This is a genomic window from Hyunsoonleella aestuarii (assembly GCF_006148925.1).
In the GTDB taxonomy this organism is placed as follows: domain Bacteria; phylum Bacteroidota; class Bacteroidia; order Flavobacteriales; family Flavobacteriaceae; genus Algibacter_D; species Algibacter_D aestuarii.
Genome location: NZ_VAWB01000001.1, coordinates 1,092,056 through 1,149,726, shown reverse-complemented (window position 1 = coordinate 1,149,726; position 57,671 = coordinate 1,092,056). Strand labels below are relative to the sequence as shown.

The window sequence follows — 57,671 nt, the reverse complement described above, 5'->3', positions numbered from 1 at the left end:
TCCCATAATGTCAAAAACTCTTATTGACTTAATATTGGTGTTTTGCGTTTTAACTCTCCAAATGTCTTTGGTTGGGTTAGGAAAGACCTTAAAAGAAGGTTCTTTAAAATCGTTTATTCCTAAAGTGGCGACTTGCTGGACATCATCAAAATAAAAGGTAGATGTATTTGATCCATTTCCAACTTCGCCAATATCAAACATAAAAACGAGTCTATCATAAGGACTAACCCCTTGAGCTGAAAAGTCCCAACTTAGTGTTTCCCATCCCCCCGTAACAGTAGTAGGAACTGCCAATTCTGCAGAACCTCCACCAGACTCTCGTTCCAGTTTAATTTGCATTGAAGTTCCTAAAGGGGCATCTGTCCAAACTTTAAGGGTTATATATTTTTTTGTAGTAAAATTTAAAGGTTCGTTTAGAACCAGATAAGCCCCAGACCAAGAAGCTCCTCCATCTCTAATTATTTTAGCTAAATTAGTACTTGTATTACCTGAACTTTGTGGCGCTAAAACGGACTCCACAGTAGCGGTACCTCCATCGAAATTAACAAAGTCGGCTGTTACAGGCGTTGTTTCAAAATCGAATGGTAAGCCTGTATTTTCACCTGGAGGCAAACATACGTCGTCATTGTATGTAAATGTCATTTTGCCAAGGTTAATTTCACCATTCGTTGCTACCAATCTTAACACATGGATGCCTGCAGTTAAATCTAAATTAGCAGCTTTAGTACTCCAATTATTCCAATCTCCAGTATCAAAAAAAGTAATGTCGTTGCTTACTTTAGTCCCATCAACCTCAAAATATATAGGACCTCCGCCACTATCGTTCCCAGAAGTATAGCGTAAACTCACATCATAACATCCTGTGGTTTGAACATCAACGGTGTACTCTAGCCACTCACCGCCTGAAATCCAGCCAACAGTGTTTCCTTCTCCCGCGACTGTAATGGCATCAACATATTCATTCGGTCTAAAACTACCCTGGTTATCAATTGATGCGTCATAATAGGCTATATTCTGACCATTTCCACCTTCAAAAACATCATAGTGTGCTGCATCAATAGTTCCCGGTATAGTTGTTGGAGTTCCAGAATATGGAACTTGATTACCAACTTGAATTCTAATAATGTTAGTCACATTAAAACTCGTGCCTGCATATACTTTTGCATATATGTTATAAATCCCAAATGGCAAGGCACCAGTATTCATTTCAAATGGGGCTACTAAATCCTCTCCCAAAAGCGTATTGCCATTATAAAATTCTACTTTAGTAATACCGCTACCCACCGTAGTAACTGTGAGATTAGCGCTATCGTTTTCATTTGCTTCATATGTATCCGAAACAATTGTTCCAGAAACGTCCGCGTCTCTATTAGTGGCCATAGAATTCGCAGGAACATCTAGCATAAATCCATCTGAGAAGGTCACCGTTATTGGTACATCTGAATAGTTGTGGGCAACATAGGTTTTGTCTGCACCATCATTAAATACTGCGGCAATAGGGTGGTTGGCTGTAATGCTGGCATCCAATGCACCCATGGCATTCATAGCGTGTAACCAATGATAGGTTTGTGCATCTGAGACTCCAAACTTTAATACTCTATCTGGGTCGGCATCATAAAGTGCTATAGCTTCAGCAGGATCAATAAATGACAAGTATTTCCATATAGTGTCGTGCCATAAGTTAGGGTTCGTATCATTAGGGTTCAAAATACCCGTATTGGCTTTTAATTCATTCCAAATTGTTTGAACATAAGTTGTATTTTGTCCTAAATAAAGCGAGCCTCCGTGCATTGGGTACAACTCTATACCATATGAGGCGGTAATATCGTTTGTCCAAAATGTACCATTATCATAGGAATTTCCCCAAACTCGTGACACCAGACTGTATTGTTGAGTAGGTTGAAAATTACGTTCATACATATCGAACCAATATTCTTCTACAGCTGTTTGCTCTGTAGTATATAGATAAATGCCTAAATCTCTTATGGCATCATTACCTGTAATAACTCCCCAATGTATTAAGGAAGAATTAAACTGCATACTCTCTGAAGTTGACTCCTGATCATTGCCTTGTGGAAAGGAAGCTGTACCATTTGCCCAACAGTGTCCCGCATAAGGACTAAAATTCCTTAAAAAAGGAAACTGTGTGTCATTTCTATCGGAAGAAGCTGCGTCTTTAACTAACAAATTAACCATATCACCCCATTGATCTGCCCACCCAGGCTCAAATTGTTCCATAAAGGCTGCAGCATGTATAAAATAACCCCAATGGAAGTGGTGGTCATTAATATTTGTGTCTTGTCCGTGTCCCGCAGGATAGCCTAGCATTGCAGACCAATCATTATTATAATAAAACAGAAAAGCAACTTCCCCAGATTCATAAGTTAACCAATCCTCTAGACGTTGTTTAATCGTTGCTATCATTTTATCACGTGCTTCGATATTGCCCATTTGATCTGCGATTCTAGCAGTTTGAATCAATCTATTCATAACCTGCCCTTCGTTATAGGAATCAGTCCATGTTGCTAATGCATCATTTTCAATTAATGCTATTTTAGTTTGTAAATCTGCTGGACTAAAACTAGGACTATAATTCGCCAAATAAGGCATGGTAGGCAAAATCCCTTTAAATATATTTTCTGTTGTAAATGTATTACCGTCCAGTGTTTTTATTTCTCCTCGTACGTTATTATAACTGTAAGCGTTTGGAGTAGGCGAGTCTGATGATAAATTACTCCATTGATGCGGTAATAATCCTAACAGTATATTTGTATTTATAGCAGAGCCATCTTTAACATCCACAGATGTTGTGAAGGTTGTGGTAACTGCCGAAGTCCCCTCATTAAAATCCCAAGAGACTTCCGTATTAGTCGGAAATACATAGGCATACTTTTTATATTCGTTTGCGACGGTAGTGACATTAGATGCAGTAAGAGGTATCATAGCCATAGACCAATAATTATTCCCATTAAGGGTAGAGGTGTAGGTATTACCATTTTGAACCCAAGCACTGCCTGCCGGTGCATAAATTGCAAAATCGGCTCCATTTCTTGCATCAGTAACCGTAATTATTTCGCCCGAAACGTTAACGGTCCCTAAGTTTATGGTAATAGAGGCGGTTTCTAAGTTTCCTTTTTCAAAATAAATAAATGGCATTCCTATACCTGATGTGGCATTAAATCTATTTCCCCAGTTCATGGTAACAGTCCAGTCGGAATAATCAGATACTGAAGTCTGCCCTTCATTTAATCCTTGAACACCAACAACTATAGGCTCTTGATCATCAATAACACCCCATGGAATGTAAGATACAACCAACCCACTATTTACCGTCTTCATGGTCATTGGGTAATTAAACAGGTTATCGGCATGATTATTTTTAACCAAATTAGACCACCAGTCGTTAGTGGGAACAGGTTTTCCAGCTGCTATTCCAGATAGTTGTGGTGTTCCAGACGGAAACCCATTTCTTCCAGCAGTATCTGTTCCTGGAAATGTGTTAGTGTAACTGCCACTACCTACACTTGTAATTTGAGCAGAAAGATTAGCAGAAACACAAACTACTATAATTAGTTTGAGTATTTTTTTTGAGTATAAGTCCATGGCAATATTGCAGTAATTTTATTCTTCTCAAATTTCGCGTTTTATCACGTAATATTGAAGCCTTTAACCAATACAAAGCCTGTACAAAAAGCCTCTGACCATATGTATACAGTGCTTTTAACCTATACATTTACTCACAACTTAAAAACAATACCTACAGTTTATTGCAAAAAAAACGCACCCTATTGGGTGCGTTCTACAAACAACTAAACTAAACAGTTTTACTGCTTAATAAGTTTTAAACTACTTATACCAGATGCTGTTTCAATCTGAGCAAAATATAAACCTTTATTTAAACTTGTTCCATCAATGGTTGCTTCGTTTCTGTTTGGTGATAATGAAAGGACATTTTTACCCAATACATCGAAAACTCTAATTGAAGATATGCTAGCGCTTTGTGTTTTAACCGTCCAACTATCTTGGGTTGGGTTGGGAAAAACTTTAAAGGTGTTCTTTCCAAAATCATCAACACCAGCTGTTGGGTCGTCATAAAAATATATATTATCAATATAGACTGGACTAAAAACTGGACCAGCCCCAACAATTTGAATCTGCTTTATGGCATTTCTTGATAAAGCTCCACCTGATGAAAAATCTCCAAACGACACATCCATCTCGTGCCATGTGTCAGTAGCTAAACTGTTTACATCAAAGGCTTGAATTATATTGTGCTCAAATGCTCCACCGACACCTCCAAAATTTTGCAGAATAACTTGAAATTCCGAACCAACAGAAGGCGTGCCCGAAACGTAAAAATCAATATGCATAAGCGTATAGTTAGTTAAGTCTAAAGCTGGGTTGCTAAAATATTGATACTGAAAACCTCCACCTGGGTTTGGAAAAACCAATTCTATTGTAGAATTTGATGAAATTGAAATTTCTGATGACGTAGCGCCTCCAAAAAGTGGAACTCCATCAGTGGGAGCTGCCGTATAGGCACCACTATAAATTGATAAGACATCTCCAGAATCTCTTGTAGGTGTGGTTGCTGGAGCAGCCGGTGGACTAGCACATGGATCACAACTACCTCCACAGTCAATACCCTCTTCGGATCCATTCTGTAATCCATCTGAACAGGATGGTGCAAGAAAAGATGCTCCAGTTGTAATGTCGTCGACATAATAAATACTTTGAATTCCATTGCAAGCGCCGTCAACAAGCTGCATATCAATGAAGAACAGCATTGTTGTCTTTTGGCCTCCTGGAGGCATAATTACATCAACATCTTCCCAAACCCCATTATTGCCGGGAATTGTAAATCGTTGTTCTGAATTACCCCCTGCTCCTCCAAAAAATTGAACACCCATGTTTCTGGTTACTCCATCTGCTCCAGAAACAGACTTAATCCGAAAACTAACAGTTCTCTCGGCATCTGAAACGCCAGATAGGTCAATCACTTGACTAAACTGAAATTGTGCATTATCCCAACACGAAGCTCCTGAGGGAGTTGTTGTTCCATCCAATAACAAAACGCCGTTACCAGCATCATCTACTATACCTGATGTTGCTCCATCGAATCCAGTAAAGGCTTGGTTTGGATTTTCAAAATCAAACGGTAAAATTTGTGAAAACCCAAGTGAAACAGTCAAGAGGGCAAATAAAAAAGTAATTTTTTTCATCATAAAATTGTTTTAATTAATAATTTTTGTCTTAATTTTTTAGTAGTTTCTCAAAGATAACTTACATACATTAATAAATTGTTATTTCGTACCACTACAACAGGTATACAAAAAGGAAAAAAATCAAGGATAAACCATTCCATTGAAAGAGTGAGTGTTTTCAACGTGTTTCAACACATTAGAGTTTAAAGATGAGTCTATGGTTATGGTTAAAAACAGATTATGTTGTGGTAATGTTGTGGTGATTTAAAATCGAAAAACCGTAAAACCATTTTCTTGAGAGAGAATGAGTTAAAATAAAATTAGCTTAAAAAGCTTAATTCATGGCTTAATAGTTAATTCAACCCAAATGCAGAAATCGATTCATTATTATTAGCAACAAGAATTATGTTCTTGTTTCCTGAACTTAAAAACTTAATATCTCTACTATCGAAAGGAAGATAAAATCCGCTTTGTAAAGCATCTAAATATTTAAAATTATTATTGCCGTCTCCTAATAAGACAGATCCAATACCAGCATCATAACGTGTGGTTTCAACCTCGACACCAAAATGATTTCCTACGGTAATGATATCCTTATCGCCATCGCCATTAACATCCAAAACTAAGGTAGACTTTATTGGAGAAATCTGTAATTCGTTGGGTAATGCTTGCTTTTTTAAACTACCATTATCGTTAATCAATAAAATACTTTCAAAACTTTTTATTTCACGTACAACAGCATCCTGAACTTTGTCTTCTGGCAGAATCTCCACCAATTTAGAAGATGCAAATGTGTGGTAGTCTTTAAATTTTTCAGCAACATAAGGCATTTGTTGACTTGTGCATTCCCGACCTCTTACTGGCACATAATCGTCCTTATAAAACTTCGCTAAAACGACATCATTTGTACCATTTTCATCAAAATCGTTGACATATAATTTAAAAGGATGTTCTTCTGAAGCTTTAAATTTATTATTTAAACCTAAGTTACCTATAATGTAATCGTCGTCCCCATCATTATCTAAATCGTTGGCGGTAATAGTCCACCAGATGCCTGTCGAATCTTGAAGTCCAAATTTTTCCGTATTGTTTTTAAAAATCCCATCTTCATTGATTAAGACTTCAATACTCATCCATTCGCCGACTATCATAAGATCTTCATCTTCATCATTATCAATATCTGTAAAAACGGCATCTGTTACCATCCCTATATTTTCTAGACTTGGAGCAATGTTAGAGGGCGCTTTGGTAAACCTACCTGCGTTATTAATAAGTAAATAACTGGTAGGAGGGAAGCCATACTTTTCAGATATTAAACGTGTGCCAACAAAGACATCTAAATCGCCATCCTTATCAATATCAGCTGTCTTGACGCATTGAGAGCTTTCAAAAATATTTGGCAAGGCATTGGCGCTTTTTGTAAATGATCCCCTGCCATCGTTGAGATAGAGGCGGTCTTTTAACAACACGTTTCCTCTTTTATATTCGCTTCCTCCACTAGCCACATATAGGTCTAAATCGCTATCGCTATCTGCATCAAAAAATAATGCTTGTAAATCTTCTGAATCTTTATCTGATTGCCATGGTTGCGATTTTGCTTTAACAAAATTACCGTCCTGGTTTTGTAGATATAAAATTCCACTTTGCCCAACGGCTCCGCCTACGAACATGTCTTGCAAACCATCATTATTAACATCTTCAACAGCCATAAATGGCCCGTTTTGAGATATGTTATGTGGTAACAGTATTTCATCTTGATATTCATCAAAAGGATTTTCTTTGTGTGTAAAATTTATACCTAAATCTTCTGGTTTTGCATGCGATAGGAGCGTAGTAGGAGTAATTTCATTTTTCTTAGCCTGAACCGCCTTGGAGTGCTTTGCTTCTAACTCAATATTAGCACTCACATTTTCAAAAATATTTGATTTGCCATCAGGCCAAATGACTTCAACTTTATCAACTGTTGTTTCCTTGCCCAACCCAAAAAACAACCCTGGTTCTACAGAAGATAAATAGCCTCGGCTAACGGTATGGTTTGCAATTTGTTTCTTTCCGTTATAATGAATTACAGCCTTTGCCCCGTATCCAAACCTATTATTTTGGGATCCTTTTAAATCAATTTTCAAAAAGTTTCCAGTGGCATTATTTTCATAAACAAAAGCAGCAGACTCCATGTTGTTTATTACAATATCTAAATCACCATCATTATCTAAATCGCCATAGGCCATTCCACTTGAAAAACTAGGCATATCGAAACCCCAATCTTTTGTTACTTTCTCAAATTTTAAATCACCGGTGTTCTTAAAGGCATAATTTGCAAGTGGTACAGAAGGTGCTTTTTTAGCCATGGTAAAAAAGTCTTGAGAGCCCTCTGCAAGCTTTGCGTTTACCCCTGTTAAAAAATCATTATTCCTAACATCCTTCTTAACACCATTTGAAATTATAATATCTCTATTTTCATCATTATTCAAATCTACCAGAAGCCCTGCCCAACTCCAATCTGTCTTTGCGATACCAGCAATATTAGAAATGTCTGAAAAGCTTTCTCCACCTCTATTAATTTGTAAAGTATTAGTCATGTATTGGTGGTGACCTCCCGAGGAAACGATTTGATTAAACTTTTCTGAGCTCATAGAACCCATATTAGTTTTAGATCTGTAATGGTCTGCAGCAGCCATATCTAAAGTAATGAAGTCTGTAAAACCATCATTATTAATGTCTCCGGTATCTGTTCCCATACTAAACTGCGAAATGTGTTTTACCTTTTCATGAATCACATTTCTAAATGTTCCGTCCCCATTATTGTAATATAAGAAATCTGGACCATCATAATCGTTTGCTATGTATAGGTCTTCCCACCCATCATTATTAAAATCGTCTGCACTAACACTTAATCCATAAGACAACTCTCGTGAAATGCCTGAGACCTCTGAAACATCAATATACCTGCCATTTTCATTTTTGTATAGCTTATCGGAATAATACTTTTCGCGCTCTTTAGGAATGTTAATATAACGACTAAAGAGTCTGGCATCTGGTAGCTGATTTACCTGGTACATGTCTAAATCGCCGTCATTATCCATATCGAAAAATACAGCCTGAGAAGAGAAACCCGCATCGGCTAATCCGTATGCCATGGCAGATTCTGTAAAGGTAAGATCTTGATTATTGATGTATAATTGATTTTTTCGCTCCTCGGGCACCATAGACTCACCGTTTCTTGAAACATATATATCTAAATAACCATCTGAATTTACGTCTGCCATAGTAACGCCCCAAGACCACCCTGAGTTTCTTGCTGCTCTTGACTTTTTTGTGATGTCCTCAAACTGAAAATTTCCTTTATTTAGATATAATCTGTCTGACACCTGATTTCCGCAGAAGAAAATATCTGATAGCCCATCATTATTGATGTCGCCAATGGCTACACCCGCGCCACTATATATTTGATTATAATAGATATGATTTACTTTTTCAGATTCCACAATGGCATTATTGAAGTCGATTCCAGTATACTTCGAATCATGTAAAGTGAATCCTTCAACAAGAGTTTCTGGGTATAAATCGCGTATTGGTCCTTCACAAGACGTTAAAACAAGAACTAATATTAAACTTATTTTGTATTGAATGCTATTCATCTTCATTTTTAAGGTTTAAATAAAAGCCAGGGAGTTTATAATAATAAAAATATCAAAAAAATCCGAAATAAAACCACAAAAGGTTTTGAGGTAGAAGTTCTCTTAAAGAAATAATTTGCTACCTTTTAATTTAAGTCGATTGGTATAAAACTTTGGATTCTCATCCTTGTCCCAAAGTCCCCAATATGCTCCTACATCGCCTTCTGATCCCACTTTCCAGGATTCATCAAAAGATGAAAAGTAAAAAACGTCTACATTTTCTTCCTGCGACCACAACTGCGTATTGATAAAATATTTCATGGCGTTTTCTTTTGAAGGAAATGCGCCATTTAATCCTTCGCCCTCACTAGGCCATCCTGTTTCTGAAATAATAACCTTTTTACCTTTTCCAGCTTTAACAGCTTGGTGGTACATATCCTTCATGTAGATAAGGGAATATTCAATGCTACAGCCTTCCCAATACGGATAGCAGTTTGCTAAAATAACATCACACGCTTCAGTGATTTTAGGTCTATGCGCAAACTCATAGTACGCGTCTACATAGCCCACTGGCACGTTGGTAATGTCTTTTTTAACATCGTATATGAAATCTAACAACTCATCTTCGGTTAAATCCCCTCTGTACATAACTTCATTTCCAACAGCAGCAACATCTACCAGGCCTTCGTTTGCTAATCTCTTTAATCCTTCTATTTCCTTTGCATTAATCTTCGCATTATCTCCTAACCATGCGCCCACCATGGTTTTCATACCCATTTCCTTGGCGATTTTGGGTATTAGTTCGTTACCATCTGTACATGAAAAGGAGCGCACCCATTCCGTATATGGTTTAATGAGCTTCAAGCGTCTTTTTATCTGTTTTTCGGTAAGCTGGTCACCTGGTTCTTGACCTTCTTCATAAGGACTAAAACCAATTCCATGCATGCCTTTTTTTAAAACTCTTTTAAAAACATTTTGTAACCCTTTTGGCGTCTTATTGTCTAAATCATACCCTGACAAAGACAATATTTTATGTGACCTATAAGACGACATCTTCTCTAACTCTTAAAATTTTATAATTCACTTTTTCTTTTATCTAATGCGGCTCTTATTTCGTTAGCTCGTTCTTCAGTAACATCATAATCCCACATAATATACATGGCAATTAGCGTTCCTACCATTGGGAAGAAACAGAAGAAAGCATGTAACCCATCCACTGCCGATTGCTGATCTGTAGTGGCCAGTTCAGGATTAAATCCTACAAAAGCAATAATAACTCCGCTTAATCCTCCAGCAATTGCAAATCCAACCTTAACCATCCACCAATAAATGGCTCCAAATATACCTTCTCTTCGTAAACCTGTATTGAGTTCATCAATATCAATAACATCTGCAGTCATGGACATCATAATGGTGAATAAGCTCCCTATTCCAAATGAAAAAAATGGTAATGCAATAATATACATCCACGGTTTACCTGGAATAAATAAAAACCAAAGCATTATATACCCAATAACCGATATCGCTTGGGACAATAAAAATGCCTTTTTCTTACCCATTATCCGTGACATCCATGTTACCGTAGGTATTACTATAAATGTAGTACCCAACGCACCCAAACAGCCAAATAGCGACACCCAAATACCACTAGCTGCAGCATCTCCATTAAACAGTTTATATACAATAACAAAAAAAGTTAACGCAGCAACGGTGTTGAATGCATTAAAGATTAAAAATGTTGCTGCACATAATTTTCTGAATTCTTTAATTTTTAAGGCCTCAGCAAAACTGTCAACAAAAATCTTTTTTAAACTACTCCCAATGTTTGTCAATTTTAAAGGTTGGTAGTCTTCATTTAAAGTGGATTTACTCTTTATAAATATGGCCGGAACTATGGCACATATAGCGCAAGGTATAGCCACCCATACTGCTAACTGCCTCGCAGCTACCTCCGCTGACGGAAACCAATCTGGATCATACATAATAATCCAGAACAAAGGAGCAATAACCCATGCCCATTGGCCTATCCATTGAGCCACAGCCATAATGCTCGTACGCTCATGAAAATCGTCACTCATCTCATAACCCATGGCTACATAAGGCACACTAAAAATGGTAAGCCCTAAATAAAAGATTATTGACCACAAAAAGAAATACCAGAAATTAAACTGTAAGGTATTCTCCTTAAAAAGTTGCCACATGAATATGTAGGCAATTCCCATGATAATTCCACCAATGAAAACATATTGTTTCCTACGCCCCCATTTCGACTTGGTATTATCTGAAATATAACCCATTATTGGGTCTGTTATGGCATCAAATATTCTAGGGAAAAAATAAATAAGGGACCACATCCATCCTGGAAAACCCAAATCCTGAACCAATACAACCATAAATATACCAAGAATTGCAGGAAACGATTGGTTAGCAAGCATACCAATACCAAAAGCCACTTTTTGACCTAATGCTACCTTCGCTCTTGATTCTACTTTGGTTATAGCCATAATTTATCCCTCCTAATAATAAAACTTGTCTTTAAAATTTTAAATTTTCATGCTTATCCCAAAGCCCCCAATATGCACCAACATCACCTTCGTCACCTGTTTTCCAAGATTCATCAAACGATGAAAAGTAAAAAATTGGTATTTTGTTCTCGTTCGTCCATCTAATGGTGTCTATAAAATACTTCATCGCAGCTTCATCGCTTGCAATAGCACCATCTAAACCTCCTCCTTGACTTGGCCATCCTGTTTCGGTAATGATTATTGGCTTTCCTTGAGCCGCATCAACCACAGAGCCATACATAGCTTGCATGTGCCCTAAAGCATATTCGATAGGGCAGCCTTCCCAATAGGGGTATAGGTTTGCTAATACGACATCCGTACTTTCAACCAAAATAGGATGTCTCGAAAACTCATAATAGGCATCTACGTAGCCAACAGGAATGTCTAATCCTACTAAGGCTTCTTTAACACGGTTAATATATCCAACTAACTCTTCTAGTGTTAAATCGTTTCGATATAACACTTCGTTACCAACGGCAGCAACATCCACGTTACCAGCTTTTGCAAGCTCAATCAGTCCTTGAATTTCTCTTTCATTATCTTCCTTGTCATTACTAAGCCATGCTCCAACTAAAGTTTTAAGCCCATGTTTTTTAGCTGCTATTGGTACATATTCATTCCCCTCGATACAAGAAAACGATCTAATGGCGCCAGCATATGGTTTTAATATTTTTACACGCTCCTCCACTTGTTCCATGCTTATATTGTCACCTGGTGATTGACCATCTTTATACATACTAAAACAAATACCATGAAAGCCATCGTTAATGGTTTTGCGCCATAAAGCCTTTAATTCTTCAATTGAATAGTCGGAAAGGTTTATCCCTTTAGTTGCTATTTGACTATAATTAGACTTGTAATATGATTCTTCTCTGTAAGACATTTTATTTTAATTTATTTACTTAATACTTTATTAATTATTGAAGTAGCGGAAATCTAAGATTACTAAAATACTCCTCTACAGTTTTTTCTTGTATATACTTTAATTCTATCTACTTCCTTTGCTCCCAGGGGTAATTCCTCTAATTCCAGCCCAGGATAGCTATCGGCCTGTTTCCATTGTTCAATGGTTCCACTAAAGAAATTTGAAGCTGATGCATCAGCTTCATATACGATTAAATCGTAAGCTTCTCCTAAGTCACCACCAAAACGCGTTACAACCTGCCATTCTCCGTCTCTTTTGTAGGAGGTATTTGTATGGTCAGATTGTGGGTAATACTTGTCGTCTGTAGGGCGAATTAATACCCATATATCATTTTCATTTGACTCTGGATATACCCCCATGGTTAAAATTCTGCAATCTACGGAATCCTTATCTATAGGCGAAATAACCTTAGTGATATTCACCGGGCCTTCAACTTTTAGTTTATTTCCTATTGAAATTTGTTCAATTTGTCTGTTGTATTTAACAAGATCTGATGAATAACTCGTATAAATCAACATTAAAACACCTAGAATTCCTGCAGGAATTCCAAATTTGGTGCTAATAATACTTCTCTTTAAACCGCTTAAGATTGCAATTAATATTAATACAACCCCTATTATGATTATGATTTTTGTTGACATCTTATTGTGTTTTTAATTCTATGTTCGACTTAACAATTCAAGATTGTTATAACACGCCTCGTCTTTCTTCTAATTGTGCTTTAATATCTTTAGCTCTTTCTTCAGAAAGGCTATACTTCCACATAATCCAAATTGCTAAACCTGCAGTAACTACAGGTATAACGATATCTGCTATTCTTAATTTTGTTAACGTATCAACCGTTTGGGTAGCAGCGTTACCGTCAAATCCTATTAGTTTTAATACTAGGCCACCTAAAACTAGTGCTAGTCCTTGACCAAGTTTTACAACCCACCAATATAAAGCTCCAAAAGTACCCTCTTTTCGCGGCATGCCGTTTACAAGTTCATCCAAATCACAAACGTCGGCAGTCATACTCATCATTAAAGTAAATAAACTCCCTAAACCAAAAGACATTAAAGGTATAGGAATAAATGAAAACCAAATATTTTCTGGTGTAAAAGCCCACCATTTCATAGCATATCCAACTATTGAAAGTGCTGTTGAAATAAGAAAAGCATTCTTTTTTCCCCATTTTGTAGCCATTTTTGATACAATAGGAATTACTAAAAATGCCGAAACTAAAGCCCCAATAGAACTAAACCATGCTGGCCATGTTGATGTAGCCTCGTAACTTCCATTAAAAATATAAAAAACGAATATAAAAAAGCTAAATGATGCCACAATCTGATACCCGTTAAACACCAAGAAAGTTGCGCCACACAACTTCATAAATGGTTTGTTCCTTACAGCCTCTTTTATGCTTATAAATAAGTCCTTTAAATTACTAAATATTGAAGTAAAAGTTAGTTTTTTCCTGTTGCCCATATTAGCCGAATCCATACCTCGGCAAAAAATTGCAGGCAAAAGCCCTAGAAGAAAACAAGCTATTCCCACATAAATTGCCATGGTCCTAACACCTTCTGCTTGATTACTAAAAAAATCTGGATCGGCAATAATTACCCAAAACCAAGGTACAATTACCCAGGCTAAAAGACCAACCGTTTGTGAAAATGCCATTAAACGCGTTCGTTCGTTATAGTCTGAAGTCATTTCGTAACCCAAACCTACTAAAGGTGTGGCAAACATAGTATTCCCAATAAGAAATACCATAGACATGATTAGAAAGTACCAAAAATTGTAATCTGAAGAATTATTCTCATCGAGTTGCCAGAGCAAAACAAATGTTATTGCACTCAATATGCCTCCCACGAAAATATAAGGTCTTCGTCTTCCCCATTTTGAACTTGTATTATCTGAGACAAAACCCATAATTGGATCTGTTACCGCGTCGAAAAACCGTGGTAACCCTCCTAAAAGTCCTGCTAGAAAAGGATCCATTCCAAAAGCTGTTAACAAAAAGAACATAAAGAACCCTAAGGCTCCAGGATATAAGTTCAAGACCAAATGCCCCGCTCCAAATGCGGCTTTTTGCCCCAAGGGCACTCTATCTGATCCAGCTGTTTTTACATTTGCCATATTTTCTTAGTTTAGTTAGTTAATAAATTATTTGGTAGGAATTACAATAGTTTGAATTGCTTGCGCATCTATTGCAAAATCTACATGTTTATCCTTTAATAATAGGCTAATATGTTTTGGGGTATTATGTTCATTAAAAAGCACTATTGCTATTGACCCGTCGGGGTTTATAGCGGCTGTTGCCATTAATTTTTTATCTGAGTTCTCAAGACCAATAACCTCAGCTTCAGGTCTAATATACTTGCTAAAATGCGCCATAGTATAATATAGTGGTGTGAAGTAAACTTCATCAGTAACTGGATTAACAATTACGGGTGCAATACACCAGTTTTTAAACCAATTTGGCCCTCCTTTGGTGTCCAAAACCATATTCCAATCTACCCATCCATCAACCCAATTGTTCAAGCATCCAATGATATCTCTGGCATAACGATTTACAGGTGCATACTTAGGATGCATGTGCCTGTCCTTTTCTGGAGCCCATTCAAAACCCCAATCTGTAGCTTCTTTTTTCCAATACCACGCATCATCCTGCCAAACAGGAATTTCAGCATCCACACAGGCTTCAGATTGAATTAAAAGTTTTTCTGGCGCCTTGTTGTGAGCATATTGTAACTCTTCTGGAAATACCTCAAAAGTGCTGGCATACCAATGAATGGCCGTGCCATCAAAATATTTAGATGTTTCTTCATTTTTAAATTGAGAATCTACCCACTCTTTTAAGTGTTCTCTATTTTGATCGTATCCTAAAATTTTTAAATCGCCCTTCCCATCTGCCTCTAGTTTGGGACCCAAATGATTCATTACAAAATTGGTCATTTCATCCGGAGAATAGTGCATACTCTCCCAGTTGTTACCATTGCCTAATGGTTCATTTTCAACTGTAAAACCCCAAATATCAATACCTTCGGCTTTGTAGGCATCTACATATTTTGAGAAAAATAGCGCCCAGGTGTCATAATATTCAGGCAGCAACTTACCGCCAACCCAATTATTATTATCCTTCATCCAGGGTGCTGCAGTCCATGGCGAGCCAAAAATTTTAAAGCCGTCTGTCGATGCTGCCATAGCTTCTTTAATAAAAGGAATTAAATCGTCTTTATCTTCTTCAATGGTAAAATGTTCTAAATCTTTATCACCTTCAATAGGTGTGTAAGAGTAATTACTTACTGAAAAGTCGCAAGAATTCATATGTGTTCTTGTTAAAGAGTAGTGCGCTCCATCTTTACTGAAATAAGCGTCAATTATCTTTTTACGGTTCTCTTTGCTTAGTTTGTTTAACAAATACGCTGAGGATTCAGTAAAGGCCCCTCCAAACCCAGTAATGGTTTGAAGTTTTTCGTCAGGGTTTAACTTTAAAACTACTTTTTCTTCAGCATTTTGAAACTCTGTTATTTTAGATAATTTATTACCAGCCTCAGAAGTTTCAAAAACCTCGATGGCAAGTGTCTTATCTTCTGTATTACAACTTATCATAAGTATTGCTACTGTAAAAACTATTATGGATCTTAAACCTTTCATTATAATAATGCTTTTTAGTGTTGATTTGCTCGCCATTCATCTTCTGTTGGAGGCACTTCAACATCTTTCATCATAGCTTCTTTGTCTCCATTATAAGTTTTGGTAATCGGGTTGCCATTTCGAGTTAATCCTTCAAATGTACCTTTATCTACTTCTTCCCAAAGTGCATATTTTGCTTTACCATCTACTTTTAATAACCCAAAATGCTTTTCTGAATTTCCAGAATTCTCTCCGCCTTTCCATGGTTCGTCAAAGCCTTCAAAATAGAAACACGACATGTCGGCTCCATTGGTCCAATCTCTCATGTACTGGTAATATAGGGCTTCTTTATACTCGTCACACGCTTTAGATCCTTTTGTTCCATAATGACCAGAAGAAAAACTCGCCCACCCTGTTTCTCCAATGTGAATGGGTTTGTTAATTCCAAGGCTTTCCATATATTTCTTTACATTTTCATACTGATTAATAGCATAGTTTTTGGCTATTAACATTGAAGCATCTATCTTTTCTATATCTGTCTTTCCTTCAAAACCCTCTTGTTCTAACCAAAATTCCGGCTGATAGTGTGTATCGTGCATAGGGTAGGTATGCACCGAAAGAAAATCAACTGCGTTAATAAGTTTATTTAAATCTTCGACATGGTATTCTTCACCTCCGCCTCCCCAAGAGGCAAAATTGTCGGAACTTGTTATCCATAAATCTTTAGGCAATTTTGCTTCTTTCTTTAAGTCTTGAAGATGATTGACCCATTTTAAAATAATCCAAGGTTCAACATAATAAGATGCTGCCCATTTAACCATAGCTTCATTTCCAACCGCAATAACTTTTACAATATCTGGATATTTATTTGCTAACGCCACAGCACGTCCTATTTCGGCAGGATTTTCCTCATTCTCTATGTTATGATCTGGTTCTCCATCACCTGAATTAAATGAATTTTTACAATCTACCCATGCCCCTAACATAACGTACATTTCAAAACTTGGATCTTCTTTTTTCATGTCGCTAATTACTTTTACCAAATTAGCAGCTTGAGGTTTTAGAAGTTTATAAGTACGTATTAACTTTATGCCCATAGCCGACAAAATTTTCATGTCTTCCTTAAGCTCATCTAACGTGGGTTCAATACTATGATCGGCATACCTATAACCTCCATAGGACATTGCCAAATATTCTGGGTTTCCTAAAATATCTTTTGCAGTTAGCTGTTTCGTTTCTTCAACTCCTTTCACTTCATTCTTTTTAGAATTATTGCAAGACCATATAAAACACAACAAACAAATTATTATGTATTTTTTCATAATTAGTAATTTAATATTCTTTCTTTTTGTGGTGGCACATGAACCCCATCAATTAAGTCTTCCTCATCACCTTTATACGTTTTGGTAATAGGGTATCCGTCTCTAGTCAGGCCCTTAAAAACTCCATTTTCCACTAAATCCCAAATGGCATATTTTGCCTCTCCTTTAAGGTTTATTAGTCCAAAATGGTTTTCGGACCCTAATGGATTAGCTTCATCTTTCCATTGCTCGTCAAATGCTTCAAAATAGAAACAAGAAATATGTTCCTTATTTGTCCATTCGCGCATTAACTGAAAATATCGTCCCGATTTATATTCGTCTGCTGCCTTCGAGCCATCTGCTCCATAATGTTCATTAGATAATGTTGCCCATCCAGTTTCTCCAATATGCACTGGCTTATTAATGCCTAAACTTCTCATATAATTGGCCACACCGTCGAATTGTTCTTGTGAAAAAACTAAAGCGCGCTGCATCGCAGATTCAATCTTCTCAAGATCTGATAATTGATATTCGGCCTCAGGAACCTGCCAAAACGCAGGATTGTAGTGAGAATTATGCATTGGGTATGTATGCATAGAGATATAATCAACTGCTCTTATTAGTTCATTTAAATCTTCTGTATGATAACTTGGATCGCCACCTCCCCAAGAAGAAAAATCGTCTGAGCTTGTAATCCACAAATCTTGCGGTAGTTCACCATGTTTCTTTAAATCTTGTAAATATTTTACCCATTTTAGAATAACATTAGGACGCACAAAATAACTAGTTGCCCAAGTAACCATGGCTTCATTTCCAACAGCAATAATCTTCACAATATCAGGATATTGCTTGGCGAGGGCTACGGCTCGATCTATTTCTTCTGCATTTTGCTCACTTTCAACCTCATGGTTTGGGACTAAATCCGTCCATGCATTTTTACAATCAATCCATGCGCCTAACATAACGTACATTTCGAAATCAGAAGATTCTGATTTCAATTCAGAAATGGCCTTTAAAAGGTTAGAAGCTTGTTTTAATTGTACATTATAGGTTCTTAGAATTTTAACACCCATGGCTGCTAAAATTTTCATATCCTCTTTAAGCTGTGGAATTGTAGGCTGAACATCTCTGGTCTTTGCCCTGTAACCTCCATAAGAAATTGCTAAATAATCTGGATTACCTAAAATATCGGCTGCTGTCATTTAATCTACTTGTTTACTGAAACAATAATTTGATTTACTTCTCCTTTTCTTTCAAAGATTGAACTAGATGTTTCTATATCTAGACTCAAACTATCAATGTGCATCTTGTTTCCATTATTAGAAATAATTTCTACACTGGTTTCTGAAGCTTTTTTATAAATAATAGGTACTTGACAATAAGTGAATCCTAACTTGCCTGCTTCTAAATGAATTTCTTGAGCTTTACCCTCAACGTTTGTTAATTTAAAAGTTGATGCTTCATTTAAAAACTCTTTAGACTGCAATAAACCAGGCTTAAACACAAGCTTTCCATATTCTACAAAAATGCCCAATTCACCAAATCGACTCAAAATATCTTCCTTAACCTGACCGGTCATTCCTGGTTGTTGAGCTCCTTTAGTTGCTGGTGTATGTGAATACGGGTCTGTAGGGAACGCCCCATAAAGTTCTGGTGATTTGTGTACGCCAATACCCGCATTTATTTCGTAATAATGCTCTAACAACTTACCTATGGTTACATCGTTTTCTCCAGTATTGATTGCTAACAAGCAGTTTTCCTGAACAGCAAGTAGTAATTTTGAAACCATATGCCAGTAAATAGACCCTAGACCTTCATAACCGAAAAATGTTCCTGAACGGCCAGTAAATGATTTATGGTCGAAAATATCTTCAAATATTTGAAGTACTAATTTTTCTTCTGAAGCAATTAGGTTGTCGTAATTAGAATCTAAATTATCTAAAGCCTCTTTTAAGCTGTTCGCATTGTTAAAATTACCATTAAAATGGTAATCTCCTTTAATGTCTTGTTCTACAACATGTCGGTTACCATCTGCTACAAGTTGTTTAAGAAGTTTAGAGTTTTCTACCTTTTCTTTTGGAATGTTATTCTTTTTTGTGAAAGTTGGCAGATCCTTGTCTGGATACAAAATATAACTATACTGATCATCTCTAAAGAGGGCGCTGTTTTTAAGCCCGTCTAGCAAACTTAAAGCCTGAGTAGGAGAGAGGTAGCCCGCACTTAATGCAGCTACTTGCCCTTCCAACATTTCACTTAAGTAGGAAATGGATACTTCTGTATCACTTTCAACAGTCATTAAGTTATAGGCATGATACATATTATCATCACGCTTATTTGCATCAATACTTTGCTCTAAATACGCCTTCGTTACCTCAATAAACTGAGCAACATCCTTAAGAGCTATTGAGGATTTATTATTTTTAAATCCTTCATTATAAATAGTGGTTCGATAATCGCTGCCCGCCTTACCTAAACCATCTAATACTGTTTTTCGATCTTTATCTGAAATAGCTCCAGACAATATATGCGCATTATTATTCAACGTATTTACGATGCTATCAAAAAATGTCTTTAGTTCTTCTGAAATCTCTACATTATCAAGATTAGACTTCGCAACTACTTTCTCAAAGAAATCTAAGAATCTATATAAATAGTAAAGCGTTACCATAGACACCCCATTACCTACAAGGGCGTTATTAGCGTCGTTCCATTCTGGACGTTGCGTGTTTAACCAAATGCCTCCTTCTGGAATAAAGTTAGATACTTTAGAAAGCACCGTAGCCAAAAGCTTTTCCACAAGATTAACGCGAATAATAGCATTGTCTTTATCCATTAATAAGGCCCCATCTACACCAATCTCCGCTCTTCTTGAATTTATTTTATGATCTAATTCATGATCGAAATCAATGGTGTCCTTTGGGTTCTTTAAAGTATCTTCATAACTTTTTATTACATAAGGTACATTGGCGTAAACAAAAAGGTCTTCATTAAATCGTTTTTCTAAAGCACCAGGATAATGGTCCTCAATAAATTCTAAGAACTTTAACAAATATATAATCTGATGATCTCCCCAATACCCGATGTAAGACCATGGGTCGTTTTCTTCAATAACTTCCCAATCGAAACCGCCTTTAGTTACACGATATGGATTGTAGCCTTCAAAAGTAGTGGCGTTTAAAAATTTATGAATCATTCCTTCGATAAACTCAGGGTAGGAGTGTGCTAAAGCTTCCCAGTTTTGGAAAATATCGCGCCAGTTTCCTTCATAATCTAAAATTTTTGACCCATCTACTTCACTTCTAGTATTAATGGAAAACTTATTCCACGGACGACTTGGGTCACCATGTCTCCTGCTAAACTTTAAAGGCAAATACTCTAAACATAAACGTTTAAAATCATTATTATCATCATTTTGCGCAAGCTCCTGGATATCTTCAAGGGTTAACGTATCTGGGAGCCCATTTAAAATATTGGTTTTTTCACCGAAAACATTTTTGTTAGCTTGTTGTATATATTTAACAAAATCGCCTTTCTCAATAGTATAAGCATCATCAAAAATACCGCCTCTCATTATATTGAAAAGTGTGTTTGAAAAATGACGCATGTTAATTAAAGGGTCGTCTGTTAATTGTAAACCGTCTGAAGCCGCAACTAATTCTACAAGGGTTTTTGTGCCTAACTCAATATTCTCTTCTATTAATTGTTGAATGTTATTTTCAGATTTTATAAGTTCAGAGATTTCAACCACATCTGAAATGGATTGATTTACATTCATTATGAACATCCAGTCTTCTTTTGAACCAGCAGAAATTTCTATATTGGTTGAAACAAAGTATGCCCCTTTTTCCGCTTTAACATCAACTTCTTGCATTACGGTTTCACCTCTTCTAAAGTTATCCAACTGCAATGAAGACAATAAATAAGTTGCATTGGCAATGCCTGTAGACCAAACGATATTAGCCTTTAAAGATTCACTTGGCTCCGCTTTATCAACAATAACGGCGCTTAACGCATAAATTCCCAAACCAACCTCTTCTTTTAGTTCGCTTCGCTTATACGCGTCAACTAAATTGCTTCTACCATTCTGTAAATCAGAAGTAACATTACTAGGAAGTATGTTTTGAACACCGTCCACAACCCGAACCTTAACCACATCATCCGATTCGTTAATTAAAGTAGACTTCTTAACAAACCCAAATTTATCGCTAGAATTCCATTCGTAACGATATATTAGATCTAGGTCTAAATTCTTTTCTTCAAAAACGATTTTGTTTCCATAGATATTTTTATAAAGATTTGATTCCGTTTTATAGATGCCCATTTGGCGCATAGAAAACGGCTCCCAAAGCTTAGTATTTCCATCTTTTATAACTTGAAAAATGGCTTTACACCCGGTAGTTTCGGCCATTTCGTTAATCTTATCGTCCGTGTAATATGGAAATAATGACGATTCTGCATTTATTCTTCCTGCGGTTAAACCGCCATTACTTGATATAAACATCCAGTGATTAGAATCGCTAACAATGCTCATAAAAAATGGACGCATTTTATCGCTATTCGAAATCTTATAGAATAGTTCTCCATTAAGATTTACTAATTCTCCTTTTACCTCTTTCATCTGGTTAGAAACTTTTGGTTTGTCTAGAAAAACTGTGTTGAGAATTTTAAATTCTTACAGTTATGATTCTTGTTATATAAAAAAGGCTAGCTAGTAAAATTTAGCTAGCCTCTATTTGGTTTTATAATTTATTTTGCAACTACAGAAACGTTATCAATATTTATAGTTCCTCCACAAGTTGCTGCTCCTCCGCAAACTAACTCGAATAATAGAGAAACGCCTCCGTCTACATTACCAGCAGTCGTAAACTCATATGTTCGAGTCGCCCAACCTGCCGTAACACTTGCGTCTCCAGCTATTAATACGTGCTGAACTGCAGGGATATTAGATCCATCAGCTGGTTCTGAAAACGTATATGCTTGGAAAACCGCGCCATCTATTAATGCCGAACTTGCTTGAATATCAAAAGTTACTACATAAGTGGTATTTGGTTGTATTGTGCCTATTCCAAATCTTTCCTGTTTTAACCCTGGGTTTGCACCTTGAGCTGTAGTTATTTGACCGGAATTAGTACCTCCTCCGTTGCTTAGGCTAGTAGAAATGGTTGTGGTTCCACCGTTGTCAAAAAGACCCCAACAATCAGCATTAGCTTCAAAATCTCCATCTGATATAAAATCTCCAGATGGTGGTGCTGGGCAAGTGCCGCCACCGCCGCCACCGCCGCCGCCGCCGCCGCCGCCGCCGGAACCACGGTTAAGCGTCAAGTCGTCGAAGTAATATGTGTTTGTACTTGCCGTGGATAAATCGAAGAATATCACCAGTCTATCATAAATACCGCTATCTGCTGCTCCAAATGGAATGGTTAACTCTTCCCATTCATTTGTTTTGGTTGTGCTTGCTGTAGACTCCCTATCTCCAGAATTAATATCCATATCCGTTTTATCCTCCAGTTTCAGGGTAACTTTGTAACCTGATACTGGCGAGAACACCTTTATGGTAAAGTTATCACCATCGGCAAATGTGAACTTTTCGTCGAAATCGATTTGTAAATTATCCCAAGGCTGTACGTTAGATTTTGTTACTTTTCCAACCTTACAAGAGGTGTTTACCGCCCCACTAAAATCTGGATTATCAACATACTCATATGTCACGTTATCCTGGAAGAATTTATTTGATTCAGCCCCTTGAGTGGCAGTAGTGCCTGGATCAGTCATAAACGTTAAATTAAAATCTGACGGACTAATTGACTGCATGGTTTCAGCAGAGCAGCCACCTCCGCCGCCACCTCCGCCACCGCCGAGGTTCAATTTAATATCATCTATGTAATATTCATTGGTATTTGCTACGCCTTGTAAATCGAAGAATATTACCATCTTATCATATAAGCCACTAGCCCCAGCACCGAAGGGAATTGTTAACTCTTCCCACTCGTTAGTTTTTGTGGTTTGAGTTGTAGATAATACATCACCAGAATTAATATCCATATCTGTTTTATCTTCTAGTTTCAAGGTAACGTTATAGCCAGCAACCGGCGAGTATACTTTCATTGTAATACTTGAGCCGTCTGTAAACGTAAATTTATCAGCGAAATTTATTTGTAGGTTATCCCATGGTTGCACTCCAGATTTAGTAACTTTACCCACTTTACATGATTTATTTACATCATTGTCAATATCTGGGTTGTTTACATATTCGTAGGTTACATTGTCCTCGAATATACTAACGCCACCACCAGCAACTTCAGGGTCTGTTAAAAATGTAATATTTAGGTCTGCTGTATCATAAGATTCTGCGGTTTCTGCCTCGCATGAAACAGCCGTAACAATAACAGTCCTTTGCACTTCGTCTGCTGCATTACCTTGAGAATCGGAAACATTATATGTTATTACATAAGTACCCTCTGTACTAGTGTCTACCGTATCGCCTCCAACAACTATATTTGCCGTTAAATCGCCATCAACCCCATCAAGAGCCGTTGCACCCGGGTCTGTAAACGTATCACCTAGTGTTACATTTATTGTTGAGTCTCCTAATAAAGCAATTAGCGGCGCATCTTTGTCTAAGATCATGATTGTTGACTCAAACGTGTCTGAAGCTCCAGCAACATTAATTGCAGTTAATTTTACCGTATAAGACCCAATATCATAGGCAAATACAGGATCAATTAAACTTGAAGTTGTATTGTTTTGATCACCAAAACTCCAAGTGTATTTATTAGCATTCTCTGATGTGTTAATAAATGTTGCCACGCCTGCATCACTTAGCGTATAAGTAAAGCCCGCAGTAACTGTTGGTAAAACCGCATCATCGTCTTCGCAACCTATAAAAGCTATCGCTAAAATTAGTATTGAAATTTGTTTAAATTTTCTAAATAATTGTTTCATTGTTCTTTTTTTTAGTTGTTACTGTTTGTATACTCGTACGTAATCTACAAGCATGGTTTGTGGAAAAACGGTTTCTTCGTTAGGACTTCCTGGAAGCGCCCCTCCAACCGCTACATTTAAAATTATATAAAAAGGCCCTCTATTAAACACCCATTCTCCTGGGACGTCTTCTGGGGTAAGTTGGTTATATAATACATCGTCAACATACCAATTGATATAATCTGGCCCCCATTCTACTCCAAAAATGTGAAAACCGTTATCAAAACGATCATTGTCTAATTTGTATGATTTACTTATAGATTCACCCCCAGAGTATCCAGGGCCATGCACGGTGCCAAAAACAGTACTAGGCTCATCTCCAACATACTCCATAATGTCTATCTCACCAATTTGCGGCCAAATCTCAGTGCCATTGGAATCATCGCCTAAAAGCCAAAAAGCTGGCCATAAACCTTTACCGTTCGGTAATCTAATTCGTGCTTCAAAACGACCATAAGTTTGTTCGAACTTACCTTTGGTTAGGAGTCTTGCTGACGTATAGTTAGAATTTCCAAAAGATTCTTGTTTAGCCGTTATAATTAACAAGCCATTTTGCACCGTTACATTGTCTGAACGGTCTGTATAGTATTGCAATTCGCCGTTTCCCCAGCCAGCTGGTAAACCATTTGCTGTGCCATCTCCAATATCGTAATTCCAAATTGCAGAGTTAGGTGCGCCATCTGTATCAAACTCGTCTGCCATTACAAGTTCTTTAAAAGTAGCCACTGTTTGTGTTTCTTCTGTGTCACAACTAGAGATAACTAAAACCGCTATCAATAGAAAAGACATGAACAGTAAGGTTTTTGTGTTTCTTGTATGTTTCATTGTTTTATTCATATTTTGAATTTTAATTATCTAACTTATTCTTTATAGAAGTAAATATTATCTAAAATAAAATCTGGTCCTCCAGCTAAAATAATAGCTCCCAAATTGTTCTTTTGAGACGCGAGGTCTCCATCTAAAGGAATATCTACAGATGTCCAAGCTCCAACCGTTAAACCGGCAGCGGTAAATCTTTTATCCTTATCATCTCCATCTGGGAAACCAGTGAAGATATTAGTTTCTATTTCGCCATTCGCTCCAATATCTCTAATTTGTATATTAACATTGGTTCCTGGTTCATTAGTATAAAGATCTAAATGTAAGTGCGTTAAAGTTGACGCATCCACGGTATTATCAAAAATAATTCCTGTGAAATTATTATTGGTATAAATTCGAACCAACTCTCCTGGAGCACCAACCTCTGTGGTTTCTGTTGTTGAACCACCAAACCCTGGATTGAAGTTACTTCCAGTATCTGCTGTGTAGGCATCACTAAAGATAGATTTAACATCGGTGGCAGGTCTCATTGGCACAGGGGCAAGTGGTAATGTGCCGCTAGAACTTACAGCTAAAGAACCTAATGCCTGAACGCCTGCTAACTCAGCTGTTATTTCAGTGGTTCCTTCTCCAATAACACTAGCAATACCAAATTGATTTACAATAGCAACATCGGTGTTTGAAGAAACAAAATTGAAATAAGCAGGAGCCCCAATAACTTCTAAGTTTTCACCATCAACATCGTATTTTATTGCTAAACCTTGGGCCACAATATTTATTTCGCTTCCTGTGAATGTTTGTATGGCTATATCCTGACCATTGAAAGCAATTGGTCTTGGTTGAGAAACAGTGCCTAGTTTTTCAAATTTTAACTCATCGATCCAGAATGTCCATGCGATTTCATTTCCATTCGGGCCATCTGCAAGAGGGTCGAAACCACCGGCAGCAAATAAGAACATTCCTGTTTCTTGAATTAACTTTGAAGGATCTGGTATTGGAATTATATACTTCTTCCATCCAGATGTCATTTGAACAGAGGTTATGACATCGTAAGAGGGCTCGCCTTCCAGCGTGTCAAAATCGGTTCCAAATCCAACTGTTATGGTTCCAGATGTAGTTCCTTGTGCCCAAAATGTCAGTGCATCGTATCCTGTAAGGTTTCTTCCTGCTCCACGATCTTCAAAAACGCCTCCTATAAAGTTCCCTTCCGGATCATTAGAGGCGGGTACATCAATTCTTATAGCCGAAGTTCCTTTGTAGACTGTGTTATTATCCACGCCAAAACCGCTAGTGTTCGCTCCCGCTGCGGGATCAAAAGATCTAAAAAATTGATCGGTAAGTCCAACAGGAGCATCAATAAAGATTTCTGCTGTTGTTGGAAATGTCGCAAAGGATGTTTCATCTGAAAGCTCTCTTTCACAACTAAGAACAAGAGCCATTGTACACACTAAAATGAATGTGTACTTAAAATATGTGAATTTTATATTTTTCATTTTCATCTTATTTACCAATGTTAATATGTATATATGTTCTAATCTCCCATTCATTTCCATCGTCGAACCCAACAGGACTTAACACTGGAACTGCTGGAACCGTATTTGGCGGAACTGCCGTTGGCGCATATCTTGGTGAGTTCTCATTCAAAGAACGCCATATACCTCTAAGACCAATCTTAGTACTAGGCAGAATAAACCAATCTGGTTTCCCGATTGAGGTCGAAATGTCAATCATGTTTTGAACTGGGAACGTTAAGTTAAAATCGCGGTGATAATCAAAAGGTCCCCAATCGTTAATCTTAACTTGGTATTCTATTTTCCATTTTTTATAAATCATTTTAATGTCACCACCAAAACGCTCTATGGTTCTATCGCTATCACCATTAGCCTGTGCATTACCTCCATAAAAGTTTCCAATAATACCTATATCTGGACTAACTTTGGAAACAACACGAGAACTTATTTCCCATAAATCTTGTGCTGGTGCTGCTTGTGGGAATGCGAAAAACTGTCGATTGGCTAAAAATCCAATATGTGCGTCTTGTGCTGTTGGATGGTGCCTATATACGAAACCTAAATTAAAGGCTATTTTTGCATCCTCTGCACGGTCATTATCCCACTCGTAAAACCATGAGCCAGGTGTTGGGTCAAAAGTTAAAAGTAATTCTCCTGCCGTTGTTTCTCTATTACCTCGAACTGCAAAAGGATCATCAATAAAGTTTCGTAATCTTCCTGGAGCTGTAACATCATTTGGTATGGCGTCAACCAAAGGTTTTTGCCATAAAAAGTTTGGTGCAATTTGCCAGTCGCCTACTGAAAAAGTAAAACCTGAAAGGATGTTGGTTTGATTACCGCTTCCAGAATCTTTTAGCTTCCAGCCCGTAAATGTTCTAGTCGCATCTGGTCCTCCATTAGCAACTAAGCCCATATAAGCTGCTTGTGCATACCAATTAAACTTACCGCCTTGGTATGTTATTTTTGCTTTTCCACCCCAATTATCATCAGAATTAATTTTGTCTTGATAAACCGTGTAATTTCCAGGTTCTCCTCTCACATCTTGAAATGTACTTCCGTTTAATGGTCTTCCTCCCCAGATACCTCCTAAAGAAATACCTAGTTTTCCAAATTCTTTCTCTAAAGCCAAAGTAGCCCTTTCCATTGGCCACCCCGGAATTATACCACTGGCAACCTGATTTTGGTTTAAGACACGCTGACCATTTTCATCAAACCTCAGTTCTGTTATAAAGTCTCTGTGATATATACCTGTAATGTCCCAATGCTTTAATTTTGTTCTATATTTTAAAAGTGCTGTTGGGTTAGCTCCCCACCATAACTGTGGGCCAAAGGCGGCTTTTAGACCTTTTAAAGAACCCTTTCCATCTACTTCCATTCCTAGGATTTCACCGTTGTAAATGTCTAAATTTGGGCCATAATTTGCTTCCGGATATAACCCAAAGAAATCACCCTCATACCCCCAGTGGTAATGACCTGTTCTATAAAAACCTCTAATATCGGCCACTTTGGTATTCCATTCATATTCTGCATTATAAACACGTAGTCTATTGTTGTCTGTTATAACAACCTCTTCTCCATTAGAGTTCATAACTGTAACAGGACGTCCTACATTTTCATAAAAAATCTCATTTATTGGGTTTTGAGCAACATTGCCAATAATATTGAAATTTACTTCTGCCTTCATTCCTGGCGATGGGCTTCCAGCTACACCAACGTAATATGATTGCATGTGGTCAAACCCTAATTGATTTGGGAATGTTTCTTCGTCTGGATTTGCTGTTTCTGGTGTAGTAATTAAAGAACCTCCGGTATTAAAGGTTGTAAACTCTGCTCTTAAATTACTTATCCTAATTTTTCCGCCTGATTGTGCGTCTAATGCTGCTTTGTCGCCTCGCGCTTTCAACATGGCTTCTGTTATGTTGATATTATTAAAATAATTATCAAGGAATTCAGGGGTCATGCCTTCATCGTACGGATTGAGCGCATGTGCGTCCTTAAGTGTATAATATGAGGCACGAGGATATAAGTCGTATAGGCCTCTTTCGCTTGTTGGCCCTTTAGCACAAATACCAAACCACTCTTCGTTCATATTATTTGAACCGTTTTTTGTGTCGTGATAATAACCTCCATTGCTCCATGAAGCTCCTGTCTCATGTGTGTCAGCATCTTTACGTTTATCAAAACCTAATTTCCACCAACCATCACTAAATTGAAATGTAAAACCTCCAATAGAATTTCCTGCCTTGCCTAAACCTGCAGCGTTTTCATATATTTCTTTCCAGTTTGATAAATTATAGTGTGCTTGCCAGTATTGATCTTCCTTATTTTCAAGAGCATTATAAGCATCTGCACCAAATTCTGTGAACATGAGTGGTATGCCAAGCTTGTCTTTAACCACTTGAAAGAAGTCACCAAATGATTCTCCTCTATAAGTATTAGCTCCATATATGTCAATATCTTTACATTCTTCTGCTATGATATCAATGAACAAAACATCTCCGTTACAAATTGCAACCGGGTGATTTGGATCCATTGCTTTCATTTTGAGAGCAACCTCGTTCATGAGCTTGTACATAGGGCGCCCACGAAGTTCTCCAACCGCATTAATTTTTTCTTCACCATCAGGAAAATCTTCTGTTTCTGCTCCTTGCCAAAATAGTCCGTAGTTATTTTCATTACCCATCATGTACATCAAAATCCCAGGAACATCTTTGTATTCTTCAACCAAATTAATCATATCAGACACAAGTTGTTCTTGTGTTTTTTCATCTGAGTAAATTGTAACTGGAGTCCAAACGCCTTCTAATGTTAGCCCATATCTACCAAATGAATGATTTAACAAAGTGTAAATCCCATATTTTTCATAAATATAGGTTACCCATTTCGCTGGCACGCCTACATATTGTCTTATTACATTAACATTCATGTTCTTTAAAAGACCCATTTCAGTATCCAATCCAGCCTTTATGATGTCGTCTGGTTGCTCATAAAAATTGGCATTGGTAACATCGGTACCTATGGGAACATAATCCCAATTCACACCATTAAGCATAAAGTCTTTGCCGTCGACCACCAGTTTCTGGCCTTCTTCACTACTGACGATCTCTACTTTATTTGCCTGAGCAAAAATTGAGACTGTAAATAAGAATAGCAATAATCTTAGAAGATTGTTTTTCATAGTTATAGTTATTTTAAGTTGTTCATTAACGAGTAATTCTCTTAACACCATATCGAGCATAGCATTTGTGAATTGTATAGTTTGATAAATTTATCTGAAAAGACTGCTAATTCCTTAAAAAAGACCTCAACAAAAAACATACATCATAATATTTAAGCCTAAAATTTGCCAAAGCCTTAACATTCATAGGCTTTTAGAGTGATTTTGCTAAAATGAGATAAACCATACAGAATTCTTAAAAAAGCCTTATGTTGTGGTAATGTATAGGTGTATTTCGGGAATGTTGTATGTTTTATAAAAACCCAAAACTAAATTTAAGCTTATACAACTGCACAATACTAACAATTGAAGACAAGCTGTTGTGTTGGGATATTTAATCTAAAGTGATACTCTATACAAAAAAAAGCCAAATAGATCATGTTTTATCTACCAGTAAACCCTTACATAATCAATTTCCATTTCGCTTTGGTTAAAATCAGGATTAATACGAAACCAACCAGTCAGTATAATGTTGTTTTTCACCATTCCACCAAATTCCATTATTTGGAGGCAGCGTTTCAAACAGCCACTTAGAGGAATCAACCTCTCCATCTTGGTCAAACTCATCTGAAAAAACCAAAGTGTCTACTGTATTTGATTGAAACACCCGAACCGATTGTGTCATGTTTATTGACTCTCCAGTAATTGAATATGCAATTACCAAAACAGCATAAGTATTTGTGCCTTTTTTAGTAAAAGTATGCTCTATAGTCCCATCAGCACTTTCCTTTAACTCACCCCCATTAAACTTAAAAGCATAGCGCACTGCATTATTTGTGTTGATAAACATGAAATACTCCAAGGGCCATCGCCATTAGGGCTATTGGTGTCGGCCCCCTGAATAATAATAGATTAATTCAAGTTGGACGGTGCCCCAGAAATATCCTCACTCCCCCCGCAAGAATGAGCAAAAAAAGCAAAGAACATAATTTGCATTATTGCAAAATAGGTTGGAATAATTTTTCTAACAGAATTTTCTAATTTACTTGAAATACATATTGTTAGCAGAATATAATTGAGAATTGGACAATAAAAAAACCCCCTTCTTTAAAGTTATAAAGAAGGGGGTTTGAGCTTAAAAAAAATATTTATTTAACTGTATTTTTAACTACTTATAAAAATAAAGATTATCAATATAAACAGTTATACTTGCATCGTCAACAACTAAGTTATCGAATAATATTTGAGTGACTCCAGATCTGTCGAATGCAAAATCATCTAATGGGATATCAACACTTACCCATTGTCCTTGGGTTACCGTTCCTACAGATTCCAAGTCCTCTTGGATAGGGTCATAAGTTGTATTTACAAGCTTAATCCCAAGCTCCACTCCGTCGAATGTCCAGTAATCAAAATGAACGTGAGTCATGGCTGTCAAATCAGTTGGGTTTCCATAGTCAGTTACAATTCCTGTGAAATCCAGATCGAAATACTTGATGGTATTGTTTCCTTCAATTTGAACTTCTTCAAAACCAGACCCAGACCATTCTGTTGGTAATTCACTTACGGTAATCGGCGTATATGCATCACTATAAATTGATATCACATTTGCTGCATCTACAGTTGGTGCAGGAGCAGCCGTATTTGGTGTTGTTGGATCATTATAGAAAAACAAATTATCTATATAAACGGTGATACTTGCATCGTCAACCACTAAATTATCTAATAATATTTGAGTGACTCCAGATCTGTCGAACGCAAAATCGTCTAAAGGAATATCCACACTTACCCATTGCCCTTGCGATACCGTGCCTACAGATTGCAAGTCTTCTTTTAATGGGTCACCATCACCATAAGTTGTGTTTACAAGTTTAATTCCTAGCTCTACCCCATCGAATGTCCAGTAATCAAAATGCACGTGGGTCATAGTTGTCAAATCAGTTGGGTTTCCATAGTCAGTTACAATTCCTGTGAAATCCAGATCGAAATACTTGATGGTATTGTTTCCTTCAATTTGAACTTCTTCAAAACCAGACCCAGACCATTCTGTTGGTAATTCACTTACGGTAATCGGCGTATATGCATCGCTATAAATGGAGATTACATTGGCAGCATCAAATGTTGGTGCAGGGGCTGCAGTAAGTGGCATATTAGGCTGTCCATTGTGGAAATAGAGGTTGTCTATGAAAAGCGTAATCTTTTCGGCAGCCAAATTATCAAATAATATTTGAGTGACTCCAGATCTGTCGAATGCAAAATCATCTAATGGAATATCCACACTTACCCATTGACCTTGCGATACCGTGCCTACAGATTGCAAGTCTTCTTTTAATGGGTCACCATCACCATAAGTTGTGTTTACAAGTTTAATTCCAAATTCTGTGCCATCAGAAGTCCAATAATCAAAATGCACAAAACTCTTAGATGATAAATCGGTAGGGTTTCCATAATCTGTTACGATTCCTGTAAAATCGAGATCGAAATACCTAATGGTATTATTGCCTTCAATTTGAACTTCTTCAAAACCTGAGCCAGACCATTCTGTTGGTAATTCACTTACAGTAATAGGTGTATATGCATCGCTATAAATTGAGATTACTTCTGCTTCTGGTAATATTGGTGCTGGCGCCGCAGAAGTTGGTGCCTCGTCATTTCCGCCACCAGTATCATCTCCTTCTACAAGAACGATATCATCAAAATAATGGGTTACATCTGCATCCTTATCTCCCAAGAAATTAAAGAACAATACCGCCTTATCAAATTTAGCATCATCCCCCGGAGAGAATATAAATGACAGTTCTTCCCATTCATTTGCAACAGTTGTAAGTGCTTGTATTTCCTTGTTAACATTAGCGTCTTCAATATCTTCTAATTTTAGCGTAATATTCTGCCCAACTTCAGGAGAATACACTTTTATTTTTATCGTTCTATTAACAGAAAAATCAACTTTCTCTGCTAAATCAAAGAAAAATCCAGCCCATGGTTCCGTTCCGGCCAAGTACTTCACCTCTACAACTTTACCTGACGTGTTAATTCCTCCAGAAACTGGGTTTTCAACTACTGTAATAATTACATCTCCGTTTAACTCTCCGAAACTCTCAAACTCCGGATTTGATGTCTCAAAGTCGACAGGAACCTCACTAAACACTGGTGCTTCTATTATATTTTCTCCAGGTTCTGGTGGTGGCGGTTCTACATAAGCAGAAACAGGTGGAATATCATCTTCCTGAACACAAGAAGTGAATAGCGCAGACACTAGAAATGATATTAACATCAGGAAAGGCATGATATTAAATCTTAACATAATATGTATGGTGTTATTCTTCATTTTTTTAATTTTTAAATTTATTATTCTTAGCAATTAATTATATCCATCATTCTGTGGATAATTTGGTCCCAATAGGCCAATCTGCTCTTGAGGTATAGGCCAATTTTGCATATACTCTCGTAATATGTCCTTAGGATTGCCTTCTGGATAGGACTCATTCAGGTTATCATTATTCATATGATCTATAAGGAATTCAAATAACTTACCAGTCCTTTTTAACGTGAACCAACGTTGCCCTTCAAAAGCTAACTCTCTAGCCCTTTCATCCAAAATAGTTTGTAAATCAATAGTGATTTTAGATTCGGCATTTGCACGGTTTCTTACCTCATTAAGGTATTCTAAGGCTTTTACGTCTTCACCCAACATCATGTGGGCTTCTGCGCCAATTAAATATGTTTCAGCTAATCTATAAACCATAATGTTTTTGTAGTGCGCACGATCTGTTGGCTCGGCATTTTCATCAAGAAATTTAATTACTCCAGGGTTTTGCCTTCTGTAATACAACATAAATTGGTTTTGATCTGTTGGATGATTAACATACAGATCAAGAGGGTCACCAATGTTTTTACCTGCAGGTAATGATAACTCATCATTGTATAAATATTCAAAAATATAATAGGTATTATCTTTTCTATCATCATTAGGATCTTCGTTTAAAAGATTAATTACATAATCGTTTAACGATAGAAACCCGACTCCAGCGCCACCGTTTTCAACGGAATGAACAACCCCGTCTGCGGCATGAGACTCTGAAACGATATTCCAGTTTAAAATATGCTCTCCACCACCGCCAATGGTTTCTCTTTCAAAATTTGAGGTAAACAAAGTTTCAGAATGGTTTAAATCGCCTGCAAAAACTTCTTTTGTTGTAGGCACTAAACTATGGTTACCGCTTTCTATTATAGCGTCCGTTTGAGCTGCAGCTTCTGCCCAATCTTCTTCCCACATCGCAACCTTAGCTCGAATATGCCTTGCGGTGCCTTGTGTAAACCTCCCAAACTCAGGCGTGGTATAATCTAAATTCGCAATCGCAAAATCTAAATCACTCTTTAGTAGGGTAAATATCTCCTCTTTAGGTGTTTTATCCTGAGGTTTATCAAAGGCATTATCTGGGTTTGTTGGGGTGGTGTTAACAAATATATTGTTAAAAAGACGATATAAAGTGAAGAAAGAGTTCGCTCTCATACATTTTGCTTCTGACAAAATTTGATTTTTTCTATCTTCATCAATACCATCAAGGTTTTCCGCTGCTTGTATAATAGCATTACTACGGTCTACTATTTTATAATAATGAACCCAGTATTTATTAATACCTGATGCTGTACCAAAATCACCTAAGCTAAACCCCCATAACAGTCTACTATACAAGGACACTTCTCCTGTTACACCAACCGCCAAATCGCTTTTTGCTTGAAGTATTAAAGGATAGGCCCCATTTAAGGATCTGTCCTCATACAATTGACGATTAAGTGTGTACAATCCAACTACCGCAGACTCTAATCCTTCTGGTGTAGTGTATAAAAAATCTACAGAAGTATCTGAAAGTAATTCATCTTTCAAAAATTCATCGCTACACGAAAAAGAAAAAAGTACTACTACAAAGAGAATAAACGCGCTTCTCTTAAAATGAAATATATTATCTATTGTTTTCATATCTTATTTTTTTATTTAAAAGCCAAGTTTAACTCCTACTGTTAATGCTCTCGTTTCTGGAAATGCACTATTTCCATTTTCAATTGGGTTTTGTTCTGGACTATAAGATTGGTAATCTGTAAATGTGAATAAATTAGTCCCTGTCATGTAAACTTTTGCGCTATTAAACCCAATTCCAGACAATGTCTTTTCTGGTAAGTTATAGCCTAAAGTAAGTGTTCTTAATCTCACATAAGATGCGTCTCGTACAGCAAATGAAAACAGATGTACATGTGTGTCTGGCTTTGGTCTAGGGTATTGAGTTGATGGACTTTCTGGAGTGTAGTATTTAGTACGCACACCATTAATTGCTCCTTTCCAAAGTTCGCCATCTGCTAAAACAGGGTTTAATTTTGTGGCTCCCTCAAGAATATAAAAATCTGCAAATAGCTCAAACCCTTTGTAGTTTAATGTCGTGTTAATAGAACCATACCAATCTGGATCTGCCTCGGTAAATACATTATCTCTTTCATCTATCTGACCATTACCATCTTGATCTATAACTCTAATGTCTCCTGGACTTGCCAATGGCGTTCCTGAACCAGCTATATCATCCCCCTCTTGAAAGATGCCGTCATATTTTGGTAACCATATATTGTTAATTGATTGGCCAATTGATAAGCGACGACCGTCTCCTAAAGGTATGTCTACAGGGTTTCCCTCATTGTCAGTTTCTCCAGTTAATGCAATAACTTTATTATTATTACTAGAAATCGCTAACCCTACAGACCATCGTAAATCATTTTTCCTAATAATGTTTGTATTAAGAGTTACTTCAAATCCTTTATTCTCTATTTCTCCTACATTGAAACGGGTAACAGCAAAACCTGTTGTTCCTGCAATAGAGCGATCTAGTAATAAATCTTTAGTGTTCGATTTATAATACTCTATAGTCCCCTCAAATAAATTATTAAACAGTCTAAAATCTAAACCAGTATTAAATGTTGTTGTTGTTTCCCACTTCAAATTTGGGTTAGGCAATCTTGAGGACGCGACAAAACCAGCTACCGTCTCTCCTCCAAATATGTATGGGGTGTCATCAGCTCTCCCTAAAGACTCTAGAGAATTTATACCTTGATTACCTGTTGCTCCATAACTTATTCTAAGTTTTAACTCATTAATACTTTCAAGGTTTTCCAAGAAAGATTCTTTATGAATTTTCCATGCAAATGATGCCGCGGGAAAATATCCCCATTTATTATTCTCTGCAAAAACAGAAGCCCCATCAGCCCTTGCTGTAACCTCAAATAAATACTTGTCTAAATATCCGTATCTCAACCTTCCTAAAAAAGAAACTAATCGCCTTTGTGAAACGTTTCTAACATCGGACAGTAATTTCGTCCCGATACCATTAAACCCTAGGGCGTCGTTTGCAAATCCTGCTTTTTGGATTTGTGTAAATTCATCCCTTTGTTCATCAAATGCATGAACAGCCGTAAAATCTAAGCTGTGCTTGTCATTTATTTCTGGTTTATAGTTTATAATATTTTCTATTAAAGATTGTCTATATAATCTATTCTCTAAAAAAGCGCGTCCATCAACACCTTCGTCTCCAGATGAATGTGATAGTGAACGGTATATACCTCTATTTGTGTTTCTGTTTCTTAAGAAAGTTTTTAAGGTATAAGAAAGGTTAGGGGTAAAGTTATACGTTAAACTAAGGTTTAAATCTGTTAAGTTTATTTTGGTCTCATCTGTAGATTCTTGTTGATCCCACAACGGATTGACACTTGTGTTGTTTGGCCCCAAGTAGAACTTAAGAAGCTTACCGTTTTCGTCGAAAGGTCTAGCTAATGGCGTAATTGTCGTAAAGTTAAGCCCACCTGTTTCTCTGTCTTGATTAGTGTTTTGATAGTTTATTATAGCTTTTAAGTTTAACTTGTTACTAATTTGCTGGTCAAGGTTTAATTTAAAGGCCCCTCTATTAAATCCAGAATTTGGTATAATACCGTCTTGAGTGAAGTAATTAATACTTGAAAAAACTTTTGTTTTTTCGCTACCAGCCGTAACACTTAAAGCATGACTTTGTATCGTCGCATCACTTAAAACTAAATCTTCCCAGTCCACAAATTCCTTGTTGTCTATAGCCTCTAATTCAAAAGGCGTAAAAATATTTTCGTCTCTAAGGTATTCTCCTGTAAATCTATTTCTATTCGCCTCCCTTTTTAAATCAATATATTGCTGACCTGTGTATTGATTAAAGTTTTTTGTTAAGCTTTGCACAGTTGTATAACCGTGATAGTTTACTAGAATTTTACCGGCCTTACCTCTTTTGGTTGTTACAAGAATGACACCATTAGATGCTCTAGAACCATAAATAGCCGTTGATGAGGCATCTTTTAATACTTCTATATTAGCTATATCATCCGGAGCTATGTCGTTCAAGCTATCAAAAGGTAGTCCATCTACAATAATAAGTGGTCCATTGCCATTTGGAGCAACAGAAACACTACCCCTAATTACAATGTTAGAATCTCCACCGGGCCTTGCGTCTGCTAAATTAACCTGAACACCTGCAGCTCGACCTCTTAGCATTTCTGATACGTTAGTTGTGGGTGTTGCTGTTGCTTCTTCTAAGTCCACACTTACAACCGAGCCGACAACATTACTTTTTTTCTGTGTACCATAACCCACTACGATGACTTCATCAAGTTGAGCAAGGTCTTCATCTAATTTAATAACTAAACTAGTTGAATCATTCACGATTACCTCCTTCGACACATAGCCAATATAACTGAAAATAAGAACAGAACCGATATCTACCCCAGAAACAGTGAAGTTTCCATCAAAGTCAGTTACAGCCCCATTGGTAGTGTTTTTAACAAGCACATTGACCCCTGGAATAGGAAATCCTGTATTGTCCTGGACATTTCCACTTACGTCAACACTTTGAGCGTTGGCTGAGGTAAATAGAAATACCGTTAAAATTGTTAAGAGAGTTTGTCTCATATTTAGTTAGTTTTTTAGTTTGCCCCAAATTAACTTTGAAGATTGATAAATAATAACTTTTAGCCACTACAAAAAATATACAAGAGAAAATTTTAACTTTTTTTTTAAAGAAAACTTAGGAAATACACCTATTTATTAAGGATTTCAAATTATAAGTTACAATCTAAAATCAGTGAAAATGGGCAAATGTTGTGGTAATGTTTGGTTGAAAAGGTAATATGTTGTGTATATTAAACCTCTAAAATATAGTCGGAAAGGTTAGATTCGTGCGGTAATTCCATTTTTTTTCGTAATCGGTAGCGTTTAACCTCCACGCTTCTGGGTGAGATATTAAGCAAGGGGGCTATTTCTTTTGAAGATAAATTGAGACGTAAATAGGCACAAAGTCTTAAGTCATTAGATGTTAAGCTAGGATGTAGTTCTTTTATTTTCTTTAAAAAATCTTTATCCGCATTGTTAAAGGCTTCTTGGAATAAATTCCAATCGTCGTTGTTGTTTAAATTCCTGTCTATAATTCTTATAACTTTTTTCAAGTCTTTATCCTTTTCTAAATCTTGAAGTTCTTTTTTAATAGCATTTAGGAATTCATTTTTCTTGATAAGATTCATGGTAGAAACACCTAATTCCCGATTCTTATTGTCAATGTCTTCCCTTAGTTTTTCATTTCTAAACCGCATCAATTGCTGTTTGTTTTCTAATTCTTTAAGTTCTAATTCCCTAGCCGACTTTTGCAATAATCGTTCTCTTTGCCTTTTATAATATCCTTTGTATAGATTGTGCATAAAAACTGAAAAAACCCATAACCCAACAGCATAAAGTATTAATGCTTTGTTAGACAAATACCACGGTCTTTGTATTGTGAAACTATATTCTGCAATATTATCCGTAACACGATTTGCTATTTTAGCTCTTACCTTAAACAAATAATTGCCGTACGGTAAGTTTTCAAACACAACGTCTCCTTTATTTGTCCAATCGCTCCATGAGTTATAATAACCCTCTAATTTATATTGATAAAGGGGGGCTTGAACTGCTGAAAACACTGGGGAACTATAAGAAAATTGTACGCTGTTTTCTGAATTAGAAAATTCTTTATCTGTACTAAGCTTAACAAAAGTCGCAATATCTTCTTTAGAATGATCAATAACTTTTATATTATTGATTCGTATTTGGTGTTCATTTTCTGCTAACTTGTTAAGATCTAAAATCGCATAACCAGAAGGTGTGCCAATTAAAAATTGTTCATCATTTATATGTGAAATATTTTCGTAGCCGGCTAAACCATTAATATAACTCAATGAAAATGGAACATGGTGAATTTTTTTTACTCCACTAAGTTCTCCTATTGCTAAATAGCTTAGTCTATTGGAAGAGAAACTCCACAATTTGTTAGTCCCAGGTTCAGAAACTAATTTCGCTGAAATAAAATCATTAGCAGATATAAGCCCGCTTAAAAGAGTGTCTTTTTTAAAGTTTCTATTAACTTTATCTAATTTAAAAACTCCTTTACTATTTGTGTATAAAATATTATTATTATGTTTTACTAAGCTTGAATATTTGCCTTTTTGAACTAAGGAGTCTTTATAAAAAGAGATTACATTATGTAATTGTTCATCTGTTTTGAGCCTAAAAACACCCTTGTATTCATGGTTGACAAAAATTTCATTATTATCTGCTAGCTCAAAATACCTACTCGATATATTAAACCCTTCAACCTTATTTCTAAAGCCCCAAACACCATTAACCCTTTGTAGAATATTTAAACCTTTATAGTTTCCTTGAATAATTGTGTTTTCATCAATTGATCTAATTTTCCATGTTCCTTGAACCTTCGAAATTTGTTTAGCTTTATTCCCTTCTATAACAAACGTGCCTGTATTATGGCCACAAAACAATTCATTTCTTATCTCTTCCAAACACCATACTTGCCCTTGAGTCCCGTCTATAAATTGAAATTCATCACCCTTGTTTAACTCTTTAAAAAACAATCCTTGATTTGTACCAAGATATAAATTGTTATTATGAATTATAGATGCGTGAACACTCCCTAATTTTCCGTTTGTGTCGTAATAAAACCTATATGGTGAGACCGTATTTAAACAATTAATACCGTTATCTAAACCCAACCAAATATTATTATCTATATCTTCATATAGAGACAAAACCGTATTATTACCAAGTCCCTTTTCCTTGTTTATTTGATAATTAACCACTCCTTGATTGGAAATATTAATAATACCATCTGAAATAGTTCCTAACAAATAACTATTATCATGCAGTTTAATACTACTAAATACACTAACGTTTTCAATAACATTATTTGCAGGAATATTCCATTTAATAGCTTCATTGTTATCTAAAACATAAAAACCTTCATCCTGAGTAAGAACCAATAACTTACCATCGTAATCATAAATATTAACAATAATATTATTCGTTATAACTTCATGATTAGAAACCAAAAAACCATTACCTCGTTCAATTTTATATAATCCATCCTCAATGTCTTGGTAATAAAATATATTACCTGCTTCAAATATTCTTGAAATATTAGTTTTAGATGTGATTGTATTATAAGAGTTCGTATTTTTATTATATACGTGTATACGATTCAAGGACTGAAACAAAACCCAATCGTCATAAGGCTTTATATTCCAAAACTCTTCATCTTCAAAAAAGGATACATTTAGTTTGTCTGAAAGTGATGTATACTCTAGAAACCCAACCTTATTCCTTAACCAATAACCAAATTCTCGATAACTTCCGGTGTAAACAATACTATCTAATGCGCTAACCGCACGAACAATTGTTTGGTTTGGTGATTTATATAAATTCCAAGCAGACCCATTAAACTCTAAAAGCCCTTTGTTGTTTGCAACATATATGTATTTATCTGATGATTGGGAAACAGACCAGTTCTGTGAATCACCACCATAATGTTCAGGTAGAAATATATTAATTGGCGGTCTTTCCTGTCCTTGAAAGATAAATGTAACGCAACCAAAAAGAAAACAAATTAATATTTGTTTAATATGCAGCATTATAGTGTATAACTTAGTTGTTGTGCTGCTAAGTTAGTAAATATAATTGATTCAAGATTAATTGTATGGTTATTGTATGGTAAAAACTTGTTTAAAATTTAATCCATACGTTTTATTCTACCACCTAAAACCCTGCTTTCATTAACTCTTTCTGGATCGCCATAAATAAACACATCTCCTCCTGCTTTAATTTTCACATCCACAAGTTTTGAAGCATTAACATAAGCCTCACCAGCGGCATTAATGGAAACTTCAGTTTTATCAGTTTTAAGTTCAGAACCTTTAAAAACACCTCCTGTTCGAAGTGTTATATTTTGACTTTTCGATTTTCCTAAAACCTTAATTACACCTCCTGTTACAGCTTTAATATTTGTATAAGTGGTATTTAGTTCCAAATATATATAACCACCTTCTTGAGATTTTAAGTCTATCTCAAACTGTTTTATTTTATCTTTAGAGTGTACCTTAGCTCCTTCATTAACGTCAATAATATCTAGACTGGAATAATATAAAGTTACCTTTGTCTTGCTCCCATCAAAAATTTCTTCAAGACTCATTTTTATCTTTAGCTTTCCGTTTTTATTATTAACCAAAACATTACTCGCATTATCTCCTGTTATAAGAACTTTATTATCGTTGGATTTTATAAGTTCAACTTCTATTAAATCATAAACTTTAAGTTCACTAAAATCACCAATAGATTTTTCGATAGGGTCTTGAGCAGTTAAAATTAAAGTAGCAAAACAAATAAGAAAAAAGAATATACGTTTCATGTGAAATGGATTTTAAATTAAAACGTAAAATTATCAATAATTATTCCGATGATAGTTTAGTTTTAGAAAATATTAGGATTAAATACTAACCTTTACAGCTGTTCCAGTAATAGAGACAAAAAAGTAAGAAGTTGAAGAAGCTTCAATATCTATTGAAATACCAACCACGGCATTAGCTTTTAATTTATTTGCATTTTCTTTAAGACTTTGAAATGCTGCTTCTTTAGTTTTATTAATAAAATCTTCGTAAAGTTTTTTATTTTTTTCAGATTTAAAAGAAAAAGATGTTTTTACATTAGTAGAAACCCCAGTAACGATACCTAAATAATCTTGTATTTTATGTCCTTCAATTGAATTTGTTGTAGTTAATATCATGTCTAAACTTTTATTAATTAGTTAATTAATTAAACAAAATGTTACAAATCATAAAAAAATTATTCAACCTTTCTAACTAAGGTAAAGTCTAAATGTTTTTTAACTAAATCTGTATTTTTAACTTTTACAACCACTTCATCACCTAATTGATAAATTATTTTATTTATTCTACCAACCATAGCGTATAAATCTTGATCAAAAGCGTAGTGATCGTCTTTCATATCTCTAACACTAACCATACCTTCACATTTATTAGAAATAATTTCTACATAAACACCCCAGTCTGTAACTCCTGAAATAACACCTACAAACTCTTCATTTTTATGGTCTTCCATAAAACGAATTTGCATATATTTAATAGAATCGCGTTCTGCTCTGGTAGCTAACATTTCCATGTTACTAGAATGTTGGCATTTTTCTTCGTAATCAGATTCATTTGCAGATTTCCCTCCATTTAAATATACTTGTAATAAACGATGTGCCATAACATCTGGATATCGACGTATTGGAGAGGTAAAATGACTATAATAATCGAATGCTAGCCCATAGTGCCCAATATTATGTGTGGTATATTCAGCTTTACTCATACTTCGTATAGCTAAAGTATCTACAAGGTTTTGCTCTTTTTTACCCACAACCTCTTGTAATAAATTATTTAGTGATGTTGTCGTGGATTTTTTATCTTTAAAATTAAGCTTATACCCAAAGCGACTTACTACATTTTGTAAAGAAGCTAGTTTACTTTCATCTGGTTCGTCATGCACACGATACACAAACGTTTTTTTAGGTGATTGTTTTCCAATAAACTCTGATACTTTCCTATTAGCTAATAACATAAATTCTTCAATCAATTTATTAGCATCTTTACTAGTTTTAAAAAATACACCTGCTGGATTATTATCTTCATCTAAATTGAATTTTACTTCTACTTTATCAAAAGAAATAGCGCCGTTTTTCATGCGTTTTTTTCGCATTAATTTAGCAAGTTCATCCATTTTTAAAATGGCGTCTGCTAATTTCTGATCGGTTTTATAAGCTTTTCCAGATAAAGAAACTTCTGCAGGAATTTGATTTATCTTAGTTTCTATAACTGCTTGAGCTTCTTCATAAGCATATCGTGCATCGCTATAAATTACCGTTCTACCAAACCATTGGTTTTTTATTTCAGCATTATCATTTATTTGAAATACTGCAGAAAAGGTATACTTTTCTTCATGTGGTCTCAAAGAACATGCGTTGTTTGATAATACTTCAGGAAGCATAGGGACCACCCTATCCACTAAATATACAGATGTTGCGCGTTCATAAGCTTCATCATCTAAAATAGTACCTTCTTGTAAATAATGAGATACATCAGCAATATGAATTCCTATTTCATATAAACCATTGTCTAATATTTCAAAGGATAAGGCATCATCAAAATCTTTCGCATCCTTAGGATCTATCGTAAAAGTTAAATCTTTACGCATATCCCTGCGTTTTGTAATTTCTGCTTCGGTAATAGAAGTATCTAATTCATTAGCAAAAACTTCAACTTCATGAGGAAATTCGTGAGGTAACCCGTATTCAGCTAAAATAGCATGGATTTCTGTGTTGTGTTCTCCCGGTTTACCTAAAACTTTTTCAACTTTTCCATAAGGAGAATCTGCATTTTCAGGCCAATCTTCTAGTTTTACTAAAACCTTATCTCCGTCTTCAGCGTTAAAGGTTTTATTTATTGGTACAAAAATATCTTTATACATCTTATTGCTATCCGGAATTACAAAGGCGTAATTACTGTTTTTTTGAATTTGAATAACACCTATATATTCAGATTTTGCACGAGCAATAACATTTGTTATCTCGCCTTCTATTTTACCTCGTTTTCTTCTTTTATAAGCATAGAATTCAACTTCATCTCCATCTAATGCTCTGTTTATATTATTAGAAGCAATAAATACATCTTCATCAAAATCATCGCAAATAATATAACCAGATCCTTTAACAGATAGATCTAGAACTCCAGTATGATATTCTGTATTAATAATTGCTTTAAACTTACCACGATCTACTTGTTGTATTTCATTTTTTGCAGCAAGTTTAGCAAGGGTTTTTATAATTTGATTTCTACTGCTAGCATCGTTAACATTTAGTTTAACAGCAATTTGTTTATAATTAAAAGTTTGATTTTTATCTTTTTTTAAAATGCTAAGAATCGCATTTGTTAGGTTAGGAATTCCTTTATTTCTGGATTTCCCTTTTCTTTTTTTACTCATTTAAATTTGTACTCATTTATATTTCCTAAGGTATTGGAAATTTTGTTATTAAATAGCAGTTAAAGGTGAAGTATTAGCTATTTGTTTTTTACAAAGCTACGGTTTTAATATTTAATTTCAGTTATATCTATTTTAAATGAAGTTATCCACAATATATATTACAATACTATTTTATTTTAAAAATTTAAAAATTAAATGATAGTTATTATAGTGTGTTAATAACGGTATAACTTTATTAGTTATTATTTTGAAATATGTTTTATTGAATATTATTGATATATAATTAACAGCTTTATTAATTATAACATCTTTAAATAGAAGTGCTTTATAAATTCTATTAACAATTGTTAGAAACCGATATTAACAAGTATTTTTAATAAAAAAAATATTAATGAAGCTTAAAACTACATATTGTAGTGCTTATAACTTAACTAAAAATTTACATTAACTTATTTGGATGTTACCAAAAGGTTATTGATTGAAAAAATAAATGAATACTCCAAATTTTAATTTTAGAAAAGAGTAAACAGTTATTAACAAGTAATTAATAAAAGCATCCACAACTTCTTAATTTATTACCTTTGTTTAATCTTAATAATATAATAGAACATGACAATTTCTATAGGAAACGATCACGCTGGAACAGAATATAAATTTGCTATAAAAACGTTTTTAGAAAATAAAGGTTATACTGTAAATAATTATGGAACCGATACTGATGATAGTGTAGATTATCCGGACTTTGTTCATCCGGTAGCTCAAGACGTGGAAAACGGAAAAGTAAATTTTGGTATATTAATTTGTGGAAGTGCTAATGGTGTTGCAATGACTGCTAATAAGTATCAAAAAGTTAGAGCTGGTTTATGTTGGACAAAAGAAATTGTTGAATTAATACGCCAACATAATAATGCTAATATTTTATGTATTCCTGCGAGATATACCGCAATACCTCAGGCGGTTCAAATGGTTGATACGTTTTTAAATACCGATTTTGAAGGCGGTAGACATCAAAAACGTGTGGATAAAATCCCTTTGTCTTGTTAGTAGATGTCACATTCAAATGGTCATAATCACAAGCACCATCACCATAACGACTTAAGAGGTCGTAATCTTATAATATCTATTTTTTTAAATATAGCAATAACAGTTGCTCAAGTTGTTGGCGGCTTAATTTCAGGAAGTTTATCATTGTTAAGTGATGCACTTCATAATTTTAGTGACGTATTATCACTTATTATAAGTTATATAGCTAACAAGCTTACTAAAAAGAGGGCTTCGATAAAAAAAACGTTTGGATACAAACGTGCTGAAATTTTAGCGGCATTTATTAATGCTACTACTTTAATAGTTATTGCTGTTTTGTTAATTGTTGAAGCTATAGAACGGTTTCAGAACCCTCAAGCAATAGAATCAAATCTTGTAATATGGTTGTCTTTAATTGCAATTTTAGGAAATGGTTTTAGTGTACTATTATTAAAGAAAGATTCTGAGGCTAATATGAATATGAAAAGTGCTTATCTGCATTTAATAACAGATATGATGGCTAGTGTTGCGGTCTTAATAGGTGGTTTATTAATGAAGTATTTCCAAATGTTTTGGGTGGATAGTTTCCTTACTTTTTTAATCGCATTATATTTGGTTTGGATGGGTTACGATTTATTAAAAAACTCTATAAAAGTTTTAATGTTGTTTACACCAGATAGTATTCCAATACAAAAAATAGTGGATGAAATCAACATGTTTGAAGCTATTAAGAATGTTCACCATGTGCATGTTTGGCAATTAAACGAAGAGGAGATTCATTTAGAAGCACATATAGATTTTAATAATAATATTACCCTTTCTGAGTTTGATATTATCTTACATGAAATAGAAGATTTGGTTTTTAATAAGTATGACATTAACCATGTGAATATTCAGCCAGAATTTGGAAAGGATGATGCTAAAGAAGTTATAGTTCAGGATTAAAAACTTATTCGTGATACTGAACTTGTTTCAGTATCTTATTTAAGTGACAAAGATATGATAAGTGTACAAGTGAAAAGTTATAGTGATTTAACAAAAAGTGAATTATACGATTTACTCCAATTACGCAGTGAAGTTTTTGTGGTAGAACAAGATTGTGTATACCAAGATATAGATTATAAAGACCAAAAAGCGTTACATGTTTTAGGGTTTAAGGGAAATAAACTAGTAGCATATACCCGTATTTTTAAACCTGGAGACTATTTTGAAGTATCAAGTATTGGTAGAGTAGTGGTAGCTAAAAAAGAACGTCAATATAAATACGGTTATGATATAATGAAAGCTTCAATTGATGCTATTAAGGAATACTTTAACGAAAACTTAATAAAGATTTCTGCACAATGTTACTTAGAGCATTTTTATGTTAATTTAGGTTTTAAACCTATTGGGCAATCATATTTAGAAGACGATATACCGCATATTGCTATGATAAGAAATTAATTATCATTCACATAAGTAATTAATATTTCTACACGTCTATCAAATTTAGGGTCGCCTCCTAATGGAAATTTTCTACGCATTCCAACATATTTCATACGCTTTTTTTCTACGCCTTTTTTAGCAAAATAATCGTAAATATATTTAGCTCGCGCTAAAGATAAATTTCTCTTTTTAGTCTTTCTATCAATAGCATCTCTGCTAAATTTAGTACAACAAACATGTCCTTGAATGGTGAAATAGATATCCTCTCGTTCTACTAAAGATTTTGCAATATCTTCTAGTGTTTTTTTAGAATCTTTTGCTACTGTGCTATAACCGGTTTTGAATAAAATATTTTCAAATACAATTTTATCTCCAACAGACAGCTTACCTTTAATTATTTCAGGAACGTTTTTCTTTTCTTCAACTATTTTCTTCTCTTCCTTTGTTTTTGGAGGCTTTGGTTTTACAACAACCTCTACCTTTCTGTTAAGCCCTCTAATTTTTGAAATACTTTTTTCATTGACTATTTTCAAAAGGATCTCGCCTTTTCCGTCTACATTTGTTATTAAAGATTCGCTTATTTCGTTGTTTGAAAAAATGGTTTTTATAGCATCGGCGCGCTGCTGAGAAAGCTTTAAGTTGTATGTGTCTGCTCCTCTATCGTCGCAAAAACCAAAAATTGAAATGGATTCAATATCAATCTCACCCAAATTTGAAATAAAAAGCAGAAGACGGTTTTCTTCCGTTAATGGGACGTCGTATTCATCTGTATTGAAATAAACTTCGTGGGCAATTTTGTTTTGAGAATAAACAAAGTATACGTTTAAAATTAAAATTAATAAAATAATTAATTTTTTCATTGCGCTATTAATCGAAATCAGTTTTTAAAGATACATTTTTTTGATGTTTCATTAAACACCACCTACTTTAAGTAATTTATATACGTGTTTGGATTATTTAATATTTCTGTAGCCTTCTTAATCGGTTGGTCATGTATTTTGTAGTAGTCATATAAGCCCTCTCTATAAACATATCTTTTAACAATCTCATCGGTTAAAGATTTAAGAAGATAGTCTTTATTTTCGTCAATAATGCTGTTTTTTGAAATGATTAAATTTTCAACTAAATTTTGGAAATCATTTTCAATCTCATCATCTAATTCTTCTTTTTGAGCCGCTTCAAATGCTTTATATAAAGCCTTTTCGGTATCTGTTTCAAAAGAATAATTGTTCGTTTTTAAATAACTTTTAAAATCTAAAAAATCTGCAGTAGATAGTGTAAAATTAGAAATATTTTCAATTTTATTGTTGTAAAAATACTTTGTAGCGTAATTAAAAATTAGGTTATCTTGTTCAATCGATTTTACTATAGCAGCATTTTTAGTAGCGCCTAAATTCTCGTCTGGAAAAACACCACCACCATCAAAAACTTTACGACCATTCTTTGTTTTATATTCGTTATAGTTTTCTTGTTTTACACGAACCGCCTCCCCTTTATCGTTTCTATTCCAATAATCCAAAGCCTGAATACAACGTCCAGAAGGAGTATAGTATCTTGAAATAGTAATTTTCACTTGGGTACCATAAGTTAATTGTTTAGGTCGTTGTACTAATCCTTTTCCAAAACTTCTAGAACCTACAATAACTGCTCTATCTAAGTCTTGTAAAGAGCCCGAAACAATTTCACTAGCAGAAGCACTATTGCCATCGATTAGTACAACAACAGGAATATTTTTATCAATTGGGTTGTTCTTGGTATAATAGGTTCGGTTGTATTTTTTTACCTTAGATTTTGTGGTTACTACAAGTTGTCCTTTAGGAACAAAAAGATTAACAATATTAACAGCTTCACTCAATAAACCACCAGGATTTCCTCTAAGATCTAGGATAATATTTTCAGCACCTTGAGCTTTTAGGTCTCGTAAAGCGTAATTAGTTTCAGAGGAAGCCTTTCTGTTAAATTGGCTCAAAACAATATAACCCGTTTTATCATTAACCATCGAGAAATGAGGAACGGCTTTTATCTCTAATTCGGCACGATTAATAGTTGCTGTTTGTTGTTTTCCTTGTCGCTTAAAAGTCACAGAAACAGAAGACCCTGGAGTACCTTGAAGTAAATTACCAGCATCGTCTTTATAAGATTCTATGGTTATATCTCCCACTTTAATTATTTCGTCTCCAGCTTTTAGGCCAGCTTCATCGGCAGGATAGCCTTTATATGGCTCTACAATAACAAGTTTATCTTTATGTGCTCTAACTTTAGCACCAATTCCCGTATAATCACCAGTGTTATTAATTCTTGCAGCCTCAACATCTTGTTCGTTCATAAATCGTGTGTAAGGATCTAAATCAGCAAGCATACTCTTTATTGCATGGTCCATTAAGTCTCCAGGATTCGTGTCATCAACATAGTTCATGTTGAGCTCTTTGAATAATGTTGTGAAAATTTCAATTTGTTTAGCAATTTCAAAGAAATCATTTTTAAAAGCAGTGGTGCTTAAAAACAGGATTCCAGCTAAAATTGGAAGTATAATTTTTTTTCTTAGAAGAGATTTCATAAGATTAATATTTTATCAATTAGAAGCGTTACTCAAAAACTTTTCAAATAACGCGTTCATTTTAGTTTCAACCTCTAAAAATGAGGGTTTGTCTTTGCCAATGTACAAAATCATAAACGCATATTGTGTTGTAATGTTGTTAAAATAATTTGATTTATTAAGACGGTAAGCCTCTCTTAACAAACGTTTTATACGATTTCTATCTACAGCTGTTTTAAAATTTCGTTTGCTTACTGAAACACCGGTTTTAGCTAAAACGGGTTCATTAAAGGAGGTGTTTAGGTAAACTAATCGAAGTGGAAAAGCGGATACCGACTGACCTTCCGAAAACAATAGGTCGATAAGCTTTTTACTTTTAAGCTTTTCTTCCTTGGGATATTTTTGAGACTTGAGCTTCATATACTACAAAAGTAACAATTAGTATTAATTACATTTAGGTTAATGGACAGTATGATAAAAATCATAATTTATAAAGAATGAATAGAGTAATTTCATTGCCTATAAAAGACCTAAAACCAAGGCAATGGGAGAATTAAACGTAACTAAACTTTCTAAAAAAAAAGACAGGGCTAATTATGTTCATCATTTACTAAACGACATCAAAGCGCTTGAGTTGATGATTGATAAGAATATGATTGAAGAAAGCCCAATTCGCATTGGAGCAGAACAAGAGTTTTGTCTAGTTGATGATTGTTTTCTACCAAACAATAATGCATTAAAAGTATTAGAGAATATTGATGACGACCATTTCACAACAGAAATTGGTAATTATAATCTGGAGCTAAATCTAGACCCTTTAAAACTCACAGACGATTGCTTTAGCCAATTACACAAACAATTAAACAATCTACTAAAAAAGGCTAAAATAGCAGCTAATAAAGAAAATACAAAAATTGTACTCACGGGTATTTTACCGTCTTTAATATTGGATAGTGTTAGTTTGGATAAAATGACACCCATAAAGCGTTATGAGGTCTTAAACGAGGCCATTAGCGGTACAAGGAAAGAAGATTTTAATATTCACATTAAAGGGGTTGATGAGATAAATTTTTTACATGACTCCGTAATGCTTGAAGGTTGTAATACTAGCTTTCAAATGCATTTGCAGGTTGCTCCTAATAATTTTACAGACACTTATAATTGGGCGCAAGCCATTTCGGGACCAATTCTTAGTATATGTGCTAATTCACCAATATTGTTTGGTAAGGAGTTGTGGAGTGAAACACGCATTGCTCTCTTTACACAAAGTATTGACACGCGCACTAACTCCTTTGTTTTAAATGAAAACCAATCAAGAGTAAGTTTTGGAAATAACTGGCATACAGGCAGTATAGCTGACATTTTTAAAGACAATATTTCAAGATTTAGAAGTTTTCTAACAACAGAGTTTACAAAAGATAGTGTCGAAATGATTGAAAAAGGAGAAGTGCCAAAGCTTCGTGCTTTAGGTTTACATAACGGTACTGTATATCCTTGGAATCGAGTTTGCTATGGTGTTTCTAAAAACAAACCACATTTAAGAATTGAAAACAGATACATTCCTTCTGGACCCACCACAACAGATGAGGTAGCGAACATGGTTTTTTGGGTAGGTGTTATGATGGGGAAACCCAAAAAGTATGATAACATTCACAAGACGTGGGATTTCAAGGATGTAAAATCTAACTTCTTTAATGCGGCAAGATATGGAATGGGAACTCAGTTCTACTGGGGTGGAAAGTATATATCCAGTCATGATTTAATTTTGAATGAATTACTACCAATGGCATATAAAGGACTTTATAGCATGGGAGTTTCCCCTAAAGACGCTGAGTATTATTTAAAAGTTATTAGGGACAGGGTTAATGGTTTATACGGATCGGAATGGTTAATTAGAAGCTATAGAAATTTAAAAAAATCTTACAAGCGTTATGAAGCAGTGCAGATTTTAACTGCAGAAATTTACAAAAAACAGAAGAACGATTATCCTGTTTCAACATGGCGAATTTTAAATAAAAATGTCAAGTCTCCAGCAAAAGGCAACAGAATTGTAAAACATATTATGAACACCGATATTTTTTCTATAGACAAGGATGATAGTATTGGGTTGGTTTTGAATATGATGCAATGGAAAAACATTCACCACGTTCCAATTATTAATCATATGAAAGAAATAGTTGGCGTGTTATCTTGGAATGATATAAAACCATTATTGAACAAAAAAAACAAACACGCCATGTCTGTTGGAAGTATTATGAACAAACATGTTGTAACTGTAAATGAAAATTGTTCTGTAAAAGAGGCTCAGAAGCTTATGAAATCACACGGCATTAGTTTTCTTCCGGTTATAAAACATAACAAATTAATAGGATTAATAACTAATAACGATTTATAATTGCAAACAAATATTCATCACACAGAAGTTCAGGGTCAAGATAATTCTGTAAAAAGAACAATTGCAGAAATTCATGGCAAAGCAGAAGGACCTACGCTAATCTTTTTTGGAGGAATGCACGGCAATGAAAAAGCAGGTGTTTATGCATTAAAAGACGCGTTAAAATGTATAAACCCAAAGCAGTTGAATGGTTCAATTTATGCAATCGCCGGGAACTTGAAAGCTTTAGAACGAGATTTAAGATATATAGATGCAGATTTAAATAGACTTTGGACTACTGGTAATATCGAAGCTATTAAAAACAAAGCTATTTTAAACCATGAGGAAAAAGAACTTTTGAAGCTGCTTTCGCTTTTAGAAGATATTTTGAACAAAAATTCAGGGCCATTTTATTTTTTTGATCTTCACACTACTTCAAGTAAAACTTTACCTTTTATAACAATTAATGATGCTCTCATAAATCGTAAGTTTTCTCGTTTGTTTCCTGTTCCTATTGTGTTAGGTATTGAGGAATATTTAAATGGACCGCTTTTGAGTTATATTAACACTCTAGGTTATGTCTCATTAGGCTTTGAATCCGGACAACATCTAGATGCTCAATCTGTTGAAAACAACATCGCATTTATTAATTTAGTAATGCATTATACGGGTGCTTTTAGGAGTAATAAGAAAGATAAAATAGCTCATTATAATTTACTAGAAGAAGAGAGTAAATCTTTAAACCAATTTTTTGAAATCACACATTTACATAAAATAAATAGCGAAGACTCTTTTAAAATGAAAGAAGGCTTTGATAGTTTCCAAAAAATACAAAAAGGTGTTGAAGTTGCATTAAGTAATAAAGCCTCTATATATTCTAATCACAATGGTCTTATTTTTATGCCGCTTTATCAAAAGAAAGGCGCAGAGGGGTATTTTATAATTAGAACCATTAGACCGTTTTACTTATACCTTTCTGTTTTTTTAAGACGGATAAAGATTGACAACCTATTAGTTTGGCTTCCAGGTATTTCTTGGCAAAACAAAGAAAAAGGGGTTTTAAGGGTTAACTTAAATGTTGCAAAATTCTTTGTGAAACCTATATTTCATGTCTTAGGTTATAGAAATAGACAAATAACAGAAACCCATTATAATTTATACAATCGCGAACGCGTAGCCAAGACGAGCGTTTATAAACAACAGCCTTGGTATTGAATTAAAAAATGTTAATCTACTTTTTGTTATTCTCCAAATCAATATCTGCCATAAGACCACTTGGGTCTATTTGTACAGAGCCAATAGATTTATTTGTTTCTAATGTATAGTTAGGATATGCCCAAGCCCAATCGGGTTTTAGAGTAGCGTTTGTTGGTTTTTCACCGCGCATCATTTGAAGCGGGATGTAAAAATCTTCAATAGATCCATCAACATAGGTTACTCTTATATCTAAGGGCATGGGCATAAGCCCTATTCGTTCTAATGTTACTCTGTTGTCTTCAATAGATTTTATGCCGTAATCAATAGTATTAGTGGTTTGAGTAAAGTCCATTAAATACCAATCAAGCTCCAGTCCAGATACTTTTTCAGCTGTGCGAATTATATCATTTGGAACAGGGTGCTTAAAACTAAAATCGTTAAAGTATTTTTTTATTGTTTTCTTCTGATTTTCTTCACCAATTACATAACGTAATTGTGACAAAAAAACATAACCCTTGTAATATGCCGAAATAGCTGAAGCTTGATTGTAGTTAAAGCGATCCGCATGCGTAGTTTGCGGTTGTTCAACTCCAGAATTAGCATAGCTTCTGTAAATATTGTAGGCACGTTCCGTTGGTTCTGTAAAGCTCTTGTTGAAAATGACACTTTCGGCATATTCGCCAAAATATTCTGTAAAACCTTCGTCCATCCAGTAGTGTTTTAATTCGTTTGTTGCTAATAAAAATTGAAACCACGAATGTGCCATTTCATGGGCTGTTACACCGAACAATCCATTAAAAGAGCCTTCGCCTGCAATTAGTGTACACATACCATATTCCATACCACCATCACCACCTTGAATAATGGAGTATTGTTTGTAAGGATAGGCACCTATGTTTTCACTAAAAAACTCCATAAGAGCAACAGCCTTAGGTTGTAGGTTTTTCCAATTTTCAAGCTTTTCTTTAGGCATCGAGTTCTTGTAGAAGAAATGAAGCATTGGTCCGTTGGGAACTTGTGCTTTATCATGAATGTAGTTGGGGTCGGCTGCCCAAGTAAAATCGTGAACATTAGGCGCTACAAAATGCCATGTCAATTTATTGCCCGTAGGTTGGTAAAGCGTTCCTGTTTGGTAACCATGACCAATTTCGTTCGGGTTTTGCAAGTAGCCTGTTCCTCCTACCACATAGTTTTTATCGATGGTGAGCTTCACATCAAAATTACCCCAAACACCATGAAATTCACGACCTATATAGGGGTCGGCATGCCATCCTTCAAAATCATACTCTGCTAATTTAGGATACCATTGTGCCATAGATAGCGCCACACCTTCTTTATTATTTCTACCAGAACGTCGAATTTGAATAGGAACTTGAGCATCAAAATCCATATTAAAAGTCACTTTTTCTCCGGGTTGAATAGGTTTTGAAAGCTCCACCTCTAAAACAGTTCCAACGGTTTCATATGTTATATCAGCACCATTTTGTTTTAAAGAATTCACGTGGATATAACCAATTTCATCTGGTTTTAACTTGCCAATTCTGTCGCCAACTCTTGGGTCTGGATCTGGTATATTTTGAGATCTTATATCCATTTCGCTACCCGGTTGAAAAGCATTAAAATACAAATGATAGAACACTTTGTATAAAACATCGGGGGAGTTGTTGGTATAAACTAATTCCTGCTTTCCTTTGTATTGATAGGTGTTAACGTCCATATCAATTTCCATTTTATAATCAACACGCTGCTGCCAGTAGAAAGAGGTATTATTAGAAACACTAGCAACTTGAGCCGGTTTTGGAGGAGTTTGAGATATAGGACCGGGAGTTTTCTGAACCGTTTTACACGATAACAAGAAAAAAACTATGGTTACACTTAATAAATAGTAATAAAGCTTTTTCATTTTATTTAGACGTTTTAGCGGCCATTATTAAGGCGTTGTAGGCATTTACAATTTTCCCAGATTTACTTAAATCTGAAAACGGCTTTATATTACTAGAATCGCCACCAACAATTACTTTGGTTTTTATAGCAAGCCCAGAGTCCATCAATATTTTCTTAACCTGAGCCGCGGTTAAATTAGGATAATACGATCGTATTAATGCAGCAACTCCAGCAACAGCTGGTGCCGCCATTGAGGTTCCGCCTTTGGTGTCATAATCATTCTCAGGGGTGGCCGAATAAATTTCAGCTCCTGGAGCAAATACATCGACATTTTGTTTTCCGAAATTTGAGAAATTTGCCACTAAATTTGATCCATATTTTGGCGATAAAGCACCAACTCGAATGTAAGTATTCGACACTTCAACACCGTTTACATTATCGTCTGGAAATTTAGGTTCTACATCAACATTTTTGCTATCATTGCCAGCGGCATGAACAAATAGAACGTCTTTTTCTCCTGCATAAGCAATCGCATCACGAACCCAATCGCTATGTGGCGAGTAACTTTTACCAAAACTTGCGTTAATTATAGAGGCGCCATTATCTACGGCATATTTTATAGCTAATGCCACATCTTTATCATACTCATCGCCTCTTGGTGTCGATCTAATCGACATAATTTCAACATTATTTGCTACACCGTTAGCACCTTTTCCATTGTTTCGTTCGGCAGCTACAATAGCAGCAACATGTGTACCATGGCTTTCAGTTTTTTTCTTTGGTTTAACATTATTGTTTCCGTAAGGCACATCATTAAGATTATCGGGATCATCACCTGTAACACGTCCTCTGTGGTCAACATTTAAATAATAATTTAATCGGTTATTAAACTCTTCTAAACCATCTTTAAGTTGTTGTTTAAATTCACTCACCGAACCGGCATCTAAACTGTAAATATATTGCACAACAGATATAGATTGCTGAAGTCCCTTATCTTCTGTTTTTATGGCACTAACCTCTTCTTTTGTGTAACCTTTTTTACCCAAATGCTTCGAAATAGTTTCATCTGCACTCGATAATTGCAATAAAAATTGATCATAATTACTTTTGAGCCCTAAATACTTTTCCCGCTCTTTTTCAAGTTCTGCTTTGGCTTCTTCAAATCTAGGATCATTAGTCTTACCGCTAGCAATTAAACGCACATATTCCAATTGCTCATAATATCCATCTCCAACAAAATTCCAACCATGAATATCGTCTATATAACCATTGTTGTCATCATCTTTTCCATTGTTTGGAATTTCATCTTTATTAGTCCATATTACGTCATCTAAATCTTCATGATCAATGTCGATACCAGAATCAATAATAGCAACAATTACTTTTTTTCCTTTTCTCTTTTTAATTAGTTCAGCATAAGCCTTATCGACACTCATGCCCGGAATGGTGTCTTTTACCAAATCTAAATGTCCCCAATTGTGTTTTTCAGCTTCAGTGAGCTCAGATACTTTTAATGGTGTTTTATCAATATTTTCAACAGGTGTTGCTATAATATCTGCAGTGCTTCCACAGCTAAAAATTAATGTAGAAAAAAGCGTAAATAGTGTTAAAAATTTTATTGTTTTCATTTTAATAAGTTAATTGAATATATCTTCTGTAGTGTAAATGTTCTTTAGGCGAACTCCTTTTTCGGTATGTTGCACCGTTATAATTTCGTTGTGAGCATCGTGTTCAAGAAATAAATAATAGTTCTTTTCGGCTGCCAAATTTAAAAATTTTTCCTTTTCACTCAAGGTTAGTAAAGGTCTCGTATCGTAACCCATAACATATGGCAAGGGCAAATGACCAACGGTTGGCAGTAAATCTGCCATAAAAGCAATTATTTTACCTTTGTAATGGATTAGCGGAATCATCTGTTTTTCGGTGTGTCCGTCTGCAAAAAAGATGTCAAAACCTAATTCGGAATTTTCTAAGAAATCTGTTTCAGGAAGCCTTGTGAATTTTAAATGACCACTTTCCTGAATTGGAATAATATTTTCCTTTAAAAACGATGCTTTTTCTCGTTTATTGGGTTCTGTTGCCCATCTCCAATGGCTTTTATTGCTCCAAAACTGTGCGTTTTTAAAGGCAGATTGGTAACCCGTTCTGTTTTTATTCCATTTAATACTACCACCGCAATGGTCGAAGTGAAGGTGTGTCATAAACACATCGGTAATATCATCAGGGTGAAAGCCTTGTGTTTTCAATGAATTATCGAGAGAATCGTCGCCCCACAAATGGTAATAACCATAAAATTTATCCGATTGCTTATTGCCCATTCCTGTGTCGATAAGTATAAGCCTATTGCTGTGTTCTATTAGCAAACATCGGGCAGCAATATCTATCATGTTGCTGGCATCTGCAGGATTTGTTTTTTGCCATAATGTCTTTGGAACAACACCAAACATGGCACCACCATCTAGTTTAAAATTACCGGCATTAATAGGATATAAATTCATAGGGATTGCAAATTAACAAAACTCTTTTAAAGGTTTAGAAAAGTTAAGAATATATTATGAATTATGAGGAAGTATAACCGTTTAACCCTTGGTAATAACATTCTTTAAACGCTTTCCAAAATCGAACAATGCTTTAATTTCTTTAACACTAGCCAGACGTTCTTTGCCAAATATTAACAAGGCTCTTTCGTTGGACTCCACATGATAATAAGGATTACTCTCAAAGAAATGAGTAACATCATCATCAAAAAACTTTGAAATTTCAGCTACATTTTCTCCCATGAGGTAAAAACGTTTCGAAAAATCTTCATGGTTTTCAATGGGAATATCTTTAAACCCAGCAAACGCAGACACCTTCTCTAAAAACCCCTCTCTATCCAAAGTGAATTCCGGTAATGAGATGTTTAAATTTATATGAAGCATGGTGCTTCGCACAACTTCTTTTGCAATAAATTCACCCTCAGAAAACTCGATATCAAACAATTTGATGGTTTCATCTATTTGAGACAATTCGTTATATATATGGTTAATTTGTTTTGTTCTAAAAAAAGAGAAATTGTTTAAAAAAGAGACATCTTTTTTCTTTTCCGCGCTGTAATTTAAATCATAGTCTTTAGCCAATAC

36 protein-coding genes (2 of these 36 running past the window's edge) are annotated in these 57,671 nt (G+C 35.1%); 5 read left to right on the top strand and 31 right to left on the bottom strand.

Translation table 11 applies throughout. The features are described 5' to 3' along the window. From FEF17_RS05130 to rnr, 24 genes are all read right to left on the bottom strand, one after another. Positions 1-3,603, bottom strand: the 5' portion of a protein-coding gene (locus FEF17_RS05130) for a glycosyl hydrolase (RefSeq protein ID WP_170180968.1). It extends 132 nt beyond the left edge of the window; 3,603 of the gene's 3,735 nt are visible here — the first part of the coding sequence; the start codon lies at positions 3,601-3,603; its stop codon lies off the left edge, out of view. A gap of 221 nt (positions 3,604-3,824) precedes the next feature. Next, a complete protein-coding gene (locus FEF17_RS05125) occupies positions 3,825-5,225 on the bottom strand; it encodes a T9SS type A sorting domain-containing protein (RefSeq protein WP_139001275.1) in 1,401 nt (466 codons plus the stop codon). Positions 5,226-5,557: 332 nt separating this feature from the next. Continuing rightward, the gene (locus FEF17_RS05120; protein WP_139001274.1) at positions 5,558-8,848 is read right to left on the bottom strand and encodes a VCBS repeat-containing protein; all 3,291 of its coding nucleotides are present in this window, start codon (positions 8,846-8,848) and stop codon (positions 5,558-5,560) included. A 96-nt stretch (positions 8,849-8,944) separates the two neighbouring features. Further along, entirely contained in the window at positions 8,945-9,874 is a 930-nt protein-coding gene (locus tag FEF17_RS05115; RefSeq protein ID WP_139001273.1) for a glycoside hydrolase family 17 protein, read from the bottom strand. A gap of 20 nt (positions 9,875-9,894) precedes the next feature. Continuing rightward, positions 9,895-11,325 (bottom strand): MFS transporter, encoded by a 1,431-nt coding sequence (locus tag FEF17_RS05110; RefSeq protein ID WP_139001272.1) that lies wholly within the window; start codon positions 11,323-11,325, stop codon positions 9,895-9,897. A gap of 31 nt (positions 11,326-11,356) precedes the next feature. Beyond that, entirely contained in the window at positions 11,357-12,268 is a 912-nt protein-coding gene (locus tag FEF17_RS05105; protein ID WP_139001271.1) for a glycoside hydrolase family 17 protein, read from the bottom strand. A 62-nt stretch (positions 12,269-12,330) separates the two neighbouring features. Further along, a complete protein-coding gene (locus FEF17_RS05100) occupies positions 12,331-12,951 on the bottom strand; it encodes a hypothetical protein (protein ID WP_139001270.1) in 621 nt (206 codons plus the stop codon). Positions 12,952-12,997: 46 nt separating this feature from the next. Then, positions 12,998-14,428, bottom strand: a complete 1,431-nt coding sequence (locus FEF17_RS05095; protein ID WP_139001269.1) for an MFS transporter — start codon at positions 14,426-14,428, stop codon at positions 12,998-13,000. A 27-nt stretch (positions 14,429-14,455) separates the two neighbouring features. After that, the gene (locus tag FEF17_RS05090) at positions 14,456-15,904 is read right to left on the bottom strand and encodes a glycoside hydrolase family 30 protein (RefSeq protein ID WP_425552644.1); all 1,449 of its coding nucleotides are present in this window, start codon (positions 15,902-15,904) and stop codon (positions 14,456-14,458) included. A gap of 59 nt (positions 15,905-15,963) precedes the next feature. Continuing rightward, the gene (locus FEF17_RS05085) at positions 15,964-17,250 is read right to left on the bottom strand and encodes a glycosyl hydrolase family 17 protein (RefSeq protein ID WP_139001268.1); all 1,287 of its coding nucleotides are present in this window, start codon (positions 17,248-17,250) and stop codon (positions 15,964-15,966) included. Positions 17,251-17,252: 2 nt separating this feature from the next. Next, positions 17,253-18,431 carry a glycoside hydrolase family 17 protein gene (locus tag FEF17_RS05080; protein ID WP_139001267.1) on the bottom strand — a complete coding sequence of 393 codons (1,179 nt, stop codon included), beginning with the start codon at positions 18,429-18,431 and terminating at the stop codon, positions 17,253-17,255. Positions 18,432-18,436: 5 nt separating this feature from the next. After that, positions 18,437-21,847: a hypothetical protein gene (locus FEF17_RS05075; RefSeq protein WP_139001266.1), complete on the bottom strand. Its 3,411-nt coding sequence runs from the start codon at positions 21,845-21,847 to the stop codon at positions 18,437-18,439. 128 nt (positions 21,848-21,975) lie between these two features. Beyond that, positions 21,976-24,171 carry an immunoglobulin-like domain-containing protein gene (locus tag FEF17_RS14470; protein ID WP_211342468.1) on the bottom strand — a complete coding sequence of 732 codons (2,196 nt, stop codon included), beginning with the start codon at positions 24,169-24,171 and terminating at the stop codon, positions 21,976-21,978. An 18-nt stretch (positions 24,172-24,189) separates the two neighbouring features. Next, positions 24,190-25,035, bottom strand: coding sequence for a glycoside hydrolase family 16 protein (locus FEF17_RS05065; RefSeq protein WP_246046785.1), 846 nt, complete (start codon positions 25,033-25,035; stop codon positions 24,190-24,192). Positions 25,036-25,070: 35 nt separating this feature from the next. Then, positions 25,071-26,522 (bottom strand): glycosyl hydrolase family 16, encoded by a 1,452-nt coding sequence (locus tag FEF17_RS05060; RefSeq protein WP_139001264.1) that lies wholly within the window; start codon positions 26,520-26,522, stop codon positions 25,071-25,073. Positions 26,523-26,529: 7 nt separating this feature from the next. After that, entirely contained in the window at positions 26,530-29,718 is a 3,189-nt protein-coding gene (locus FEF17_RS05055) for a glycoside hydrolase 5 family protein (RefSeq protein WP_139001263.1), read from the bottom strand. 481 nt (positions 29,719-30,199) lie between these two features. Continuing rightward, positions 30,200-30,547: a hypothetical protein gene (locus FEF17_RS05050; protein WP_139001262.1), complete on the bottom strand. Its 348-nt coding sequence runs from the start codon at positions 30,545-30,547 to the stop codon at positions 30,200-30,202. Between the two features lie 318 nt (positions 30,548-30,865). Then, on the bottom strand, positions 30,866-33,025 hold the full coding sequence (locus tag FEF17_RS14355; RefSeq protein ID WP_211342467.1) for a carbohydrate binding domain-containing protein: 2,160 nt from the start codon (positions 33,023-33,025) through the stop codon (positions 30,866-30,868). 33 nt (positions 33,026-33,058) lie between these two features. Then, positions 33,059-34,678 (bottom strand): RagB/SusD family nutrient uptake outer membrane protein, encoded by a 1,620-nt coding sequence (locus FEF17_RS05040; RefSeq protein ID WP_139001261.1) that lies wholly within the window; start codon positions 34,676-34,678, stop codon positions 33,059-33,061. A gap of 15 nt (positions 34,679-34,693) precedes the next feature. Then, positions 34,694-37,666: a SusC/RagA family TonB-linked outer membrane protein gene (locus FEF17_RS05035; protein ID WP_139001260.1), complete on the bottom strand. Its 2,973-nt coding sequence runs from the start codon at positions 37,664-37,666 to the stop codon at positions 34,694-34,696. 230 nt (positions 37,667-37,896) lie between these two features. Continuing rightward, positions 37,897-40,707, bottom strand: coding sequence for a triple tyrosine motif-containing protein (locus FEF17_RS05030; RefSeq protein ID WP_139001259.1), 2,811 nt, complete (start codon positions 40,705-40,707; stop codon positions 37,897-37,899). A 98-nt stretch (positions 40,708-40,805) separates the two neighbouring features. Then, positions 40,806-41,480: a head GIN domain-containing protein gene (locus tag FEF17_RS05025; RefSeq protein ID WP_139001258.1), complete on the bottom strand. Its 675-nt coding sequence runs from the start codon at positions 41,478-41,480 to the stop codon at positions 40,806-40,808. Between the two features lie 78 nt (positions 41,481-41,558). Continuing rightward, positions 41,559-41,855, bottom strand: coding sequence for a heavy metal-binding domain-containing protein (locus FEF17_RS05020; RefSeq protein WP_139001257.1), 297 nt, complete (start codon positions 41,853-41,855; stop codon positions 41,559-41,561). Positions 41,856-41,914: 59 nt separating this feature from the next. Beyond that, the gene (rnr, locus tag FEF17_RS05015; RefSeq protein WP_139001256.1) at positions 41,915-44,110 is read right to left on the bottom strand and encodes a ribonuclease R; all 2,196 of its coding nucleotides are present in this window, start codon (positions 44,108-44,110) and stop codon (positions 41,915-41,917) included. A 609-nt stretch (positions 44,111-44,719) separates the two neighbouring features. Between rnr and rpiB the strand changes: the two genes are divergently transcribed. From rpiB to FEF17_RS05000, 3 genes are read left to right on the top strand one after another with little or no spacing between them, the layout of a single operon-like run. Beyond that, a complete protein-coding gene (gene rpiB / locus FEF17_RS05010) occupies positions 44,720-45,154 on the top strand; it encodes a ribose 5-phosphate isomerase B (RefSeq protein WP_139001255.1) in 435 nt (144 codons plus the stop codon). 3 nt (positions 45,155-45,157) lie between these two features. After that, positions 45,158-46,078 (top strand): cation diffusion facilitator family transporter, encoded by a 921-nt coding sequence (locus FEF17_RS05005; protein WP_139001254.1) that lies wholly within the window; start codon positions 45,158-45,160, stop codon positions 46,076-46,078. Positions 46,079-46,132: 54 nt separating this feature from the next. Further along, positions 46,133-46,576, top strand: a complete 444-nt coding sequence (locus FEF17_RS05000) for a GNAT family N-acetyltransferase (protein WP_139001253.1) — start codon at positions 46,133-46,135, stop codon at positions 46,574-46,576. On the opposite strand, the gene FEF17_RS04995 is transcribed toward FEF17_RS05000, so the two are convergent. The 3 genes from FEF17_RS04995 to rnpA all read right to left on the bottom strand — a co-directional run bounded on the left by FEF17_RS04995 (position 46,573) and on the right by rnpA (position 49,514). Then, on the bottom strand, positions 46,573-47,418 hold the full coding sequence (locus tag FEF17_RS04995) for an OmpA family protein (RefSeq protein WP_139001252.1): 846 nt from the start codon (positions 47,416-47,418) through the stop codon (positions 46,573-46,575). The genes FEF17_RS05000 and FEF17_RS04995 overlap by 4 nt on opposite strands. Before the next feature lie 62 nt (positions 47,419-47,480). Beyond that, positions 47,481-49,115, bottom strand: a complete 1,635-nt coding sequence (locus FEF17_RS04990) for a S41 family peptidase (RefSeq protein WP_139001251.1) — start codon at positions 49,113-49,115, stop codon at positions 47,481-47,483. A gap of 15 nt (positions 49,116-49,130) precedes the next feature. Further along, positions 49,131-49,514: a ribonuclease P protein component gene (rnpA, locus tag FEF17_RS04985; protein WP_139001250.1), complete on the bottom strand. Its 384-nt coding sequence runs from the start codon at positions 49,512-49,514 to the stop codon at positions 49,131-49,133. Between the two features lie 124 nt (positions 49,515-49,638). On the opposite strand from rnpA, the gene FEF17_RS04980 reads away from it, so the two are divergent. Together FEF17_RS04980 and FEF17_RS04975 are read left to right on the top strand one after the other, a co-directional pair. Beyond that, a complete protein-coding gene (locus FEF17_RS04980) occupies positions 49,639-51,489 on the top strand; it encodes a CBS domain-containing protein (protein WP_139001249.1) in 1,851 nt (616 codons plus the stop codon). Then, entirely contained in the window at positions 51,490-52,683 is a 1,194-nt protein-coding gene (locus FEF17_RS04975; protein WP_246046784.1) for a succinylglutamate desuccinylase/aspartoacylase family protein, read from the top strand. 16 nt (positions 52,684-52,699) lie between these two features. Here FEF17_RS04975 and FEF17_RS04970 read toward each other — a convergent pair whose 3' ends face one another. From FEF17_RS04970 to FEF17_RS04955, 4 genes are all read right to left on the bottom strand, one after another. Beyond that, positions 52,700-54,568, bottom strand: a complete 1,869-nt coding sequence (locus FEF17_RS04970; protein WP_139001248.1) for a M1 family metallopeptidase — start codon at positions 54,566-54,568, stop codon at positions 52,700-52,702. A gap of 1 nt (position 54,569) precedes the next feature. After that, on the bottom strand, positions 54,570-56,177 hold the full coding sequence (locus tag FEF17_RS04965) for a S8 family peptidase (protein ID WP_139001247.1): 1,608 nt from the start codon (positions 56,175-56,177) through the stop codon (positions 54,570-54,572). A 9-nt stretch (positions 56,178-56,186) separates the two neighbouring features. Continuing rightward, entirely contained in the window at positions 56,187-57,047 is an 861-nt protein-coding gene (locus FEF17_RS04960) for an MBL fold metallo-hydrolase (protein WP_139001246.1), read from the bottom strand. Positions 57,048-57,128: 81 nt separating this feature from the next. Then, on the bottom strand, positions 57,129-57,671 hold the end of the coding sequence (locus FEF17_RS04955; protein WP_139001245.1) for a SulP family inorganic anion transporter. 1,656 nt of this gene lie beyond the right edge of the window; 543 of the gene's 2,199 nt are visible here — the last part of the coding sequence; the start codon falls outside the window, past its right edge — the gene reads right to left on this strand; its stop codon occupies positions 57,129-57,131.

What these genes read in the sequence shown, in the direction of transcription:
- FEF17_RS05095 (WP_139001269.1), bottom strand. Translation starts at nt 14,428, where the DNA reads ATGGCAAATGTAAAAACAGCTGGATCAGATAGAGTGCCCTTGGGGCAA.
- FEF17_RS04970 (WP_139001248.1), bottom strand. Translation starts at nt 54,568, where the DNA reads ATGAAAAAGCTTTATTACTATTTATTAAGTGTAACCATAGTTTTTTTC.
- FEF17_RS04990 (WP_139001251.1), bottom strand. Translation starts at nt 49,115, where the DNA reads ATGAAATCTCTTCTAAGAAAAAAAATTATACTTCCAATTTTAGCTGGA.
- FEF17_RS04960 (WP_139001246.1), bottom strand. Translation starts at nt 57,047, where the DNA reads ATGAATTTATATCCTATTAATGCCGGTAATTTTAAACTAGATGGTGGT.
- FEF17_RS05105 (WP_139001271.1), bottom strand. Translation starts at nt 12,268, where the DNA reads ATGTCTTACAGAGAAGAATCATATTACAAGTCTAATTATAGTCAAATA.
- FEF17_RS14355 (WP_211342467.1), bottom strand. Translation starts at nt 33,025, where the DNA reads ATGAAGAATAACACCATACATATTATGTTAAGATTTAATATCATGCCT.
- FEF17_RS05100 (WP_139001270.1), bottom strand. Translation starts at nt 12,951, where the DNA reads ATGTCAACAAAAATCATAATCATAATAGGGGTTGTATTAATATTAATT.
- FEF17_RS05000 (WP_139001253.1), top strand. Translation starts at nt 46,133, where the DNA reads ATGATAAGTGTACAAGTGAAAAGTTATAGTGATTTAACAAAAAGTGAA.
- FEF17_RS05085 (WP_139001268.1), bottom strand. Translation starts at nt 17,250, where the DNA reads ATGAAAAAATACATAATAATTTGTTTGTTGTGTTTTATATGGTCTTGC.
- FEF17_RS05120 (WP_139001274.1), bottom strand. Translation starts at nt 8,848, where the DNA reads ATGAAGATGAATAGCATTCAATACAAAATAAGTTTAATATTAGTTCTT.
- FEF17_RS05115 (WP_139001273.1), bottom strand. Translation starts at nt 9,874, where the DNA reads ATGTCGTCTTATAGGTCACATAAAATATTGTCTTTGTCAGGGTATGAT.
- FEF17_RS05020 (WP_139001257.1), bottom strand. Translation starts at nt 41,855, where the DNA reads ATGATATTAACTACAACAAATTCAATTGAAGGACATAAAATACAAGAT.
- FEF17_RS05055 (WP_139001263.1), bottom strand. Translation starts at nt 29,718, where the DNA reads ATGAAAAACAATCTTCTAAGATTATTGCTATTCTTATTTACAGTCTCA.
- FEF17_RS05110 (WP_139001272.1), bottom strand. Translation starts at nt 11,325, where the DNA reads ATGGCTATAACCAAAGTAGAATCAAGAGCGAAGGTAGCATTAGGTCAA.
- FEF17_RS05075 (WP_139001266.1), bottom strand. Translation starts at nt 21,847, where the DNA reads ATGAAAGAGGTAAAAGGAGAATTAGTAAATCTTAATGGAGAACTATTC.
- FEF17_RS05005 (WP_139001254.1), top strand. Translation starts at nt 45,158, where the DNA reads ATGTCACATTCAAATGGTCATAATCACAAGCACCATCACCATAACGAC.
- FEF17_RS05025 (WP_139001258.1), bottom strand. Translation starts at nt 41,480, where the DNA reads ATGAAACGTATATTCTTTTTTCTTATTTGTTTTGCTACTTTAATTTTA.
- FEF17_RS05030 (WP_139001259.1), bottom strand. Translation starts at nt 40,707, where the DNA reads ATGCTGCATATTAAACAAATATTAATTTGTTTTCTTTTTGGTTGCGTT.
- FEF17_RS05125 (WP_139001275.1), bottom strand. Translation starts at nt 5,225, where the DNA reads ATGATGAAAAAAATTACTTTTTTATTTGCCCTCTTGACTGTTTCACTT.
- rnpA (WP_139001250.1), bottom strand. Translation starts at nt 49,514, where the DNA reads ATGAAGCTCAAGTCTCAAAAATATCCCAAGGAAGAAAAGCTTAAAAGT.
- FEF17_RS05065 (WP_246046785.1), bottom strand. Translation starts at nt 25,035, where the DNA reads ATGAAACATACAAGAAACACAAAAACCTTACTGTTCATGTCTTTTCTA.
- FEF17_RS05040 (WP_139001261.1), bottom strand. Translation starts at nt 34,678, where the DNA reads ATGAAAACAATAGATAATATATTTCATTTTAAGAGAAGCGCGTTTATT.
- FEF17_RS14470 (WP_211342468.1), bottom strand. Translation starts at nt 24,171, where the DNA reads ATGAAACAATTATTTAGAAAATTTAAACAAATTTCAATACTAATTTTA.
- FEF17_RS04995 (WP_139001252.1), bottom strand. Translation starts at nt 47,418, where the DNA reads ATGAAAAAATTAATTATTTTATTAATTTTAATTTTAAACGTATACTTT.
- FEF17_RS04965 (WP_139001247.1), bottom strand. Translation starts at nt 56,177, where the DNA reads ATGAAAACAATAAAATTTTTAACACTATTTACGCTTTTTTCTACATTA.
- rpiB (WP_139001255.1), top strand. Translation starts at nt 44,720, where the DNA reads ATGACAATTTCTATAGGAAACGATCACGCTGGAACAGAATATAAATTT.
- FEF17_RS05080 (WP_139001267.1), bottom strand. Translation starts at nt 18,431, where the DNA reads ATGACAGCAGCCGATATTTTAGGTAATCCAGATTATTTAGCAATTTCT.
- FEF17_RS05050 (WP_139001262.1), bottom strand. Translation starts at nt 30,547, where the DNA reads ATGTTTATCAACACAAATAATGCAGTGCGCTATGCTTTTAAGTTTAAT.
- FEF17_RS04980 (WP_139001249.1), top strand. Translation starts at nt 49,639, where the DNA reads ATGGGAGAATTAAACGTAACTAAACTTTCTAAAAAAAAAGACAGGGCT.
- FEF17_RS05035 (WP_139001260.1), bottom strand. Translation starts at nt 37,666, where the DNA reads ATGAGACAAACTCTCTTAACAATTTTAACGGTATTTCTATTTACCTCA.
- FEF17_RS05060 (WP_139001264.1), bottom strand. Translation starts at nt 26,522, where the DNA reads ATGAAAAATATAAAATTCACATATTTTAAGTACACATTCATTTTAGTG.
- rnr (WP_139001256.1), bottom strand. Translation starts at nt 44,110, where the DNA reads ATGAGTAAAAAAAGAAAAGGGAAATCCAGAAATAAAGGAATTCCTAAC.
- FEF17_RS05090 (WP_425552644.1), bottom strand. Translation starts at nt 15,904, where the DNA reads ATGATAAGTTGTAATACAGAAGATAAGACACTTGCCATCGAGGTTTTT.